Below are 42639 nucleotides of genomic sequence, written 5' to 3' on the forward strand. Positions count from 1 at the left end.
TCCAGGATCGAGTCGGCCGCGAAGGGCGGCGGGACGTAGATCACCGAGGCGTCGGCGCCGGTGGCTTCCTTGGCTTCGCCGACGGTGTCGAACACCGGCAGGCCGATGTGCGTTTGACCGCCCTTACCCGGGGTGACGCCGCCGACCATCTTGGTGCCGTAGGCGATGGCCTGCTCGGAGTGGAACGTGCCTTGAGCGCCGGTGATGCCCTGGCAGATGACCTTGGTGTGAGAACCGATCAGAACCGACATTTAGCGGGCGCCCTTCACAGCGGCGACGATCTTCTCGGCGCCGTCAGACAGATCGTTGGCGGCGATGACGTTCAGGCCGCTTTCCGAGATGATTTTCTTGCCGAGTTCGACGTTGGTGCCTTCCAGGCGGACGACCAGCGGAACCTTCAGGCCGACTTCCTTCACGGCGGCGATGACGCCTTCCGCGATGATGTCGCAGCGCATGATGCCGCCGAAGATGTTGACCAGGATGCCCTTCACGGCCGGATCGGCGGTGATGATCTTGAAGGCCGCGGTGACCTTCTCCTTCGAAGCGCCGCCGCCGACATCCAGGAAGTTGGCCGGCTCGGCGCCGTACAGCTTAATGATGTCCATGGTGGCCATGGCCAGGCCAGCGCCGTTGACCATGCAGCCGATTTCGCCGTCGAGGGCGATGTAGGCCAGGTCGTACTTGCTGGCTTCGATTTCCTTGGGGTCTTCTTCGCTCTCGTCGCGCAGCGCCTTGATGTCCGGGTGACGGAACAGGCTGTTGCCGTCGAACGACAGCTTGGCGTCGAGGACGCGCAGGTGATCGTCGGCGGTGACGATCAGCGGGTTGATCTCCAGCATGGCCATGTCCTTGGCCATGAACGCCGTATAGAGCTGGGTCAGCAGCGAGGCGGCTTCCTTGGCGAGACCACCGGTCAGGCCCAGAGCCTTGGCCAGGGCGCGCTGGTGGGTCGGCCACACGCCCGTCGCCGGGTCGATGGTGAAGGTGTGGATCTTCTCGGGCGTCGCGTGGGCGACGTCCTCGATGTCCATGCCGCCTTCGGTCGAGGCGACCACCGAGACCTTGCTCGAGGCGCGGTCAACGAGAAGCGACAGGTAGAATTCCTTGGCGATCGCCGCGCCTTCTTCGATGTAGAGGCGGTTGACCTGCTTGCCCTTGGGGCCCGTCTGGTGGGTCACCAGCACGCGGCCGAGCATCTCGGCGGCGTTGGCCTTGACCTCTTCCACCGACTTGACGACGCGGACGCCGCCCTTGGCGTCGGGGCCGAGGCCCTCGAACTTGCCCTTGCCACGGCCACCGGCGTGGATCTGGCTCTTCACGACGAAGACCGGCCCGCCCAGCTTTTCGGCGGCGGCGGCGGCTTCATCGGGCGTGAAGGCGGCGAAGCCGCGCGGCACGGGGGCGCCGAACTCGGCGAGTACGGCTTTGGCTTGATGTTCGTGGATGTTCATGAGGGCCCGGTCTCGACGACGGCTTTCTGAAATGTGGCCGGGTTATAGGTGCGCTATTTCGCAGGCGCAACCGCACGCGATCGATAAGGTGAAGGCTTGCGCGCTTATGGCGTCGGGTGGGACGGCCTCCCGCCGCCCCTTGACCTCGCGGCAAGGGAAGCCCTTGACCCAGCGCAATTGTTACCGGTCACACTCTTCGCGCGAAATGACAACGCTTACCTCGGCGGACTCTTAAGTCTTCGGAGCCACGGAAACGGTCGCGCGCCGCTCCAGCTTGCCCCATCCGACCCGTCCGCCACGGATCGCCATCACCACGGATTTGACCACGACGTAGTACATGAGCTGGCGGTAGCCGAACCGCTGGATCGGCAGGAACGGCAGGTCCGCCCAGGGCGCGCGCTTCTCCAGGGCCATGCCCAGGGCGCCGGCGGCGAGATCGACCGCGATGAAGATCGCCCAATAGGCCAGGCTCAACAACGTGTCGTCGGGACGCCACTCCACCGGGTGGGCGACCACGCCGTACAGGCCCGAGACCAGCGCCCAGATCACCGCCAGGTCGACCAGCGGCGCGGCCACGGCCAACACAATCTGGAACAACCAGATCTGGGGCAGGGCCACGAAACCGAGCACCGGCGCCTTGGTGTTGAACATCGCCTTTCGGTGCTTCCAAACGCATTGGAGCGTGCCGAACGACCAGCGGAAGCGCTGCTTGAGCAGGCCGCCGACCGTGTCGGGCGCCTCGGTATAGGCGCGGGCCTCCGGATCGAAGGCCACCTTCCAGCCCGCGCGCTGGCAAGCGATGGTCAGGTCCTGGTCCTCGGCCAGGGTGTCGGATGGATAGCCGCCCAGGGCGTCCAGCACGCTCTTGCGCCAGGCGCCCACGGCGCCCGGCACCACCGTCACCGCGCCCAGGGCCGACAGGGCCCGCCGCTCCAGATTTTGCGCGGTGACGTATTCCAGGGCCTGCCAGCGGGTGACAATGTTCAGGCGGTTGCCGACGATGGCGTTGCCGGCCACCGCGCCGATGTCCGGATCCTGGAACCAGCGGGCCAGGCGCCCGATGGTCTCGGGCGGGAACAGGGTGTCGGCGTCCAGCGCCACCACGTACTCGCCCTTGGCGACGGCGAGGCCCCTGTTCACCGCCCGCGCCTTGCCGCCGTTCTCGAAAGACAGCAGCGTCACGCGCGGATCGTGCGCGAAATGGGTACGGACCTCCTCGGCGGTGCGATCCTTGGACCCGTCGTCGAGAACCAGGACCTCCAGGTTCTTCCAGTCGCTCTCCAGGATGCGGGCCACCGAGGCGGCGATGACCTTCTCCTCGTTGAAGCAGGGGATCAGCACGCTGACCAGCGGGCCGGTCGCCGGATCCAGGTCCGCTGGCGCCTCGTGGGTCCAGAAGCGGTGGACCAGCGCCAGGCTGGCCAGGAACACCAGACGCGCCACGCCCAGGAAGATCGCGGTCACGAACAGCACGGTCATCGCCGCCTGCGCCCAGCGGAAGAAGTCGAAGCCCAGGCGATCCAGAGCCAGGTCCAAGCCGTTGCGCGAGGTCGGCGGCATCACCTGCTGGGGGGTCATGCCGGCCAGGTCGCCGATCGTCACCAGAGTGTAGCCGCGCGCGCGGATCGCATCGATCAACCCCGGCAGGGCCGCGACGGTGCGGCTGCGGTCGCCGCCGGCGTCGTGCAGCAGCACGACCTGGCCCGGGCGATTGCCCGGATTGTCCAGGCGGTCGAGCGTGCGGTCGATGATCTGCTGGGGCGCGGGCTTTTGCCAGTCGTCTGGGTCGATGCGCAGGCCCACGGTCATGTAGCCGAGGGTCTGGGCGATCACGAGCGGCGCCACCTCGTGCGGGGTCGACGGCTCGGCGTCGCCGAAGAACGGCGGCCGGAACAGGCGCATCGAGCGGCCGGTGATCACCTCGAACAGGCGCTGGGTGGCGTTCAGCTCGACCTGCACCTGGGGCAGCGGCGTCTCGCCGATATTGGGATGGGTCCAGCTGTGGCCGCCCACGTCGTGGCCTTCGGCGACCTCGCGCTCCACCAGGTCGGGGCGCTTCTGCATGTTCTGGCCGATCACGAAAAAGGTGGCCGGCGCGTGCTTGGCCCTCAGCACGTCGAGGATCTTCGGCGTCCAGCGACCGTCGGGGCCATCGTCGAAGGTCAGGGCGACCATGCCCTTCCGCTGGCCGTAACGCTCGATGACGTAGGAGCTCGGCAGGACGTCATAGCGCTCGCCGGAGATCAGGCCGGTGTCGGGGTCGAACTCCAGGCTGCGCTTGCCGGGGGTGGGCAACTGCGCCACCCGCAGCACCTCGCCGCCGCCGTCGAAGTCGACGCCCTGGCCGTTCGCCAGGGTCGTGAGCCCTCCGGGCGAGGCCTGGCCGTACGGCTTGCCCAGCAGTGACCAGACGCCCGGATCCTCCATGCCCATCCGCCACAGGGCGTAGCCGCGCGGCTTCCAGGGATCGGTGACCTTGACCTGGTTGAACAGCGTCACCGCGTCCATGAACCACACCACATGGTCGTCGCCGTTGTCGTCGGTATAGGTGTAGGTCGGGTTGAGGGCGTCGTCGTCCATGCGGATGCTGGCGCCGGCGTCCTGGGCGTTGCGCATGGCCTCGTGGAAGGTGGCCGGCGCGCCGGACGCGCGGCCGCCGTCCTTGTTCAGCGTCCAGTCGTAGCCATAGGCGCCGAGGGCCATCACCGTGCGGGACGGATCCAGCCGGGCAAAACGCTTCTCCAGCTCGCTCTCGTACCAGTCCTGGCCGGCGTTGGGCCCGGGATCGCCGAGCGCGTAGTGTTGATCATAGGCCATCAGCACCAGGGTGTCGGTCGCCTGCTGCAGCCGCTTGAGCGGCCAGCCCTCTTCGTCGAATGGCGCGGTGACCCAGACCTCGCGGCCGGCTGGCTGCAGCGCGGCCCGCGCCTCCTGCAGGAACTTGGGATAGGCGGCGAGACCCTTGGCCGACAGCGCCTCGAAGTCGAAGACATAGCCGCCGTAGCCGCGCTGGGCCGCCAGGTCCTTGAGAGTGGCGATCAGCTTCGCCCGGGCCGCCGGGTTGGAAAACAGGGCGTCGGCCAGGGGGCCGTTGAACGCAGCGTTGGCCGAATTGTGCACCAGCGGCAGGACGGCCGGATGGTTCGGCGCGTTGGCGATCCGCGCGGTGCCTTCCGGATCGTCGACGACGGTGACGTCGCCCTTGGCGCCGTTGATGGCCACCCATTGCGGGGACACCACGTCCAGCTTGTCGATGTTGCGCCGCAGCGACTCGCGGCTGTCCTCGTCCCAGGCGACGTAGAAGCCGACCGACAACGGTCGCGCCGCGGCGTCGTCGGGCGCGATCTTAGGCCGGGGCACGCGTCGCCAGGACTTGACCGGCTTGACCCGGCGCGGCGTCTCCTGGTGCAGGGACGTCAGGACGTGCGGGTCCTTCAGCGGAGCGTCGGGCAGGCGCGGCGCGAAGGCCAGGGTGGCCACGAAGCCCGCGACGATCGCGGCCATCAGCGAGATGACGATCCCTAGGGCCAGCTTGGCCCGCCGTTCACGCTTGCCCGTGGGGTCGTGAAAGATAGGGCGGTCTTCGGGTGTCATGGCGGCGCTCGCGATCTTCGCGGCTCTTGATACCCGATCGTGACCGAAGCGTGGCGGTGGAAGGTTTGCGACCTTCCGCCGCCCGATCCGCGGGACTTAGTCGACCCAGTCCTGGTCCAGCCGGCGCGAGGCCAGGAAGAACAGCAACGCCGCCAGCAGATAGAAGCCCATGCCGGTATAGATCGCCCAGCGCAGGGATTCGGCCCCGAACGTCGGCTTCAGCAGGTCGGAGACGGCGCCGAAATAATAGACCCCGACGGCGATCCCCAGCAGGTTGTTAATCAGCAGGAACAGCGCCGAGGCCGTCGTCCGCATCGGGGCGGGCGCCAGATGCTGCACCGCCGCCGTGATCGGGCCGAGCCACGTCAGGTTCAAACCGGTCGGGATCAGGAAGATCACGAAGGCAAGGGCCAGGGCCGCCTGCCCTCCAAGCCCCCCGACAAGGCCCCCGCTATTCATGGCCAGGATGAAGCAGGGCGCCGAGATCAGGAAGGCCACCGCCGGGGTCAGGGGATAGCCGGCCTTCGACTTGGCGCCCAGGCGGTCGGCCATGGCCCCGCCCAGCCAGATGCCGATCACACCGCCCAGGAAGGCGATGCCCGAATAATACCAGGCGGTCTGAGCCAGGGTCAGGCCCAGGCTGCGCATGAAGAAGGACGGCAGCCAGGCGGCGACGCCATAGCCGCAGACCGAGGACGAGGCCGCCCCCAGCGACAGCAGCCAGAAGCTCGGCTTGGCGGCCAGAAGGCGAAGGACCTCCCCCAGCGGCGCGGCCGGCGCGGGCGCGGGCGGCGGCTCGCCCGGCGCGCGGTCGGCGCCGCCGCGCGCCGGATCACGCATCACCAGGCGAAACACCGGCGCCAGCAGCACGCCGAGCAGGCCCACGGCGATAAACGCCGTGCGCCAGCCGTAGTGGACGGCCAGCAGACCACCCACCAGCGTGCCGGCCGCCGTGCCCAGCGGGATGCCAAAGGCGTAGGCCGCGAGGGCGCGGGCCCGCTGATGCTTGGGGAAATAGTCGGAGATCAGCGAATAGGCCGGCGCCACGCCGCCCGCCTCGCCGATGCCCACGCCCATGCGGGCCAGGAACAGATGGCTGAAGCTGCCGACCACGCCGCAAAGGGCGGTGAAGCCGCTCCAGAGGGTTAGGGCGGCGGTCATGATCCAGACGCGGCTGAAGCGATCGGCCAGCCAGGCGATCGGGATGGCCAGGGTCGTGTAGAGCAGGGCGAAGGCCAGCCCGCCCATCAGGCCGAACTGGGCGTCGGTCAGGCCGAACTCGTCCTTGATCGGCTTGGCCAGGATGCCGAGGATCTGACGGTCGAGGAAATTGAAGGTGTAGGCGAGGATCAGCATCGCCAGGACGACGTAGCGATAGCTCGACGGCTTGCCTGCGGCTTGGGCCGGCGCCTCGATCCGGTTGTCGCTCATCACCCGCCCCCGCCTACGCCACTGACTACAAAAAATGGGCGGGGCTTGTTGCAGCAAGCCCCGCCCCAGCTTTCGCCTAGAGAATTAGAACGCCACCTCGATCGAGCCGGCGATGGTGCGCGGCGGTCCGTAGAAGCCGATCACCGAGTTGTTGTAGGTGGCCACGCCGAAGTTGTAGCCGCCCGTGCGATAGCGCTCGTCGGTCAGGTTCTTGCCGGTCAGGGCCAGCTTGTACTTGCCGCCCGGAGCGGTCCAGATCGCCGTCAGGTCGACCAGCGTGAAGGCCTTCTGGTCCAGCGCCGGCAGGGGCTGCTCGAACTGCTGGTAGGCGTCGCGATAGCTGACCATCGGGGTGATGGAGATATCGCCGCCGGCCAGTTCGCCGCGCCAGGTCAGGCTGACATTGCCCGTCCATTGCGGCGTGTTCTGGAAGCCGTAGAGATCGGCGACGTTGACCACCTGACCGGTCGCCAGGGTCTGCGACGGGTTCAGCGGGTTCGGCGCGCCGGCCGGCACGAAGCGGCTGAAGCGGTCGTACTTGGCGTGGATGTAGCCCAGGGCGACATTGCCCGACAGATGCGAGGCCAGCTTGGCGCTGGCTTCGAACTCGGCGCCGTACAGCGTCGAGGCGCCAGCGTTGTCGACCGAGCTGGCGATGCCCGACGGCACCACCACCTGGGTCGTCACCTGCTGGTCGGTGTACTTCGACAGGAACAAGGCCGACGAGAACGAGACGCGACGGTCGAGCGCGTAGCCCTTCAGGCCGGCCTCGTAGGTCTTCACGATCTCGGGCTTGTAGCCCTGGGTCGTCTGCGGGGTGATCGCGGCGTCGCCGCGCATGTCCCAGCCGCCCGACTTGTAGCCCTTGGAGAACGAGGCGTAGGTCGTCAGGTCGTCGTTAATGTCGTACGAGGCCGAGATGCGCGGCGTGAATTGCTCGAAGGTCTTCTCGGCGTTGTAGTTCGTGCGCACCTGCAGGATCGGGCGCTGGGCGCCGCCCTGGTAGGGCGAGCGGGTCGCGCCGAGGTAGAAGTAGCGGAACACGTTGGCGCGCTTGGCGTCGCGCGTGGCCCGGGCGCCCAGCGACACCTTGAACTTGTCGGTCAGGTTGGCGCTGAAGTCGAAGAAGGCCGCGAAGCTCTGAGTGCTGACCTTGCCGCCGTCGGCGATCGAGAGGCCGAGGTTGCCGGCGATGGTGTCGAACTCGCCCGAGGCCTGGCTGTTCATGTAGTAGAGGCCGAACACGCCCTGGACGTTCTCGTCCGAATAGACCGCCTGCAGTTCCTGCGAGAACGAGCGGTCGTCATAGGTGGCCGGCACGTCCAGCGTCGGCAGCGGGGTGCCGTCGAAGTCGATCACGGTGTCGGTGTGGCCGCGGCGATTGGCGGTGATCGACTTCAGCGTGACCTGGTCGGTGACGTTCCACTGGCCGGTCAGCGACACGCCCTTGGTCAGGACGTGGTTCTTGTCGCCCATGCCCGCCTGGGTGTCGTAGACGTCCAGCACCTTGTAGCCGCCGGTCAGCGACGGCAGTTCGCGGTGGCCGTGGCGGGGATTGGAGTTGTCCTCGACCCGGTCATAGGCCAGGCGGAAGAACAGATCCTCGGTCGGCTTGTACTCGGCGCTCAGGCGGTAGGCGTGGACGTCCTTGTCGTACTGGTCCGCGCCCGTGGTCAGGTTCGAGCCGTAGCCGTCGCGCTTGTAGAGGGCGTAGGCGGCGCCGATCGACAGGCCGGTCTCGGCGATCGGGGTCTGGGCCGTGACCAGCACGTCGGTCTGGTTGTAGCTGCCATAGGTGGCCTTGACCTTAGCGCCGGCCTCGTCGCCCAGGCGCTTGGTCACGTACTTGATCGCGCCGCCGATGGTGTTGCGGCCATAGAGGGTGCCTTGCGGGCCGCGCAGCACTTCGATGCGCTCGATGTCGAAGATGTCGAGCACGGCGCCCTGCGGGCGGTAGATGTAGACGTCGTCGACATACAGACCGACGCCGGGCTCGTAGCCCCACAGCGGATCCTGCTGGCCCACGCCGCGGATGTAACTGATCAGGGTCGAGTTCGAACCGCGGGCGGTCTGCACCGTGATGTTCGGGGTGGTCTGCTGCAGGACGGTGATGTCCGTGCCGCCCTGGCGTTCCAGCTTCTCGGCCGAGAAGGCCGAAACGGCGACCGGAACGTCCTTGAGGTTTTCCTCGCGACGGCGGGCGGTGACGACCACCTGGTCGACGCCGATGGACGTCTCGTCCGAAGCCGGGGCCTGTTGCGCCGAAGCCGCGCCCGCGACGGCGCTCCACGCCGCGCCAGCCAGCAGCGCGGCCTTCCACATCGAAGTCATGGGTTTCCCCTCCCTAGTTTCCACCCGCCCCGATCGGTCCTTTTGAGCGGACGCGTGTTCGAGGGTCGCCAATTCATCGAACGGCGAATTGCCTTCACCATCACCCGAACCGGCGCCAGAAGCCAGCACTTTTTCATCAGGTGATGAAAATGGATGGAAGCGACGCTCGCCGCCCTAGTCCGCCTTGGCGATAACGGCCTCGAAGCCCGCCGCGCAGTACGAGAACAATCGCGCCCGCACCGCCTCGAGGTCGCTGGAATGGCATTCGCCTTCCGACAGCGAGTCGATGCGGCCGGTCTCTGACAGGGCCAACATCATCGACCCCGTCAGGAACTGGTAGCACCAATAGAGATCGCGGTACTCGGCCCGGGGATGGACGGTCTTTAGGGTCTCGACCAGCCGATGGACCACCGGATCGAAAAAGCGGGTCATGGTCTCCCCGCCCCAGGCCGGCGTGTTGTTCACCTGGGCCACCAGGGCGAAGTAGCTCTTCCAGCCGGGGCCGCCGTCCTGCGAGATGCGCAACAGCGGGTCGATGAAGGCTTCGATCACGCCCTCGACCGTCATCGCGCCGGCGTGCGCCTTGACGTAGGCGTCCATCGAGGCTTCGCGGGCCTGGTTCAGGATCTCGGCCCGGCGCAGGAACACCGCGTCGAACAGCTCGCGCTTGGCGCCGAAATAGTAATGGATCAGCGCCGTGTCGACGCCAGCCTCGGCCGCGACCTGCCGGGTCGTGACGCCATAGAAGCCGTGGCGCGCGAACAGGCCCTCGGCCGCGTCGAGGATCGTCTCCTTCAGGTCCAGGCCCTTGGCCTTGGACGGACGGCCCCGCCCCCCGGCGCGGGCGCCGGACTTGGATGCGGGCTTGGCTGCGGTCATGGAAAAGGGCCCGCCGTGGTTGCGCTCCGTCCCCGGATAGGCGCAACCGCGGCGGCCTGGCAAGTGAGCGCCGTTATCTCAGGCCGATCTCAGGCCTGGACGAAGACTCCATGGAAGGTGACTGGCAGCGCCACGGGCGCCCGCCAGGCGGCGATCGGGCCTTGCTCCACGCGGCGGGCGTCGAACACGTGAAGCTCGGTGGCCTTGGCGTCGAGATTCAGCGTCGTGCCGACCAGCCAGCCGTCCAGCTCCTGGCTGGAGCCGGGACGCGGCGCGAAGACCATTTCCTCGACCAGGTGACGCGATCCAAAGCCGAAGACCTGCTCCCGGTCGCGCTTCCAGTCGCGCACGGCCACGCCCTGGAACAGGGGCCGGTCGGGCTGTTCGTTGGTGACGTGAACCGAGTATCGCCGCACCTCGCCGGCGAAGCGGGCGTCGCAGCGCGGGAATTCGGCGGTCGCCGCCTCCTTGGCCAGCTCGGCCCGACCATCCGCGCGCAGGGTGACCAGCGCCCGGCGCGGCGGGGGCCCCGGCACGTGCTTGCCTTGCAGGAACAGGCCGGCGTTCTGGGCCGTGCCGGTCGGATCCTGGTCGATGCAGGCGTCGAAGCGGATCGTTCCGTCGCGCTCCTCCCAGGCGTCGCCCAGGTGGAAGAAGAAGAACGGCGGCAGCTCGAACACACGGCGCTTGGAAAGGTCGTCCTTGTCGATGACCAGGACCTGGGTTCCCAGTTCCGGCTTCCAGGTCATGGCCGTGGAGATCGGCATCTGGAAGCGGCCCACCACCCACGGCTGCAGCACGATCACCAGGTGGCGCGCCGTGGCGGTGAAGTCGTGCATGTAGCTGGCGCGCGGCAGGTCGATCATTTCGGCCCTCTGCAAGGCGCCGTCGGCGGCGAGCCTCCAGACGATCGCGTGATGGCCCGAAAGGCCGAGGTTCCAGATCGTCCCGTCCGGCTGGACGCGCGGATGGGCCAGGAACGGCATGCCCTTGAGATCCGGCCGCAGGGTCTTGAAGCCGCGCGTCTCCAGGCTGGCCGGATCGAGCACGGTGGGCGAGCCGCCCTCCCACAGGGCCCACAGCTCGCCTCCAGCCATCAGCACCGAGGTGTTCGCGGCGTTGGCGTCGTCGGGACCGGTCAGGCGCGCGCCGGGTCCGGGCGGCGTGCCATAGCCGGGCGTGATCACGGCGTTGGCGGCCGCGTCGTTGCGGCGCTTGACCGTGTCGACGAAGCGGGCGGCCATCCGGGCCTCGCCTCCGGCGATCTGGAACTTGCGGACCATGCCGTCGCCGTCGAACCAGTGGCCGACCGAGCCGCCCGGCCGGCGGAACTTGGCTGGGCCGTTGCGGAACAACGTCCCCTTCAGATCGGCCGGGGCGCGGCCGTGCAGCCGGGTCATGACGGTCGGCGCGACGTCGCTCTCGACGTCGGCCAGGCCCAGGGCCCAATCGCCGGCCTTGGCGTTGGCGGCGGCGGCCCAGACCGCCTCCGGGGTCAGCAGCGCGGCCCCGCCCATCAGGGCCGCGCCGCGCAGGATGTCGCGTCGGTTCATGGTCGCCTCCCCTACTTCAGATGCAGCGCCTGGGCGTTGGCGCCGGCCTTCACCTCGAAGGCGGCGTCGTCGAACTTGGCGGGGCCCATGTCGCCCACCGCGTCGCGCGAGAAGCCGTAGGGCTCGGTCGGCAGGCCGAAGGGGTTCTTGCCCATCTTGCCGTCGCCATCGACGTCCTGGAACGCGCGCACGGCGTAGGTTCCCGGCGGTAGGGCGACGATCTTGGCGCTGGGCTCGGCGTCGCCGGCCGAGGCCATGGCCACGCGCACCGCCTTGCCCGCGCTCCAGCCCTGGGCGCTGTCGTAGACGGCGATCATCACCGCGCCGGATTTCGTCGCCAAGGCCGGGAAGGTCAGGGTCAGCTCGCCGAGCGCCTCCTGAGCGCGAGCGGCCGGGGCGATGGCGAGGGCGGCGAAGGTCAGGCCGGCGAGCAGGCTCTTGGAGAGGGTCATGTCGAGGCTCCTTTTGTCGGTTTGGCGGTGTGTCGGAAAAGCGAGGGGTCAGCCCAGGAACAGGGTCCAGAGCAGGCGACCGGGAATGAAGGCGAACAGGCCGGCCAGCAGCAGGCCGCCGACGAACATGCCGGTCATGGCCCGGCGGTGGACGGCGACCTTGCCGCGCTTGATCGCGTAGATCGCGCCAGGCAGGCCGACGATGGTCCAACCGGACAGCAGGTGGATGAAGCTGAAGTGGCCGGGGTTCAGCTGGCGGATGAACAGCGAGCTGACGGCGGTGACGCCCATGGCGATCACCCAGGTCCAGCCCAGCGTCTTGTGCAGGCCGGTTCCCTTGACCCGCATCATCAGGGCGACCCCGATCAGCAACGCGGTCAGGGCGGCGGTCAGATGCAGCTTGATGGCCAACGGCTGGGCCGCCAGCAGCGACCAGTCAGGAGCGTGGGGATGCACGCCGCGCTCAAGCAGAAAGCCGCCCATGCCGGTGAACATCTTCGGCGCCGCCACGACGACGACCAGAACCGCCAGCACCACGCCCAGGATGGCGTTGCGCAGGGCGTCGTCGCCTAGAACCAGCCGACCGATTGACTTGGCCTTCGCATCCATCTTCCTTCACTCCCGGTTCGAGCGGGGCGACCGATCGCCTCGCCGTCGACGTCGGTGTTGGAGTGGGCGGCCTCGTGTCTCAATCGTCTTTGCGTCAAACGCCGCCCTCGGTTCGTGAGCGGCTGGCCGACGCCGTTCACGCTTCGCGAACGGCGCTGTTGGGACGGGACGCGATGCGCGGCTATCTGGTCTCGGGAGGGGCCGGGGTGTTCCTGGCGCTGATCGGCGCGCTGGGCTCGTATCACGCGCCGATTCTCACACGACTGGTCTACTGGGTGGGGCTGTGCCTGGCGGGCGCGGTCGTCGGAACCGGGGTCACCCAGTTGATCGGTCGCGAGGGCCGGGCCGACGGCAATCCCTGGCTCTACGGCCTGCTGACGGTGGTGCTGATCACCGTGCCGTTCACCGGCGTGGTCTGGTTCGTCAGCGAAGCGCTGTTCAACCGCGGCCTGCGGGTCGAGACCCTGCCGCGCTATCTGCTTCCGGTGCTGGTCGTGACCGTCGCCATGACCGCCTTGAACTTCCTGGTCCAGCGGCGGCCGATCGAGACCCACGCCGCGCCGAAGGGCGCCCCCGCGCCGCGTTTCCTGGACCGTTTTCCGCCCAAGCTGCGCGGTGCCGAACTGCACGCCGTCGAGGCGGAGGACCACTATCTGCGCCTGCACACCTCGCGCGGCCAGGACCTGATCCTGATGCGCCTGGCGGACGCGGTGACCGAACTTGAGGGCATCGAAGGCGCCCAGACGCACCGGTCGTGGTGGGTGGCCAAGGCGGCGGTCGAGGACGCCCGGCGCGGCGACGGCCGGGCGGTCCTCTCCCTGAAAGGCGGCGTCGAGGCGCCGGTCAGCCGCGCCTACGCCAAGGCGCTGCGCGAGGCGGGCTGGTTCTAAGCGCCCAACTCATCCGAACTTCCCGGCGAACGCCGGGAAGTCGGTCGGGGTTTAGCTCGTCCAGCCGCCGCCCAGCGCCTTGTAGATCGCCACCACGTCGGTGTTGACGCCGGTCTCGGCCACGGTCAGGGCGTCCTCGGCGGCCAGCAGGGTGCGTTCGGCGTCGAGCAGCACCAGGAAGTCGATGCCGCCCTCGCGGTACTGGATGCGAGCCAGCTCGGCCGCGCGACGTGAGGCCGCCGCCTGGTCGGCCAGGCTCTTCAGCTGGGCCTGCTGCTGGCGATAGGCCACCAGCGCGTTCTCCAGGTCCTCGAGCGCCAGCAGCACGGCCTTGTCGTAGGCCGCCAGGGCCGCGTCATCGCGGGCCCGCGCCGCGCGCAGGCGAGCGTGGGCGCTGCCGATGTCGAGGGCCGGCCAGCTGACGCTCGGAGCCACCGACCAGGCCTTGCTGGCCGCGTCGCCGAAGCCGGCCGAGGTCCCCGACAGGAAGCCGATGAAGCCCGTCACCGAAACGCGGGGGAAGAGGTCGGCCGTCGCCACCCCCACCCGCGCGGTCGAAGCCGCCAGGCGCCGCTCGGCCGCCTGGACGTCGGGACGACGGCGCAGGAACTGGCCCGCCTCGCCGATCGGCAGGGCGGCGACCAGCGGCGCCGTATCGGCCGCGCGTGGCGTCAGCAGGGCGTCCAGCGCGCCGGGGCGCTGGCCGGTCAGCACCGCGAGTCGATAGTTGGCGCGCGTCTCGGCCGTGATCAGACCGGGGATGGCCGCCTCGGTGGCGTTGAGACGCGCCTGGGCCGACGCGACGTCGATCGGACTGCCGGCCCCGGCCTCGAATCGCACCTTGGTCAGGCGCAGGGTCTCGCGCTGGGTCTCGAGGTTGCGGGTGGCGACCTTGAGCCGCGCCTGGGCGCCGCGCAGTTCGAGATAGTTGCGCGCCACCTCCGCGGAGACCGTGACTTGGGCGTCGCGCAGGTCGGCCTGGGTCGCCCCGGCCTCGGCTCCGGCCGCCTCGACGCCGCGGCGGACGCGGCCGAAGAGGTCGATCTCCCAGCCGGCGTCGAAGCCGGCCTGGTAGGTCTGGCTCTCGACGCGCCGGCCGTTCGAGCCGGGCTGCTGCTGGTCGCTCTTCACGTAGGTCCCGTCGGCCGTGACGTGCGGCAGGAGATCCAGCTTCTGCTCGGTGAACAGGGCGCGGGCCTCGGCCACCCGGGCCACGGCGATCTTCAGGTCGAGATTGGCGCCCAGCGCCTGGCCGACCAGCTGATCGAGCACGGGGTCGCCAAACGCCTTCCACCACTGCGCCTCGGGATTGGCGGCGGTGAAGACGGTGGGGTCGGCGTTCTGGAAAGCCGCCGGCGGGGTCGCCGGCGCCTTGTAGTTCGGTCCCACCGCGCAGGCGGCGGCCGTCAGGGAGACGCCGGCGATCAGCGCGGCGCGCAGGGTGTGCTTGAAGACAGACATCAGTGAGCCTCCACGGCCGGAGCCGTCGGGTTGGCCAGCGCCGTCTTGGCCGCGGCCTTGCGGGCCGTGAAGCGACGGATGACGTAGTAGAAGATCGGCGTCAGGATCAGACCGAACAGGGTTACGCCCAGCATGCCCGAGAACACCGCCACGCCCATGGCGCGGCGCATCTCGGCCCCGGCCCCGTGCGACACCACCAGGGGGTAGACCCCCATGATGAAGGCGATCGAGGTCATCAGGATCGGACGCAGACGCAGGCGGCAAGCTTCCAGGACAGCCTGGAGCGGGCTGTCGCCGTGCTCCTCGCGTTCCTTGGCGAACTCCACGATCAGGATGGCGTTCTTACACGCCAGCCCCACCAGCACGATCAGGCCGATCTGGGTGAAGATGTTGTTGTCGCCCTTGCTGATCCAGACGCCGGTCAGGGCCGACAGTAGGGTCATCGGGACGATCAGGATGACGACCAGAGGCAGGCTCCAGCTCTCGTACTGGGCGACCAGCACCAGGAAGGCCAGCAGCACGCACAGCGGGAAGATGAAGACCGCCGTGTTGCCCGCCAGGATCTGCTGGTAGGTCAGCTCGGTCCATTCGAAGCCCATGCCGTTGGGCAGCTCCTTCTTGGCGAGGTCTTCCAGGGCCTTCTGGGCCTGGCCGGTCGAGTAGCCCGGAGCCGGGCCGCCATTGATCTCGGCGGTCAGCATGCCGTTGTAGTGGCTCTCGCGATCGGGGCCGGTGGTCTCGTGGAAACTGACGAAGGCGCCCAGCGGGATCATCTGGCCGTCGCCATTGCGGGTCTGCAGGCGCAGCATCTGCTCAGGCTGCAGGCGAAATTTCTGGTCGGCCTGCACGTTGACCTCGTAGGTCCGCCCGAAGCGGTTGAAGTCGTTGACGTACAGCGAGCCCAGATAGACCTGCATGGTCTCGAACAGGTCGGTCAGGGAGACGCCCTGGGCCCGGGCCTTCTCACGGTCGATGTCGGCCTGGATCTTCGGGACGCTGACCTGGTAGCTGGAGAAGATCCCCGCCAGGGCCGGGTCCTGCCGCGCCTTGTCCATCAGGTTCTGGGTGGCCTTGTTCAGCTCTTCCGGACCCAGGCCCGCCTTGTCGACGATCTGCATCCGGAAGCCGCCGATGGTGCCCAGGCCCTGGACGGACGGGGGCGGGAAGACGGCGATCTGGGCGTCGGGGATGGCGCCGAACTTCTGGTTCAGAGCCGCCACGATGGCGCCGGCCTGCTTGTCCTTGTCTCGACGGTCCTTGAAGTCTGTGAGGGTGTAGAACACCGCGCCGGAGTTGGGGCTGTTGATCAGGCCGTTCACCGACAGGCCCGGGAAGGCCACCGAGCTCTTCACGCCCGGCACGCCCTTGGAAATCTCGCCCATCTGGCGGATCACCGCTTCGGTGCGGTCCAGCGAGGCGGCGTCGGGCAGCTGCACGACGGCGACCACATAGGCCTTGTCCTGCTGCGGCACGAAGCCGGTCGGGGTCTTGGCGAAGGCGAACACCGTCAGGGTCAGCAGCACGCCGTAGACCACCAGGCCCGCCGTGGAGCGGCCCAGGGTCTTGGCCACGCCGCCGACATAGCCGTTGGAAGCCTTGGCGAAGAAGCGGTTGAACGGGTTGAACAGCCAGCCCAGGGCCGCGTCGATCAGCTTCTGGAAGCGGTCCTTGGGCGCGTCATGCGACCTCAGCAGCACCGCGGCCAGGGCCGGCGACAGGGTCAGGGAGTTGATCGCCGAGATCACCGTCGAGATGGCGATGGTCAGGGCGAACTGACGGTAGAACTGGCCCGACAGGCCGCTGATGAAGGCGGTGGGGATGAACACCGCGCACAGGACGAGCGCCGTGGAGATGATCGGTCCTGTCACCTCGCTCATCGCCTTGCGGGTGGCGTCGGCTGGAGCAAGGCCGAGGGTGATATTCCGCTCGACGTTCTCGACCACCACGATGGCGTCGTCGACGACGATGCCGATGGCCAGGACGAGGCCGAACAGCGTCAGGGCGTTGAGGCCAAAGCCCAGCATCAGCATCACGGCGAAGGTGCCGATCAGGCTGACGGGCACGGCGATCAGCGGGATCACCGAGGCGCGCCACCCCTGCAGGAAGATCACCACCACGATGACGACCAGGATGATCGCCTCGATCAGGGTGTGAACCACCGAGTCGATGCTCTCCTGCACGAAGGCCGTGGTGTCGTAGATGATCTCGTAGTCGACGCCTTCGGGGAACTCCTTCTTGAGCTCCTTCATGGTCTTCTTGACGTTGGCGGCCATCTCCAGGGCGTTGGAGCCGGGGCGTTGGAAGATCGGCATGGCCACGGCGGACTTGTTGTCCAGCAAGCTGCGCAGGGCGTAGTTGTTGGCCCCCAGTTCCACGCGGGCCACGTCGCCCAGGCGGGTGATCTGGCCGTCCGCGCCTGAGCGGATGATCACGTCTCGGAACTGCTCCTCGTCGGTCAGGCGCCCGGGGGCGTTGATCGACAGCTGGAAATCGGCGCCCGAGCCCGCGTTGGGCGGCGCGCCCAGCTGGCCGGCGGCCACCTGGACGTTCTGCTCGCGCAGGGCGCGCACGACGTCGCCGGCGGTCATCGACAGGGCGGCCAGCTTTTCGGGATCCAGCCAGACGCGCATCGAGTACGAGCCGGCGCCGAAGATCTGCACGTCGCCGACGCCGTCGATCCGCTTCAGCCGGTCGCGCACGTTCAGCTGCGCGTAGTTGCTGAGGTACAGCATGTCGTAGCGGTTGTTCGGCGAGATCATGTGCACGACCAGCGTCAGGTCGGGCGAGGCCTTGTCGGTGGTCACGCCGATCCGCTGCACCTCCTGCGGGAGCTTGGGCAGGGCCTGGGCGACGCGGTTCTGGACCTGCACCTGGGCCTTATCGAGGTCGGTGCCGAGCGCGAAGGTGACGGTCAGCACCATCGCCCCGTCGGCGGCCGATTGGGACGACTGGTAGATCATCCCCTCGACGCCGTTGATCGCCTGCTCCAGGGGAGCGGCGACGGTCTGGCCGATGACGGACGGGTTGGCGCCCGGGTAGGCCGCGCGCACGACCACGGTCGGCGGCACCACTTCCGGATATTCGCTGATGGGCAGCTGGGGCAGGGACACCAGGCCGGCGATGAAGATGATGATCGAGAGCACGGCCGCGAAGCGCGGTCGGTTCACGAAGAACTTTGAAAAGGACATGCGGGTCGTCCTGGAGCTCCGGGGAGGAGGCGTGTTTGCTGCTTCCCTCCCCCTTGATGGGGGAGGGGCGGGGGTGGGGGTGATCGCGGAGGGGGAAGGCGATCGCGGCGCTGGATTTCAGACGCCGAGGTCACCCCCATCCCCGCCCTTCCCCCTCGAGGAGGAAGGGAGAGTTGTCAGTTCTGGCGGACCGGGGTCTCGGCCTGGGCGATCTGGCGATCGCCGGCCTCCAGCCGCGACAGGTCGGCCAGGTCGGTCTTGACCTTGACCGGTGCGACGGTGTCGCCCGGCTTGACCTTCTGCAGGCCCCCGACGATCACCCGGTCGCCAGGTTTCAGGCCCGAGCGGATGATGCGCAGGTCGCCGGCCAGCGGGCCGATCTCGACCGGGCGGTACTCGGCCTTGTTGGCGTTGTTGACGACTACGACGTAGCGCTTGCCAAGGTCCGTGGCGACAGCGCGGTCAGGCGCCAGGGCGACGGTCCGGGTCTCGGCGCTAACCAGACGAATGCGGGCGAACAGACCCGGCGTGAAGCGGCCGTCGCCGTTGGCGAAGATCGCCCGGCCGGCGATCGTGCCGCTCTTGGCGTCCAGGGCGTTGTCGATGAAGCTGAGCTTGCCGACGTGCGGATAACCGTCCTCGGTCATCAGGCCCATATAGACGGGCCCGCCCTTGCCGCGCTCGGCGGAGGCGTACTTCAGGAAGGTCTGCTCGTCGGCGTTGAACTCGGCGTAGATCGGGGTGTCGGACACCACGGTCGTCAGCAGCGACGACTGGGTGACCAGGTTGCCGCGCGTGATGATGGCCTTGGAGACCCGGCCATCGATCGGCGAGGTCACCCGGGTCCATTCAAGGTTCAGCCGGGCGGTCTGCAGGGCGGCCTGGGCGGCGGACAGATTGGCCTGGGCGGCGCGCTCCTCCGACGACACGCGGTCGAATTCGCTGCGGGCAAGGGCGTTCTGCTCCAGAAGACGCTCGCCGCGCTGGCGGTTGACGATGGCCAGGTCCAGCTGGGCCTTGGCGCGGGCCACCTCGGCGGCGGCGCGGTCGGCCTCGGCCTTGTAGGGGCGCGGGTCGATCTGGAAGAGCACCTGACCCTTGCTGACGCGGGCGCCCTCGGCGAACAGGGCGCCGTCGATATAGCCGCCGACCCGCGGACGGATCTCGACGGTGTCGATCGGCTCGAGGCGGCCGGTGAAGTCGTCCCACTGGCGCAGGGACTTGAAGGCCACGTCGGTGACGGTGACCTGGGCGGGCGGCGGCGCGGCGGCGGCGTCCTGCTTGGCCTGAGCCGAGCAGGCGGCCAGCACGGCCACGGCGGCGAGGCCGGCGAAGCTGGTGATGACGGGTTGGAGACGCATGGGGGAGGAACCTGTCGGAGGATGCGGGGAGGAGACGGTGGCTCTGGCTATGCCCAGGCGGCCTATTCCCAGACGGGCCGCCGCGCGGCGCGTCGGGTGACCTGACCAAGGGTCCGGATGGTGGACCAGCCCTGGGCGGGTTCGGCCTTGGACTTGGAAAAGCCCATGAAACCCTTGGCCTTTGCGGCCTGGGGCGCGTTGACGTAAACGTTTGTTTGCGGGGGCATTGGCGCGCGCTCCTCTGGGGTTTAAGGGATGAAATGTCGCAGGGGCTGTTACTTGACCCGGGCGACCGGAAGGACGATTTAGGATGTGACGAGACCGTTCGGTATCATCGCCACAGCGGAGAGATACTGACCGGTAACTCGCACGTCAAGGAGAGGTCTGCCAAAATGGCGACGAGAAATTCTGGGGACGGGGCTTTGGGCGATACGGAAGCAGCGGCTGGGGCGACCCCTAGCGCGCCCGCCTCCAAGCGTCCGGCGCGTGACCGGATCTTCGAAACCGCCCGCGAGCTGTTCTATCAGCACGGCATCCGGGCCGTCGGCGTCGAGACCATCGCCGCCGAGGCCGACGCCACCAAGATGACGCTCTATCGGAACTTCCCGTCCAAGGACGAGCTGGTCGCCGAGGTGCTACGCGAGCAGGAGCGCGACTACTGGGCCTGGTGGGAGAGCGTGACGGCCTGTTGCTGCGGCGACCCGCGCGCCCAGTTGGAGGCGATCTTCGACGCCTTCGAGACCAAGGCCTGCAACACCGACGTCCACGGCTGCCCGCTGTCGAACGCCGCCCTCGAACTGCACGAGGAGGGCCACCCGGCCCAGGTGGTCTCGGTCAACTACAAGAAGGAGCTGTACCGCCGGTTCCTGGACCTGACCCACCGCGCGGGGGCCAAGGACGACGACCTGGCCGACGCCCTGGTGCTGCTGATGGAAGGCGCTTCGGGCGCGCGCGTCACCCTGGGCGCCGCCGGTCCGGTCCGCGCCGTGGCCCGTTCGGCCCGGGCGCTGATGCGGTTCCACCTGGACGGCTGCTGAGCCGCACGGCCAGCAAGGCCGGACCTACATAGCCCCGCCGATATAGCCCAGCCCCGTGGCGCGATGGATCGCCTGGGCCCGGCCCGCCACCCGCAGCTTCAGCGCCGCGTTCTGGACGTGGAAGCGGACGGTGGGTCCGGCGATGCCGATGATCTGGGCGATGTCCGCGTCGGTCTTGCCGGCCGCCGCCCACTTCAGGCACTGGATTTCGCGCTTGGTCAGCCGCACCGGCGGGGCGTCGTCGTCCTGGCCGTCGCGATAGGCGCAGACCAGCCGCAAGGCCGCCCCGTGCAGCTCGTCGGCCCGGGCCTCGTACAGCGTCGCCAGGCCGGGCGCCGGCGTCGAGGACGCCCAGACCACCGCCCCGATCACGCCGCCGGTCAGGTAGGTCGGCGCGATGATCGCCGCCTCCACGCCGAAGGCCTCGGCCGCCTCGGCCACCTCGATGGTCTCCAGGCGCGGCAGCGGCCGCCAGCTGAAGAAGCGGCCTTGCTGGAAGAAGAACGGCTCGGCCGAATAGCGCGCGGCCAGGATGAACGGCGCGCGCAGGGCGAAGGCCCGGTCGCGCCAGTAGCGCAGCGAACTGTCCACCCACTCGAAGGTCGTCTCGGCCAACGGCTTGCCGTCAGCGCCCAACATCGGTTCGGGACTGGAGATGTCGGCGCTGGCGGCCACGTAGGGCAGGCCGATCTCGCGCCCGAGATCGCGGACGCGCTCGGCCAACATCGTGACCCGCGCCAGACGCTCGCTGTCGTCCGCCCTGCGCAACATGAAGGCCGCCTTCCCTATCGGTTCCGATAGCTTGCGCCCCGCCCTCGACGCTTCGCAAGTTTCCCCGACGACGCGGACGGAAGGAAATCTCGGTGGATCTGGAACTGTCAGTCGACGACCTGGCCTTTCGCGACACGGTGCGGTCCTTTCTCGACGCGAACCTGACGCCGGAGCTGCGCGAGGCTGGCCGCCGCATGACCAGCGTCTTCTGCGAAAAGGTCCATAGCCTGGCCTGGCAGAAGATCCTGCACGCCAAGGGCTGGGCCGCCCCGACCTGGCCGGTGGAGTACGGCGGGCCGGGCTGGAGCGAGATCCAGCGCCACGTCTTCTTCGCCGAGTGCGCCCGGGCCGGCGCGCCGAACCTGGCGCCCATGGGCCTGCGCATGGTGGCCCCGGCGATCATGGCGTTCGGCAGTCTCGAGCAGAAGGCCCGCTACCTGCCGCGCATTCTCGCGGGCGAGGACTACTGGTGCCAGGGCTATTCCGAGCCCGGCTCGGGCTCCGACCTCGCCAGCCTGCGGATGAGCGCCGTGGCCGACGGCGACGACTATGTCCTGAACGGCTCGAAGATCTGGACCACCCACGCCCATTGGGCGACCCACATGTTCTGCCTGGTCCGCACCTCGACGGAGGGCAAGCCCCAGGCAGGCATCACCTTCCTGCTGATCGAGATGGACAGGCCGGGGATCAAGGTCGACCCGATCGTCACCCTGGCCGGCGAGCACGAGGTCAACCAGGTGTTTTTCGACGACGTCAGGACCCCCAGGGCCGACCGCCTGGGCGCGGAGAACCAGGGCTGGACCGTCGCCAAGCATCTCCTGGAGTTCGAACGCGGCGGCGGCTATGCGGCCGGACTGCACGCGGGGCTCGAACGCCTGCGCGACATGGCCCAGGCCGAGCACGTGCTGGACGATCCCCACTATCGCCGCCGGTTGGCCGAGGCGCAGATCGGCGCCCTGGCCATCGACATCACCGAGCGCCGGGTGCTCAGCGCCCTGGCGACCAGCGGCAAGCCCGGTCCGGCCTCCTCGATCCTGAAGGTCCAGGGTTCCGAGCAGCTTCAACGGCTGGACGAACTCTCGATCGACGCCCTCGCCGCCTACGTCGCCCCGCACCAGCCCAAGGCTCGCGAGGCCGGCTCGAACGAGACGCCTGTCGGCCCCGAGCACGGCCTGACCGCCATGGCCCGCTTTCTGAACAACCGCGCCGCCTCGATCTACGGCGGCTCAAACGAGATCCAGCGCGACATCATCGCCAAGCTGGTGCTGGGCCTGTAGCGCCGGGTTGTAACGGCGCCTCACCTATCATTTCCGATAGCTTGTTACGCGAGAGGGCCAACCGCACGCTCCCACTAGAGTTCGCGCCCAATGCAGGCGCGGCCAGAGGGAGGTAGAAACGGATGCCAGGACCTACGCGCCTGACCTTGACCCTGAGCGTGTCGGCGCTCGCCCTGCTGCTGGCGGCCCCCGCCATGGCGCGAAACCAGGGGCCGCAAACCCAAGCGCCCGCGCCCAAGCCGGAAGACAGCCTGACCATCGACACCCTGGTGGTGACGGCCCAGCGCCGCGAGGAGACCGCCAACAGCATCGGCATGCCGATCCAGGCGTTCAGCGGCGAGGCCCTGCAGCAGCTGCGGGTCACCGATCCCAAGGACCTGTCGGCCGTCGCTCCCAGCTTCACGGTCAGCCAGAGCTATCAGGGCGTGCCGACCTATACGCTGCGCGGCATCGGCTTCAACACCATCAACCTGTCGGCCACCTCGACCGTCGGCACCTATTGGGACGAGGTCGCCTACGCCTATCCGTTCATGAACACCGGCCCCGTGTTCGACCTTGAACGGGTCGAGGTGCTCAAGGGTCCGCAAGGCACGCTCTACGGCCGCAACACCACCGCTGGTCTGATCGACTTCGTGACCAACAAGCCGACCGAGCAGGTCGAGGGCTCGCTGACCGCCGAGGCCGGCAACTACAAGACCTACAATCTCGAAGGCGTCGTCAGCGGGCCGTTGGGCGACCGCGTCCAGGGCCGGGCGGCTTTCCGCATGGAAAACAGCGACAAGGGCTGGCAGGTCAGCAACACGCGCGGCGAGCGCCTGGGCAAGGTCAACCGCGACGGCTGGCGTCTGTCGCTGTCCATGCAGCCGACCGACACGGTCGAGGTCGAGGCGTCGTATTCCGGCTGGGCCAACAAGTCCGACACCGTCGCGGCCCAGGCCATCGGCTTCACGCCCGCCACGGCGGCCAGCCCGTTCAACGCGCCAGGCGTGGTCAACTATGTCGCCACTCACGCCCCGACCAAGGCCAGCCAGGCCGACTGGGCGCCGCTGTCCGTGCGCGGCGCCGATGTCGGCGTTGGCCTGGGCATCCGTGACCCGCTGCGCGAGAACGACCAGTTCCACGCCGGCAAGCTGAAGGTCGCCTGGAACGTCAGCGACAAGGTCACGCTGGTCTCGCTGTCCAGCTTCAACCGCTTGACCCGCAAGGGCGTGTTCGACTGGAGCGGCGCGCCCTACGAAATCCTGATCCAGAAGGCTCACGGCGACATCAAGTCGGCCGCCGAGGAGCTGCACCTGGAAGGCGCCACAGACAAGGGATCGTGGCTGGTCGGCGGCTATGTCGCCCGCGACAAGATCTACGACAGCAACCGCACCCTGCTCGGCCAGAACGCCAATGTCGGAACGATCCGCTATGTCGGCTCGACCCTCCTGGCATCGCCGTTCAACAGCTTCGGCTACACCGCCCTGCAGATGAGCCAGGCGTTCCGCACCTATGAGGACGTCGGCAACATCGAGACGAAGACCTGGAGCCTCTTCGCCAACGTCGACCATCGCCTGACCGACACGCTGAAACTGACCCTGGGCGCGCGCTACAGCCAGGATAAGCAGGACTATATCGGCTGCTCGCGCGACGCCGGCGGCTCGATGCTGGTCAATGTCAATGTCGTCAACCGGGCGCTGTTCTTCGCGGCCTATGGTCCCGTGGCGCCGATCGTCCAGGGCGGCTGCAACACCTTCGACCCGGCGACCAAGAGCTTCGGCTTCGTGAAGTCCAAGCTGGACGAGGACAACATCGCCTGGCGCGCGGCCCTGGACTGGCAGGCCTCGGAGAATGTCCTGGTGTTCGGCTCGATCTCGCGCGGGGCCAAGGCCGGGGCGACGCCAATCAACGCCGCCAACATCTCGACCCAGAACGCCCCCGCCCGTCAGGAAATGCTGACCGCCTACGAGGTCGGCGTGAAGGCCGGGCTGTTCGAGCGCCGCGTCCAGGCCAACCTCAGCGCCTTCTACTACGACTACACCGACAAGCAGCTGTCGGTGTACTTCGCCGACCCGATCTACACGGCCCTGTCGCGCCTGGCCAACGTGCCCAACGGCGAGGCCTATGGCGTCGACGGCGACATCACCTGGCGCGCCAGCCGGGCGCTGACCTTCATCGCCTCGGCCACCCTGCTGCACACCGAGGTCAAGGGCTATACGGGCATCAACGCCGCCGGCAAGCCGCAGAGCTTCGACGGCCGGCCGTTCCTCTATAGCCCGAAGTTCCAGGGCGGCCTGACGGCCCTGTTCCACCAGCCGGTCGGCGATGGGCTGGAGCTTAACGCGGCCCTGAACGGCCGGTGGCAGGACAAGTCCTACGCCGACCTGGAAGGCAATCCGCTGTTCGCGATCGACAGCTACGGCGTGCTGAACGCCAGCATCGGGATCGGCGCGCCCGACAAGGGCTGGGACCTGTCGATCTGGGGCCGCAACATCACCAACGAGTATTACTGGAGCGCGGTCAGCAGCAACGCCAACACCGTCGTCCGCTTCCCGGGCAAGCCGACCACCTACGGGGCGTCCCTGACCTGGAAGTTCTAGCCGTCCCAAGAGATCGCGCCGGCGTGATGGCCGCCGGCGCGCCTTTCCTCCCCGCCATCATGATCTCGGTTCCTGGGGCGCGGCGGCCAACGCCGCGCCCCCTTTTTTATGCGCGGGTCCGCAGCAGGATCTTCGAGCGCGACTCCAGCGCCAGCAGGGCGAACAGCACCACGAAGGCGAAGGCCATCACCAGCAGAGACAGGTGGTGGGCTTCTTTCCACTCCAGGGCCTCGACCAAGTGATACATCTCGGTCGACAGCACGGTGGTCTCGCCGGGAATGTTGCCGCCGATCATCATCACCACGCCGAATTCCCCGACCGTGTGGGCGAAGGCCAGGATGGTGGCGGCGATATAGCCCGGCATGGCCAGCGGCAGGGCTACGCGCCAGAAACCCTGCCAGCGCGAGGCGCCGAGGGTGGCGGCGGCCTCCAGTGGCTCGTCGCCCACCGCCAGGAACGCGTTGCGCAGCGGCTGGACGGCGAACGGCAGCGAATAGATCACCGAGCCGACGACAAGACCCTCGAAGGTGAAGGCCAAGGTCCGAATTCCGAACGGATGCAATAGAGCCAACAGCGGGCTCTTCGGCCCCATGGCGATCAGCAGATAGAAGCCCAGCACGGTCGGCGGCAGCACCAGCGGCAGGGCGATCAGGGCCACCACCACCGTCCGCAGGCTCGATTGCCCACGCGCCAGCCACCAAGCTATGGGTGTGGCTAGGATCAGCAGCAAAATCGTGGTTATCCCGGCCAGCTTCGCCGTCAGCCACAGAACGTCCGCCATGGTTAGCGATCCTCGTAGCCGTAGCGCTTGATGATCCCCTTGGCGTCGCTGCTCTTCAGGAATTTCAGGAACGCCTGGGCCGCCTCGTTATTGGCGCCGGTCTTCAGCAGGATCGCCTGCTGGTCGATCGGCGTGTGATTGCTGGCCGGCACGACCCAGCGCGAACCGCCTTGCTCATTGATCACCTGGGACAGCGCGACGAAGCCCAGCTCCGCCGCACCGGTTTCCACATACTGGTAGGCCTGGGTGATCGACGTGCCGGTGACGATCTTCGGCTTCAAGGCATCGTACAGCTTCAGCTTGGTCAGGGTCTCGACCGCCGCCTGGCCATAAGGCGCGGTGGCGGGGGCGGCGATGGAAAGCTTCTCGAACTTGCCCTTGAAGAGCACCGCGCCCTTCCCGTCCACTAGGCCGAGGGTCTTGCTGAACAGCACCAGCCGTCCGGTGGCGTAAGTGAAGCGCGAACCGGGGACGGCCAGCCCCTCGGCCTCGGCCTTCCGCGGGCGCTCGACGTCGGCCGACAGGAAAACCTCGTACGGCGCGCCATTGGCGATCTGGGTGTAAAACTGGCCCGACGAGCCGAAGCTCAAGATCGCGTCGTGGCCGGTCTTGGCCTTGAACTTCGCGGCGATGGCTTTGGCCGCCTCGGTGAAGTTAGCGGCCACCGCCACCTTGGTCTCGCCGGCCAGGGCCGCCGCGCCCGACGCCAGCGAGAGCGCGGCCGCCAGGGTGACGATCAGGATCGGACGACGGACGATCATCTGGTAATCCTCTTGGGCGCGATCGGTTATGCAGTCGGACTACATAACGATGAAATCGGGACACGACCAGTGAGCGGCAATGCGGACTTCAGCGCCTCCCTGATCCTCAAGCGCGGGGGTCTCGCCCGCGTGGGGCTGGAGCGCATCGCCTTGCTGGAGGCCGTCGCGCGCCTGGGTTCGATCAGCGCCGCGGCCAAGCAAGTCGGGCTCTCGTACAAGGGCGCTTGGGACGGGGTGCAGGCGCTCAACAACCTGTTCGACACGCCGCTGGTCAGCGCCGCGTCCGGCGGCAAGACCGGCGGGGCCGCCCAGGTCACGGCGCGAGGCCAGGCGGTGATCCGCGCCTTCCGCGCCGCCGAGCGCGAGATCGGCTCGGCCTTCTCGCGGCTGGAGGCGGGGCTCGAAGGCGACGCCGAGCTGCTGTGGAGCCTGGGGCTTCGCACCAGCGCCCGCAACGCCCTGCGCGGGACCGTGGCGGCGATCGAAGGCGACAGCGTGACGGCGACCGTAACCCTGTCGCTGGGCGAGAGCCTGTCCCTGCGCGCCTCGATCACCCGCCGCAGCGTCGAGGACCTGGGGCTTGCGCCCGGCCGCCCGGCTATCGCCCTGATCAAGTCCAGCTTCGTTCGGTTGGACGAGGGCGACGGCGACAACCGCCTGCTGGGCGAAATCATCGACCGCGAGGCGGGCGAAGCCTCGGCCGAGGCGACGATCGCCCTGGCTTCGGGGAAGAGCCTGGTGGCCACCTTGAGGCCGCAGGACCCCGCCTGGTCCCTGGCCCTAGGCGCCAAGGTCGAGGCGAGGATCGCCGCCTCCGACGTGATCCTGGCGGTGGACTAGGCGATCGCCCGTAGGCCCGCGCGCAGATCCTCGGCCCCGCCGTCCAGGTCGTCGTCGAGCTTGCCGTGCTCGCGGGTCCAGATCGGCAAGGCCTGGGCGAGCAGGGCGCGGCCGTCGGGGGTGAGGCTCAGCACCCGGGCGCGGCCGTCCTTCGGGTCGGGCGCCACGGTCAGCAGGCCGCGCCGCTCCAGCGGCTTCAGCGCCGCGGTCAGGGTGGTGCGGTCCATGGCCAGCAGGTTGGCGACGCCGCCCAAGCCCGCCGGCTCGGGCCGGTTCAGCGACATCAGCAGCGAAAACTGGCCGTTGGTCAGCCCCAGGGGACGAAGCGCCTCGTCGAACCGGCGGGCCAGGGCCCGGGCGGCGCGCTGGACGTGCAGGCACAGGCAGGTGTCGCGGACGTGGATCGTCGTTTCGAAGGGAATCGCGACCGGCTTTGACATGCCGAAATTATGTTGATATCAACGTTATTAGTCAAGCCGAAACTGCTCAGCTTACGGAGGACGTGATGTCGCATGCCGTGGTCTCCCGCGAAGACTGGCTCCAGGCCCGCCGGGCCCTGCTGATCAAGGAGAAGGCCCACACCCGAGCGCGCGACGCCCTGAACGCGGAGCGGCTGGCCCTGCCCTGGGTCAAGCTCGACAAGGACTACGTCTTCGACACCGAGACGGGCCGCAAGACCCTGGCGCAGCTGTTCGACGGCCGCGGCCAGCTGATGATCTATCATTTCATGCTGGGTCTGGACTGGGACGCGGGTTGTCCCGGCTGCTCGTTCATGGCCGACCATTTCGACGGCATGCTGGCGCACCTGAACCACCACGACGTCACCCTGGTCGCCGTCTCGCGCGCGCCGCTGCCGAAGGTTCAGGCCTACAAGCGCCGCATGGGCTGGCGCTTTCCTTGGGTGTCGTCGCACGACAGCGATTTCAACCACGATTTCCACGTCTCGTTCACGTCCGAAGAGCTGGCCGCCGAGACGGTGAACTACAACTTCACCGACCTGCCGGCCGCGCAAGGCCACGACGAGTTGCCCGGCTTGTCGGCCTTCTATCGCGACGCCGATGGACAAGTGTTCCACACCTATTCCTCCTACGCTCGCGGCCCCGAGGAGATGATTGGCACACTGATGATCCTCGACCGCGCGCCGCTCGGCCGCAAAGAGGGGGGCACGATGGGCTTCGTGCGCCGTCACGACGAGTACGAGGACGCCCCGGCCAAGTCCGCTTGCTGCGGCGACGCCGCGGCCTGACCCGATGATCCGGTCCTGGAACGCCTTCGTCGAAGCGGTGCCTGCGCCCGGCCCCTCCCCGTTCATCGCCCCGCAAGGCCCCCTTGCCCCACAAGGAAAGACGATCATGGCCAACGACTTCGTCTGGTTCGAACTGGTCACCCCCGACGCCAAGGCGGCCGGCGACTTCTACAAGGCGGTCATCGGCTGGGGTTCGGACATGTCCTCCGGTCCCGCCGGCCCGTACACGATCTTCAAGGCCGGCGAGATTCCGGTCGGCGGCATGCTGGAGATGCAGGGCGTTCCGCCCGGCTGGCTGGGCTATGTCGGGGTCGACGACGTGGACGCCTTCGCCGGCAAGGTTCAGGCCGCCGGCGGGACGATCCACAAGGCGGCGCAGGACATCCCTGGCGTCGGCCGGTTCTCCGTCGTCGCCGATCCGCAAGGCGCGGTGTTCGTGCTGTTCAGGGGATCGCTCGAGACGGCCCCGCCGCGCCCCGCGCCCATGTCTCCCGGCTCGCTGGGCTGGTCGGAACTTCACGCCGCCGACTGGGAGAAGGCGTTCGACTTCTATGCGCCGCTGTTCGGCTGGGTGAGGCACGACGCCGTACCAATGGGCGAGATGGGCGTCTACCAGACGTTCGGCCCGCCCAAGGCGGCGATCGGCGGCATGTTCAGCAACCATGCCCCCGCGCCGGGCCCCTACTGGCTCTATTACTTCGGAGTCGACGGGGTCGACTCGGCCGTCGAGCGCGTGAAGGCAAACGGCGGCGAGATCCTGATGGGCCCCGTCGAGGTTCCCGGCGGCGCCTTCGTGGTCAACGCCAAGGACCCGCAGGGCGCGGTCTTCGCCTTCCTGGGCATGCGCGGCTAGCTCACGCAGGCCTCGAGCCCATCGCGGCGCACCGCGCCCGAGGCCTTGCCGATCTTCTTCGTGCGCCTGGCGACGTACTTGCCCGGCTTGATCACCTTCCATTTCAGGGGGCTGGGCAGGATGGCGGCCAGGCGCGCGGACTGCGCCGGGGTCAGCTCGTCGGCGCCGACGCCGAAATAGCGCTGGGCGGCGGCCTCGGCGCCATAGATGCCCGGACCGAACTCGATGGAGTTCAGATAGACCTCCATGATCCGCTTCTTGCCCCACCCCACCTCGATCAGCACGGTGAACCAGGCCTCCAGTCCCTTGCGGACATAGGAGCGCCCCGGCCACAGGAAGACGTTCTTGGCGGTCTGCTGGCTGATCGTGGAGCCGCCGCGGATCTTCTTGCCCGCCTCGTTATTGGCGTAGGCCTTCTGCAGGGCGTTCAGGTCGAAGCCGTGGTGGTCGCAGAACCGCGCGTCCTCGGCGGCGATCAGGGCGCGCGGCAGGGCTGGCGAGACCTCGTCGATCGGCCGCCAGCGATGGTCCAGCCCCCGCCCCTCGACCATGCGGATCACCATCAGCGGCGTCACCGGCGGCGGCACGAAGCGATAGAGAATCACCGTCGCCACGGGTCCCGCCACGAGGATGATGAACAGAGCCAAGGCGAGGTTGCGCAGAAGCCGCCGCAAGGAACGTCCCCCAAAAAGTCCAGACATGCTTGTCTTTACGCTGCGGCGGGATGCTAGCCAGAGCGAAAGTCGCTGTCTCGGGCATAGCGGCGAGAACATCAAGGGAGCCTTCGATGGACGTGATCGACGCCGTCAACCGCCGCATGTCGGTGCGCGCCTTCAAGCCTGACCCGGTCGACGGCGCGCTGGTGCGCGAACTGCTCGAGGCCGCGGCCCGGGCGCCGTCCGGCGGCAATCTCCAGCCCTGGCGCGTGCAGGTCGTGGCGGGCGAGCCGCTGAAGGCCCTGACAACGACCATGCTGCAACGCGTGGCCTCGCCCGATCCGACCGAATACGACGTCTATCCCGCCAACCTATGGGAGCCGCTGCGCAGCCGCCGCTTCCAGGTCGGCGAGGACATGTACGGAGCGCTGGGCATTCCGCGCGAGGACAAGCTGCAACGTCTTCAGTGGTTCTCGACCAACGGCCAGGGCTTCGGCGCGCCCGTTCAGCTGTTCTTCTCGATCGACCGCCGTTGCGGGCCGCCACAGTGGAGTGACGTCGGCATGTTCATGCAGACCTTCATGCTGCTGGCCGTCGAGCGGGGCCTGGACACCTGCCCGCAGGAGTTCTGGTCGCACTACAACAAGGTCGTCGACGACCATGTCGGCCTGCCGGAACGCCACATGCTGTTCTCGGGCATGGCCCTGGGCTACCGCGACGAGACCGCCCCGGTGAACAACTTCCGCAGCCGCCGCGCCCCGTTCGAGGAGTGGGGCGAGCTGAAGGGGTTCTAATTCGCCGGGAAGATCGGACTAGCAGGTCACCCCGCGAACTGCCGCGGGCCGCTGATGTCGGGGATTTCCATCACCCCGGCCTCGCCGGCCTCGTCGCCCCAGGCCATCAGCTTGCCGTCGGCGCTGACCGACAGGGCGCTGATCGGCGCGCCCTTCTCGGCCTTCAGGGTCTCGATGCGGCCGTTGCGCATGTGAGCGGCCCAGATCTTGCCGTTGTCCTGGCCAGCCAGGCAGACCGGATGGGCGTCGATCCCGGCCACCCGCACGACCATCGAATCGCGGGAGAAACCGATCTCGGCGGCTTCCTTGCCCATCGGACCGCTGGCCCCGGCGAACGGCCAGATGACCGCGCCGTTGGCGCCGGCCGTCGCCAACAGGTTCCCTTTGTCGAAGAAGGCCAGGCTCTTGATCTTGGCCGGATAGCCGCCCATCCGCATGTCCTTGCCGTCCGACAGGCGCCAGCCGTGCAGCTGGTTCTCCTGCATCGACGAGATTAGGAACTTGCCGTCCGGGCTGAAGGCCACGGCGATGTGGCTGCCGGCCCATTTCAGCAATTGCGGCTTCTGGTCGGCGATGCGGGCGTACCAGAGAGAGGCCCCGCCATAGGTGGCGCTGGCCAAGCGCCGGCCCTTGGGCTCGAAGGCCAGGCCCGAGACCGTCTTCTCGTGCGCGAAGGTTCGAGCGAACGCCAGGTCGGCGGCGTCGCGGACATGGACCTCCTTGCCGGCGGTGAAAGCGATCAGACCCGAAGCGGCGCTGGTCGCGATGTGCTCGATCCACTTGCCCTTCAACTCGGCGATCAGGGAGGCGACGACTTCTCCCTTCTCGATTCGGCTCCAGACCACCCGGCCGTCATCGCCGCCGGTGACGATCCCCACGCCGCTGGGATGGACGGCCGCGGCCAGGACGGCGCCGCCCATCGGCCCGCCGTGAGCCTCGACGGTGACGAAGCCGTCCTGCGTCTGCAGGCGCACCGTGCCGTCGCCCAGGGCGAAAGCGGCCCGGCCGGAGCGGTCGAAAATGGCGTCGGTGACGAAGGCGTCGAAGGAAAAGATCATGCGCGCGAGATAAGGCAGAGGAGCCGTCACGGCCAGTCTCTTTCAAGCCGATGCGTTTCCGGGCGCATTTCGCGTCGGGCGCCCGTTCGAACGGCGTTCGGCGGAAAGTCGAAAAAAGGGGGTTGCTATTGCGCCGCGTCCTCGGGCTTTACTTCCGCGCCCGTCTGCGCCAGACGTGGCGAGGTAACGACATTTCAGGCGCGCGCGGGGCGCGTGGCCTTCTGGGAGACAGTCAGGCATGGCGGCTAAACTTGCTGGCGGCGGCGGTGGCCGTTATTCGCTGGGCCAGAATTCCGAAATCAACGTCACGCCCTTCGTGGACATTCTGTTGGTGCTGCTGATCATCTTCATGGTCGCCGTGCCGATGGCCGTGACGTCCATCAAGATCGACCTGCCGCCGGCGGTGCCGAACCCGACGCAGGAGAAGCCGAAGGAACCGGTCTTCATCTCGATCCAAAAGTCGGGCGCGATCTTCATCGCCGAAAAGCAAACCAGCCTCGACGGCCTGGAAGCTGATCTGAACGCCAAGTTCGAAGCGACCGGCCAAGCCGGCCCGAAGGACGAACAGCGCGTCATGATCCGCGCCGACGCCGACGTGCTGTACGCCGACTTCATGGGCGTGCTGAACCAGCTGCAGACGGCTGGCTGGTACAAGGTCGGCCTGATCAACGAGGACATCCACTAAGGATCCTCGGCGACAGCCAAGAAAATCGAACCCCCGCAGGGCTTGCCCGGCGGGGGTTTTTCTTTGGCGCCGAGACCTGGAAAAGAGATTCACGGCTTTGCCACATAGCTCAACCTTGGCTTGATTCTTGCTTGACCCGATCGCCGAACAGCACCGGCTCTTGGGAACGCATCATGACTTCAATCGCCAGCGGCGGCCTGACCCAGCAGCTATATCAGCGCCTGTTCGACCATCTGGACGTCGACAAGAGCGACGGTCTGTCCCTCGACGAGCTGAAGACCGCCGGACCCGACAGCCAAGACTACGCCTCGACGTTCAAGACGCTCGACGCCGACACGGACGGAAAAATCAGCCGGGCTGAAATGACCGGGTCGTCCGTCACCTTGTCGAACGACACGCTGTCGGCGCTCGTCGAAGCTCAGGCGGCGTCCAGGTCGCCAACCGCGCTCAAGGCCAGCAAGGGGACACTCCCCCTGTTGGAGGGAGCGCGGTCCGAGCAGGAGACGCAGGACATCACCGCCCTGTTCGCCCGCGCCGACGTGGACGGCGACGGCAAGCTTTCGGATTCGGAATGGGAGGCCGAAAAGGTTTTGCGCCGGGCGTCGAACCTCGATGCGGGCGCGATATCGGGTTCGGTCTTCATAGCCGTCGACGCCGATGGCGACGGATTGACCGGTACAGACGAGGTTCGGGCTGGTCGCCTGATCCCCCTCTCCCTGGTCGCATCCACGACGGGCGGCCCGGTCCCCGTCGCGGTGGCCGCCGAAAGGATCAAGACGCCTGAACAGTCTCAGACCGACCAGGCCCAACGCGCGTCCAACGGCGATGGACCCCACAAGATCCCCGACAGCCAGATCGCCGCCTATCGCTCAGCCGCCCAGACGGATTTCAGCGGCATGGCCATGTCCGAGACGCTGAGCGCCCGGCTGATCAGCCAGATCCTCGCGGGCCTTGAGTCCCAGAGCGACGGCTTGACCAGCCAGACTACGGCGTAACGGCGCCCGATCGTCGGACCAGGCGTTAAGCCGCCGTCGCCTCGAAGCCCTTGCGCAGTTCGGCCTCGTCCAGATCGCGGCCGATGAAGACCATGCGGCTGTAGCGCTTGTCCTTGTCGGTCCATTCGCGCTGGAAGTCGCCTTCCAGGATCATGTGCACCGCCTGGAAGACCAGGCGCTTGTTCTCGCCCTTGACGTCGATGATGCCCTTGGCGCGCAGGATGTCCGGACCGCGCTTGGCCAGCAGGTCGTTGAGCCAGGCGGTGATCTTCTGGCCGTCGACGGGCTTGTCCAGCGTCAGGGAGATCCCCTTGACGCCGTCATCGTGGATGTCGCTGGCATGGCCGTGATGATCGTGACCGCAGTGCTCGTCGTGCACATGGTCATGGTCGTGGTCATGATGGTGATGATCGTGGCCGCAATGCTCGTCGTGGACGTGGCCGGCCTCGCCATGGGCGGGGTTCAGGAATTCCGGCTCCAACTCGGTGATCCGCTCCAGGTCGAAGCTGTGCTTGCCCAGGATCGCCTCCAGCGGAACGTTCGAGCGCTGGGCGCGGTGGATCGGGGCCAACGGATTGATGCGGCGGATCCGAGCCTCGACGTGGCGCAAGTCGTCTTCCGAGACCAGGTCGGTCTTGTTCAGCACGATCTGGTCGGCGAAGGCGATCTGCTCGACCGCTTCCTTGGAGTCGGAAAGCCGCAGCAGGATGTGCTTGGCGTCGACCACGGCGGTCACCGAATCCAGCGCCGTGCGGGCCTTGACGTCCTCGTCGACGAAGAAGGTCTGGGCCACCGGGCCAGGATCGGCCAGGCCCGTGGTCTCGACGATGATGGCGTCGAAGCCGCCCTTGCGCTTCATAAGGCCCTGGAGAACCCGGATCAGGTCGCCGCGCACCGTGCAGCAGACGCAGCCGTTGTTCATCTCGAACACTTCCTCGTCCGCGCCGACCACGAGGTCGTTGTCGATGCCGACCTCGCCGAACTCGTTGACGATCACGGCGTAGCGTTTGCCGTGCTCCTCGGTGAGGATGCGGTTGAGCAGCGTGGTCTTGCCGGCGCCGAGATAGCCGGTCAGCACGGTGACGGGAATCTTGCCGGAAGCGGGGGAGGCCGAGGGAGAAGCTTGGGTCATGGAGCGCTATTTAGGCGCTCGGAGCCGCGAGCGGAACTCCCCCGCCGGCTTAGAGCTCCAGGAACGCCACGCCCAGGCCCATGGCGATCAGCGCCAGGCCCAGGATGGTCGATTCGTAACGGGCGATACGCTCAAGCCCAAGGCGCTTGACGCCGGCCAGGCTGAGCGTGGTGAACAGCAGCATGCCCGTGGCGGTGGCGGCCATCAGCACCGCGCTCAAGGCCATGAAGCCGGTCCAGCCGTGCTTCACCCCGGCCAGATAGATCGGCAGGAAGGCCTCGCAGGGCGATAGGGTCAGCAGCACGACCAGGGCGATGATCGCCGCCCGGTCGGAGGCGTAGCGCCGGGTCCGGACCTCGGCTTCGCCATGATCGTGGCGGCCACGCCATAGATAGAAGAGCCCCAACGCGCCCATCAGCCCGCCGACCGCCCATCCGAAGACCGCGCCCATGTGAGGCTGCACGGCCAGGCCGGCGCCGACCAGCACGAGACCCAGTAGGATGGTGAAGGCCACGTGGCCCAGTCCCGCCAGGGCGGTGATGCTCAGGGTCTTGCCCGCCGACCAGTGCTGTCCTCGTCCGACCAGCACGAAGGGCAGCCAATGGGTCGGCAGGGCCGCGTGCAGGAAGGCGACGGCGAAGCCGGTGGCGGCGATGGGAGCGAAGAGCGTCGGGTTCACCGAACGGCATATAGCGTGTTATAAAGTAACACGCCAGGAGGTTCTTGCGATCTTCTCGCGATTGCCGGGATGAGCGTCGGAATCCGCCGCGACGGCGTTGACTCCCGGGCTTTGGGCTGTATAAGTCGCGCCCTCTTCGCCCGCCGGGTTTCCGAGCGGGCGTTCCCTATTTTGCGAACGCACGTTTTTAAGGCGCTAAACCTATGTACGCGGTGATCAAAACCGGCGGCAAGCAGTACCGGGTTCAAGCCGGCGACCTGCTGGTGGTCGAAAAGCTCGAAGGTGAACCCGGCGCTGCCGTGGCCTTTGGCGAAGTCCTGATGCTTGGCGAAGGCGAGGCCGTGACGGTCGGCGCCCCCACCGTGGACGGCGCTGTCGTCTCCGGCACCCTGCTCGAAACCCGCAAGGGCGAGAAGGTGAAGATCTTCAAGAAGATCCGTCGCCAGGGTTATCGCCGCACCCGCGGTCATCGCCAGCTCGAATCCGTCGTGCGCGTCACGTCGGTCGCCGGCGCCGGCAAGGAAGCCAAGTGGGAAGGGTCGATCGACCTGACCCCGAAGGTCATCCTGAACGCCCGCGCTCGCGGCCTCGGCGACGCCGCCGTGCCGTTCACGGTCCCGGCCGCCATCGAAGCCACCCCGGTGGTGAAGAAGGCCTCGAAGGCCAGCCCGAAGGTCGAAGCCGCCGTCGTCGAACACGCCGACGCCGTCGCCGAAGCCCCGAAGAAAAAGGCCGCCCCTAAGAAGGCCGCCGCCAAGACGGAGGAAGGCGAAGCCTAACGGCGACGCCTTCTAAAGGTAGGAGAGCAAGATGGCTCACAAGAAATCAGGCGGCTCGTCCAGCAACGGTCGCGACTCAGAGTCGAAGCGCCTTGGCGTGAAGAAGTTCGGCGGCGAGAAGGTTCTCGCCGGCAACATCCTCGTGCGTCAGCGCGGCACGAAGTTCTATCCGGGCGCCAACGTCGGCATCGGCAAGGACCACACCCTCTTTGCGCTCGTGCAAGGCGCCGTGGGCTTCGTGACCAAGAAGCATAACCGTACGTACGTGACGGTGACCCCGGCCGCTCAACCGGCCGAGTAAGCACGACCCAGAGTTTTTCGGATCGTGCTTCTCAAGAAGAAGACGATCCGGACAGACGATCTCTAGCGGGGAGTCCGGAACGCCGGGCTCCCCGCTTTTGTTTTGTCTCGCCGCCGCAACGGATATCGCCACGGCGGCGTCACGGTTCCGCTTCAAGAGAACCGGAGAACCCTGGGAGGCGCCGATGTGCGTCATCGAAGAAAGACCCGTCATCGAGACCCAGCGGCTGACGCTGCGCGCTCCGGCCAAGGCCGACGTCGAGCGCGTGGCGGCCTTCTGCGTCGATCATGAGGTCGCGCGCATGACCACGCGCATGCCATCGCCCTATACCCGCGGCCACGCCGAGGACTTCGTCGCCCGCTGCGGGACCCAGGACCGCTCGCGCGACAACACCTTCGCCATCGACCTGGTGGGCGAGGGCCTGATCGGCGTGATCGGCATGTTCACCACCGCCGAGGGCCAGGTCGAGCTGGGCTACTGGGTCGGCCGGCCCTATTGGGGGCGCGGCTATGCGACCGAGGCGACCAGGGGCGCCCTGGACTGGGCCCGCACGGCCTGGCGCAAGCGCTACGTCACCGCCGGACATTTCGCCGACAACGACGCCTCGGGCCGGGTGCTGGTCAAGGCCGGCTTTCTCTACACGGGCGTCGTCGAGCACAAGCCCTCGATCGCCCGCGGGACGCTGGCGGCGACGCGGATGATGGTCTGGCTGGCGTAGTAATCCTCCCCCGCGCTGCGGGGGAGGTGGCCCAGCGGGCCGGAGGGGGCTAGCTGGAACAGGGCCGCATTAGCCCCCTCAGCCGCTTCGCGACAACTCCCCCGTGGCACGGGGGAGAATCTTAAGCCGCGCGGTGGGTGTGGATCACCTTTTGCGGGCCTTCGCGGAAGCGCTTCTCGGCCGTGGTGATCCGCTCGCACAGGGCGTCCAGGTCGCTGAGCAGCGAATAGGTGGCGTAGATGGGGATTTCCATCATCGCGACCTGCGCCCGAGGCATGAACTCCGTGTACTTCTTCCACGAATGGTGGCTGTCGCGGGCGTTCAGCGCGCGTTGGCCCAGCGGGTTCCACAGGTCCAGGTCGATCAGCTCATCGCGGCACTGCTTCATGACCGGCAGGGCGATGTAGAGGAACAGGAAGGTCGGGGTCGCGGCGCGGGCGAACTGCGGCTGCACCTGCAGGTGCCAGATGCGATAGGCCTCGAAGAAGCCGGCCTTGCGGACAGGGTCCGGCGGCAGCCAGGAGGCGTTCTCGTTGATCAGTTCGTTGGCGGCCGCCGAGCGCTTGACCAGTTCGTCGGCGGTGGTGCCGGCGGGCATGGTCTTGGACAGGGCGTTGACCGGGATGGCCAGCTTCTTGGCGACGTCGGTGTAGGCCACCTGCTTGCCGGCCATCGGCGTCCACTGGCCGAAGGAGGGAGCGCCCGGCGTTCCGGCGCGCCGGGTGGCGGCGGTCTTGTGCTGCAGCAGCTGTTCCTCGCGCTCCTTCTCGGCGCGCAGGCGATCGAATTCGGCTTCGTGGGCGGCCTGCTCCTCGGCGGTCATCCACCTGGCGCGGCCCGGCCCGTAGGTCCGCTCGTAGCGGTTCAGCAGGACGAGGGTGTGATCGGCGGACGGGCGAGCCCCGACCTCGCCGAGAAACGACTTGAACTCCCGCCATTGCGGCGCGACGCCAGTGCCCCGGCCGATCAAGATGTTGCGGTGAACGGAGGCTTCGGCGCTATACTTGCGATGAATATCCTGCGTGGACAGCTCCCGCAGGTCCTTCGCCAGAATCGGATCGCCTTCTACTTCGGTCGCCAAGGTCAGCCTCCCGCTCCGCCGCGGAAAAACGGCGGTTCGCAGCCATGACACTATGTCACATTAGGTGTTTTAACATTTCGTCACGACGCGGAACGCCGGCCGCGAGTTTCCAGAATTAACCACCGTGACCAAGCGCCACGGGCCAAGCGGGGTTTTGGCTCGACGCGCGGGACGCCTTGGGACAAAAGAGCCCCATGAAATTCTTGGACCAATGCAAGATCTACATCCGCTCCGGTAACGGCGGCGGCGGGTCGGTCTCGTTCCGCCGCGAGAAGTACATCGAGTACGGCGGCCCGGACGGCGGCGACGGCGGTCGCGGCGGCGACGTGTGGATCGAGGCCGTCGAAGGCCTGAACACCCTGATCGACTATCGCTACCAGCAGCACTTCAAGGCCGGCACGGGCGTGCACGGCATGGGCCGCGCGCGCCACGGCGCCGCCGGCGAGGACGTCGTCCTGAAGGTTCCCGTCGGCACCGAAGTGCTGGAGGAGGACAAGGAGACCCTGATCGTCGATCTCGACCACGCCGGCATGCGCGTGCTGCTGGCCAAGGGCGGCAACGGCGGCTGGGGCAACCTGCACTTCAAGGGCCCGGTCAACCAGGCGCCCAAATACGCCAACCCCGGCCAGGAGGGCGAGGAACGCTGGATCTGGCTGCGACTGAAACTGATCGCCGACGTCGGCCTGGTGGGCCTGCCCAACGCGGGCAAGTCGACCTTCCTGGCCGCCGCCAGCGCCGCCAAGCCCAAGATCGCCGACTATCCGTTCACCACCCTGACGCCGAACCTCGGCGTCGTGGATCTGTCGTCGAGCGAGCGCTTCGTGCTGGCCGACATTCCCGGCCTGATCGAGGGGGCCAGCGAAGGCGCAGGCCTGGGCACCCGGTTCCTGGGTCACGTCGAGCGCTCGGCGACCCTGATCCACCTGGTCGACGCCACCCAGGACGACGTGGCCGGCGCCTACCATACGATCCGGGCCGAGCTGGAAGCCTATGGCGACGAACTGGCCGACAAGGCCGAGATCCTGGCGCTGAACAAGATCGACGCCCTTGACGAGGAGACTCTCGCCGAGAAGGCCGCCGAGCTGGAAGCCGTGTCGGGCGTCAAGCCCTACCTGGTGTCAGGCGTTTCCGGCCAGGGCGTGAAGGAGCTGCTGCGCGCGGCCTACAGGCAGGTGCGGATCCGGCGCGGCGATCTGGAGGAAGAGATCCAGGAGGACGAGGACCACGTCGACGAGACCCCCGGGGGCTGGACGCCGTGAGCCAGGCCTCCCAGGGGGCTTTCCAGGCCGCCCGCCGCATCGTGTTCAAGGTCGGCTCGGCCCTGCTGGTCGACGACGAGACCGGCGCGGCCGACCGCGCCTGGCTTGAGGCCTTCTGCGCCGACGCCGCGGCCTTGCGCGCAGCCGGCAAGCAGGTGCTGGTGGTCTCGTCGGGCGCCGTCGCCCTGGGCCGCCGGCGTCTCGGCCTGTCTGGCCGCAAGGCGACCCTGCCGGAAAAGCAGGCCGCCGCCGCCGCCGGCCAGTCGCTGCTGATGCGGGCCTGGGAAGAGGCGTTCGAGCCGCACGGCGTCGGCGTCGCCCAGATCCTGCTGACCCGCGACGACACCGAGATGCGCCGCCGCTGGCTGAACGCGCGGGCCACGATCGAGACCCTGATGAGCCTGGGCGTGGCGCCCGTGGTCAACGAGAACGACACGGTCGTCACCGAGGAGATCCGCTACGGCGACAACGACCGCCTGGCCGCCCGCGTGGCCCAGATGGCCGGCGCGGACCTGCTGGTGCTGCTCTCCGACATCGACGGCCTCTACACCGCCGACCCGCGCAAGAACCCCAAGGCCGAGCACATCCCGTTGGTGACCGAGATCACCTCCGAGATCGCCGGCATGGCCGAGGGCGCCAACGCCGCGGCCGGGGTCGGCACCGGCGGCATGGCCACCAAGATCGCCGCCGCCCGCATCGCCCGCGCCGCCGGCTGCGCCACCCTGATCACCCTGGGTTCGCGCCCGCGCCCGCTGGCCGCCATCGCCGAGGGGGCGAAGGCCACCCTGATCGAGGCCGGCGCCAGCCCCACCGCCGCCTACAAGGCCTGGATCGCCGGTTCGCTGGCGCCCCAGGGCTGGGTGACGATCGACGCGGGTGCGGTCCGGGCGCTGGAGTCCGGCAAGAGCCTGCTGGCCGCCGGGGTCCGCGCCATCGAGGGCCCGTTCGACAAGGGCGACGCCGTCCGCGTGCGCGACGAGACCGGCCGCGAGGTCGCGCGCGGCCTCGTCCGCTATGACAGCGCCGACGCCCACCGCATCGCCGGCCTGCGCTCCGACGCCATCGAGGCCGAGCTCGGGTTCACCGAAGGTCCGATGATCCACGCGGATGATCTGGCGGTCGCTCAATAAGATCTGTCGTCCCGGACAAGCGCGTAGCGCGCCGATCCGGGACCGCCGAAAGCGCTGAGCCCGTTGCGGTCCCGGCTCTCCGCCACGCCGCGGCTGGGATGACAGGGATTTGTCGAAAACGGATTCAGTTCTCCGCACACCCGGTCTAGGTTCCGCCCGTTCCCAGGAGTCCCCATGGCCTACCGTTCCCTTCGCGAGTTCATCGACGTCCTGGAGGCCAAGGGCGAACTGGTGCGGGTCACCGAGCCCGTCTCGAGCGTCCTGGAAATGACCGAGATCCAGACCCGCCTGCTGGAGACCGGCGGTCCGGCGGTGCTGTTCGAGAACGTCCTGCTGCCCGACGGCTCGCGCTCGGCGATGCCGGCCCTGGCGAACCTGTTCGGCACGGTCAAGCGCGTGGCCATGGGCGTCACCCTGGGCGGCGAGCCGCGCGAGACGGCGGGCGAGCTGCGCGAGGTCGGCGAGCTGCTGGCCTTCCTGCGCCAGCCCCAGCCGCCCAAGGGGATCAAGGACGCCCTCGACATGCTGCCCCTGGCCAAGACGGTCATGAGCATGCGCCCCGGGACGGTGAAGAAGGCCCCCGTGCAGGAGGTCGTCCTGACCGGCGACCAGATCGATCTCACCAAGCTGCCGGTCCAGACCTGCTGGCCAGGCGAGCCTGCGCCGCTGATCACCTGGCCGCTGGTCGTCACCAAGGGCCCGGGCAAGGACCGCGAGGACGACTTCAATCTCGGCATCTACCGGATGCAGGTGCTGGGCAAGGACAAGTGCATCATGCGCTGGCTGGCCCACCGTGGCGGGGCCCAGCACTACGCCCGCCACAAGAAGGCGGGAAACAAGGAGCCCCTGCCCGCCTGCGCTGTGCTGGGCGCGGATCCCGGCACCATCCTGGCGGCCGTGACGCCGGTGCCCGACACCCTCTCGGAATACCAGTTCGCCGGCCTGCTGCGCGGGGCCAAGGTCGACCTCGTGCCCGCCAAGACCGTGCCGCTGATGGTGCCGGCCCACGCCGAGATCGTCATCGAGGGCCACGTCCTGCTGGACGAATATGCCGACGAGGGCCCCTACGGCGACCACACTGGCTACTACAACAGCGTCGAGAAGTTCCCGGTCTTCCAGGTGACGGCGATCACCATGAGGAAGGACCCGATCTACCTGACCACCTTCACCGGCCGGCCGCCGGACGAGCCCAGCGTGCTGGGCGAGGCGCTGAACGAGGTGTTCATCCCGCTGATCCGCCAGCAGTTCCCCGAGATCGTCGACTTCTGGCTGCCGCCCGAGGGCTGCAGCTACCGGATCGCCGTGGTGTCGATGAAGAAGGCCTATCCCGGCCACGCCAAGCGCGTGATGCTGGGTGTGTGGAGCTATCTGCGCCAGTTCATGTACACCAAGTGGGTGATCGTTGTGGACCACGACATCAACGCCCGCGACTGGAAGGACGTGATGTGGGCGATCAGCACCAAGATGGACCCCGCGCGGGACATCACGGTGATCGAGCACACGCCGATCGACTATCTCGACTTCGCCAGCCCCGAGAGCGGCCTCGGCTCGAAGATCGGCCTCGACGCCACCGACAAGTGGCCGCCCGAGACCAAGCGCGAGTGGGGCGAGGAGATCCGCATGGACCAGGCCGTGGTCGACGCCGTCAGCGAGAAATGGGCGCGCCTGGGTCTGCCCGGCGCCGGGACGCCGATCTGGAAATGATCTGACGCGGGGAAGCGGGGGCTTTCGTGGACGCATTCGAGTTCTTCTTCAGCTTCTACGGCCTGCTGCTGGGCTTCTCCGTGGCCGAGCTGGTCGGCGGCTTCGCGCGCTTGCTGCACGAGCGGCGCGCGGTGCGGTTCGGCGTGCTGACGCCGATGCTGGCGCTGTTCGTGGCCATCGATATCGCCAGCTTCTGGAACCAGGCCTGGGTGATCTTCCGCCCGGCGCCCTACAGCTATGCCCTGCTCATCCTGGGACTGGTCGTCGCCAGCATTTTCTACGTCGCCGCCACCCAGGTCTTCCCGCGCGACTACAAGGAGGGC

General features: G+C 68.0%; 37 protein-coding genes and 2 pseudogenes. 17 read left to right on the forward strand and 22 right to left on the reverse strand.

The features are described from left to right. The 9 genes and pseudogenes from VJ655_RS02760 to VJ655_RS02800 form a co-directional block, all read right to left on the reverse strand. A pseudogene (locus VJ655_RS02760) lies at positions 1-251 on the reverse strand (succinate--CoA ligase subunit alpha); the annotation flags it as partial. After that, a complete protein-coding gene (gene sucC, locus VJ655_RS02765) occupies positions 252-1451 on the reverse strand; it encodes an ADP-forming succinate--CoA ligase subunit beta (protein ID WP_324098009.1) in 1200 nt (399 codons plus the stop codon). It abuts the pseudogene before it with no gap. Between the two features lie 231 nt (positions 1452-1682). After that, positions 1683-5045 (reverse strand): glycosyltransferase, encoded by a 3363-nt coding sequence (locus VJ655_RS02770; protein ID WP_324098011.1) that lies wholly within the window; start codon positions 5043-5045, stop codon positions 1683-1685. A 96-nt stretch (positions 5046-5141) separates the two neighbouring features. Further along, a complete protein-coding gene (locus tag VJ655_RS02775) occupies positions 5142-6476 on the reverse strand; it encodes an MFS transporter (RefSeq protein ID WP_324098013.1) in 1335 nt (444 codons plus the stop codon). Between the two features lie 84 nt (positions 6477-6560). After that, positions 6561-8807, reverse strand: coding sequence for a TonB-dependent receptor (locus VJ655_RS02780; protein WP_324098015.1), 2247 nt, complete (start codon positions 8805-8807; stop codon positions 6561-6563). A 174-nt stretch (positions 8808-8981) separates the two neighbouring features. Beyond that, entirely contained in the window at positions 8982-9686 is a 705-nt protein-coding gene (locus VJ655_RS02785) for a TetR/AcrR family transcriptional regulator (protein WP_324098017.1), read from the reverse strand. A gap of 89 nt (positions 9687-9775) precedes the next feature. Then, a complete protein-coding gene (locus tag VJ655_RS02790; protein ID WP_324098019.1) occupies positions 9776-11239 on the reverse strand; it encodes a carotenoid oxygenase family protein in 1464 nt (487 codons plus the stop codon). Between the two features lie 11 nt (positions 11240-11250). After that, entirely contained in the window at positions 11251-11691 is a 441-nt protein-coding gene (locus VJ655_RS02795) for a DUF2141 domain-containing protein (RefSeq protein WP_324098021.1), read from the reverse strand. Between the two features lie 48 nt (positions 11692-11739). Further along, a complete protein-coding gene (locus VJ655_RS02800) occupies positions 11740-12300 on the reverse strand; it encodes a DUF2306 domain-containing protein (protein WP_324098023.1) in 561 nt (186 codons plus the stop codon). 62 nt (positions 12301-12362) lie between these two features. Between VJ655_RS02800 and VJ655_RS02805 the strand changes: the two genes are divergently transcribed. Beyond that, positions 12363-13190 carry a LytTR family DNA-binding domain-containing protein gene (locus VJ655_RS02805; protein WP_324098025.1) on the forward strand — a complete coding sequence of 276 codons (828 nt, stop codon included), beginning with the start codon at positions 12363-12365 and terminating at the stop codon, positions 13188-13190. A gap of 51 nt (positions 13191-13241) precedes the next feature. Here the strand turns inward: VJ655_RS02805 and VJ655_RS02810 are convergent, their stop codons facing one another. The 4 genes from VJ655_RS02810 to VJ655_RS02825 form a co-directional block, all read right to left on the reverse strand. Then, positions 13242-14651, reverse strand: coding sequence for an efflux transporter outer membrane subunit (locus tag VJ655_RS02810; RefSeq protein WP_324098027.1), 1410 nt, complete (start codon positions 14649-14651; stop codon positions 13242-13244). Beyond that, positions 14651-17839, reverse strand: coding sequence for an efflux RND transporter permease subunit (locus VJ655_RS02815; protein WP_324098029.1), 3189 nt, complete (start codon positions 17837-17839; stop codon positions 14651-14653). The genes VJ655_RS02810 and VJ655_RS02815 overlap by 1 nt, the downstream gene beginning before the upstream one ends. A 176-nt stretch (positions 17840-18015) precedes the next feature. Beyond that, positions 18016-19200: an efflux RND transporter periplasmic adaptor subunit gene (locus tag VJ655_RS02820; RefSeq protein WP_324098031.1), complete on the reverse strand. Its 1185-nt coding sequence runs from the start codon at positions 19198-19200 to the stop codon at positions 18016-18018. 62 nt (positions 19201-19262) lie between these two features. Beyond that, on the reverse strand, positions 19263-19427 hold the full coding sequence (locus VJ655_RS02825; protein WP_324098033.1) for a hypothetical protein: 165 nt from the start codon (positions 19425-19427) through the stop codon (positions 19263-19265). A 165-nt stretch (positions 19428-19592) separates the two neighbouring features. Here VJ655_RS02825 and VJ655_RS02830 point away from each other — a divergent pair, with 165 nt between their 5' ends. Beyond that, positions 19593-20237, forward strand: coding sequence for a TetR/AcrR family transcriptional regulator (locus tag VJ655_RS02830; RefSeq protein WP_324098035.1), 645 nt, complete (start codon positions 19593-19595; stop codon positions 20235-20237). 24 nt (positions 20238-20261) lie between these two features. Here the strand turns inward: VJ655_RS02830 and VJ655_RS02835 are convergent, their stop codons facing one another. After that, complete coding sequence (locus tag VJ655_RS02835; protein WP_324098038.1) at positions 20262-21008, reverse strand: helix-turn-helix transcriptional regulator; 747 nt, start codon at positions 21006-21008, stop codon at positions 20262-20264. Between the two features lie 92 nt (positions 21009-21100). On the opposite strand from VJ655_RS02835, the gene VJ655_RS02840 reads away from it, so the two are divergent. Together VJ655_RS02840 and VJ655_RS02845 are read left to right on the forward strand one after the other, a co-directional pair. Next, entirely contained in the window at positions 21101-22285 is a 1185-nt protein-coding gene (locus VJ655_RS02840) for an acyl-CoA dehydrogenase family protein (RefSeq protein ID WP_324098040.1), read from the forward strand. Positions 22286-22407: 122 nt separating this feature from the next. Next, complete coding sequence (locus VJ655_RS02845) at positions 22408-24864, forward strand: TonB-dependent receptor (RefSeq protein ID WP_324098042.1); 2457 nt, start codon at positions 22408-22410, stop codon at positions 24862-24864. 106 nt (positions 24865-24970) lie between these two features. On the opposite strand, the gene modB is transcribed toward VJ655_RS02845, so the two are convergent. Both modB and modA read right to left on the reverse strand, forming a co-directional pair. Further along, the gene (modB, locus tag VJ655_RS02850) at positions 24971-25645 is read right to left on the reverse strand and encodes a molybdate ABC transporter permease subunit (RefSeq protein ID WP_324098044.1); all 675 of its coding nucleotides are present in this window, start codon (positions 25643-25645) and stop codon (positions 24971-24973) included. Between the two features lie 2 nt (positions 25646-25647). Then, positions 25648-26406: a molybdate ABC transporter substrate-binding protein gene (gene modA, locus VJ655_RS02855; RefSeq protein WP_324098046.1), complete on the reverse strand. Its 759-nt coding sequence runs from the start codon at positions 26404-26406 to the stop codon at positions 25648-25650. Between the two features lie 69 nt (positions 26407-26475). Between modA and VJ655_RS02860 the strand changes: the two genes are divergently transcribed. After that, positions 26476-27246 carry a TOBE domain-containing protein gene (locus VJ655_RS02860; protein ID WP_324098048.1) on the forward strand — a complete coding sequence of 257 codons (771 nt, stop codon included), beginning with the start codon at positions 26476-26478 and terminating at the stop codon, positions 27244-27246. On the opposite strand, the gene VJ655_RS02865 is transcribed toward VJ655_RS02860, so the two are convergent. Next, on the reverse strand, positions 27243-27686 hold the full coding sequence (locus VJ655_RS02865) for a MarR family transcriptional regulator (protein WP_324098050.1): 444 nt from the start codon (positions 27684-27686) through the stop codon (positions 27243-27245). The two genes, VJ655_RS02860 and VJ655_RS02865, sit on opposite strands and share 4 nt — an antisense overlap. A gap of 65 nt (positions 27687-27751) precedes the next feature. Between VJ655_RS02865 and VJ655_RS02870 the strand changes: the two genes are divergently transcribed. Further along, a complete protein-coding gene (locus VJ655_RS02870; RefSeq protein ID WP_324098052.1) occupies positions 27752-28492 on the forward strand; it encodes a thioredoxin family protein in 741 nt (246 codons plus the stop codon). Positions 28493-28598: 106 nt separating this feature from the next. Beyond that, the gene (locus VJ655_RS02875; protein WP_324098054.1) at positions 28599-29345 is read left to right on the forward strand and encodes a VOC family protein; all 747 of its coding nucleotides are present in this window, start codon (positions 28599-28601) and stop codon (positions 29343-29345) included. On the opposite strand, the gene mtgA is transcribed toward VJ655_RS02875, so the two are convergent. Next, positions 29342-30046, reverse strand: a complete 705-nt coding sequence (mtgA, locus tag VJ655_RS02880) for a monofunctional biosynthetic peptidoglycan transglycosylase (protein ID WP_324098056.1) — start codon at positions 30044-30046, stop codon at positions 29342-29344. The two genes, VJ655_RS02875 and mtgA, sit on opposite strands and share 4 nt — an antisense overlap. 86 nt (positions 30047-30132) lie before the next feature. Here mtgA and VJ655_RS02885 point away from each other — a divergent pair, with 86 nt between their 5' ends. Beyond that, positions 30133-30795, forward strand: coding sequence for a nitroreductase (locus VJ655_RS02885; RefSeq protein WP_324098058.1), 663 nt, complete (start codon positions 30133-30135; stop codon positions 30793-30795). 26 nt (positions 30796-30821) lie between these two features. Here the strand turns inward: VJ655_RS02885 and VJ655_RS02890 are convergent, their stop codons facing one another. Then, positions 30822-31853 (reverse strand): WD40 repeat domain-containing protein, encoded by a 1032-nt coding sequence (locus tag VJ655_RS02890; protein WP_324098080.1) that lies wholly within the window; start codon positions 31851-31853, stop codon positions 30822-30824. 238 nt (positions 31854-32091) lie between these two features. Between VJ655_RS02890 and VJ655_RS02895 the strand changes: the two genes are divergently transcribed. Then, positions 32092-32538, forward strand: coding sequence for a biopolymer transporter ExbD (locus tag VJ655_RS02895; protein ID WP_324098060.1), 447 nt, complete (start codon positions 32092-32094; stop codon positions 32536-32538). A gap of 173 nt (positions 32539-32711) precedes the next feature. Continuing rightward, a complete protein-coding gene (locus VJ655_RS02900; RefSeq protein WP_324098062.1) occupies positions 32712-33533 on the forward strand; it encodes a hypothetical protein in 822 nt (273 codons plus the stop codon). A gap of 25 nt (positions 33534-33558) precedes the next feature. On the opposite strand, the gene VJ655_RS02905 is transcribed toward VJ655_RS02900, so the two are convergent. Both VJ655_RS02905 and VJ655_RS02910 read right to left on the reverse strand, forming a co-directional pair. Beyond that, a complete protein-coding gene (locus VJ655_RS02905; protein ID WP_324098064.1) occupies positions 33559-34665 on the reverse strand; it encodes a GTP-binding protein in 1107 nt (368 codons plus the stop codon). Positions 34666-34714: 49 nt separating this feature from the next. Continuing rightward, a complete protein-coding gene (locus VJ655_RS02910; RefSeq protein WP_324098066.1) occupies positions 34715-35344 on the reverse strand; it encodes a hypothetical protein in 630 nt (209 codons plus the stop codon). A 203-nt stretch (positions 35345-35547) separates the two neighbouring features. Here VJ655_RS02910 and rplU point away from each other — a divergent pair, with 203 nt between their 5' ends. The 3 genes from rplU (at position 35548) to VJ655_RS02925 (ending at position 37142) form a co-directional block, all read left to right on the forward strand. Continuing rightward, entirely contained in the window at positions 35548-36123 is a 576-nt protein-coding gene (rplU, locus tag VJ655_RS02915) for a 50S ribosomal protein L21 (RefSeq protein WP_324098068.1), read from the forward strand. Positions 36124-36154: 31 nt separating this feature from the next. Then, entirely contained in the window at positions 36155-36424 is a 270-nt protein-coding gene (rpmA, locus tag VJ655_RS02920) for a 50S ribosomal protein L27 (RefSeq protein WP_291871980.1), read from the forward strand. 184 nt (positions 36425-36608) lie between these two features. Next, positions 36609-37142 (forward strand): GNAT family N-acetyltransferase, encoded by a 534-nt coding sequence (locus VJ655_RS02925; protein WP_324098070.1) that lies wholly within the window; start codon positions 36609-36611, stop codon positions 37140-37142. A gap of 121 nt (positions 37143-37263) precedes the next feature. On the opposite strand, the gene VJ655_RS02930 is transcribed toward VJ655_RS02925, so the two are convergent. Continuing rightward, entirely contained in the window at positions 37264-38223 is a 960-nt protein-coding gene (locus VJ655_RS02930; protein WP_324098072.1) for a hypothetical protein, read from the reverse strand. Positions 38224-38417: 194 nt separating this feature from the next. Here VJ655_RS02930 and obgE point away from each other — a divergent pair, with 194 nt between their 5' ends. The 4 genes and pseudogenes from obgE to VJ655_RS02950 all read left to right on the forward strand — a co-directional run. Then, the gene (gene obgE, locus VJ655_RS02935; protein WP_324098074.1) at positions 38418-39482 is read left to right on the forward strand and encodes a GTPase ObgE; all 1065 of its coding nucleotides are present in this window, start codon (positions 38418-38420) and stop codon (positions 39480-39482) included. Beyond that, the gene (gene proB / locus VJ655_RS02940; protein WP_324098076.1) at positions 39479-40612 is read left to right on the forward strand and encodes a glutamate 5-kinase; all 1134 of its coding nucleotides are present in this window, start codon (positions 39479-39481) and stop codon (positions 40610-40612) included. The genes obgE and proB overlap by 4 nt, the downstream gene beginning before the upstream one ends. Positions 40613-40786: 174 nt before the next feature. Next, positions 40787-42316, forward strand: a complete 1530-nt coding sequence (locus tag VJ655_RS02945; protein ID WP_324098078.1) for a UbiD family decarboxylase — start codon at positions 40787-40789, stop codon at positions 42314-42316. Positions 42317-42342: 26 nt separating this feature from the next. Next, positions 42343-42639, forward strand: a pseudogene (locus VJ655_RS02950) (hypothetical protein); the annotation flags it as partial.

The sequence above is a fragment of the Caulobacter sp. genome (genome assembly GCF_035254145.1).
In the GTDB taxonomy this organism is placed as follows: domain Bacteria; phylum Pseudomonadota; class Alphaproteobacteria; order Caulobacterales; family Caulobacteraceae; genus Caulobacter.

Coding starts and splice junctions, on each gene's coding strand:
- sucC (WP_324098009.1), bottom strand. CDS start 1,451: ATGAACATCCACGAACATCAAGCCAAAGCCGTACTCGCCGAGTTCGGC.
- VJ655_RS02770 (WP_324098011.1), bottom strand. CDS start 5,045: ATGACACCCGAAGACCGCCCTATCTTTCACGACCCCACGGGCAAGCGT.
- VJ655_RS02775 (WP_324098013.1), bottom strand. CDS start 6,476: ATGAGCGACAACCGGATCGAGGCGCCGGCCCAAGCCGCAGGCAAGCCG.
- VJ655_RS02780 (WP_324098015.1), bottom strand. CDS start 8,807: ATGACTTCGATGTGGAAGGCCGCGCTGCTGGCTGGCGCGGCGTGGAGC.
- VJ655_RS02785 (WP_324098017.1), bottom strand. CDS start 9,686: ATGACCGCAGCCAAGCCCGCATCCAAGTCCGGCGCCCGCGCCGGGGGG.
- VJ655_RS02790 (WP_324098019.1), bottom strand. CDS start 11,239: ATGAACCGACGCGACATCCTGCGCGGCGCGGCCCTGATGGGCGGGGCC.
- VJ655_RS02795 (WP_324098021.1), bottom strand. CDS start 11,691: ATGACCCTCTCCAAGAGCCTGCTCGCCGGCCTGACCTTCGCCGCCCTC.
- VJ655_RS02800 (WP_324098023.1), bottom strand. CDS start 12,300: ATGGATGCGAAGGCCAAGTCAATCGGTCGGCTGGTTCTAGGCGACGAC.
- VJ655_RS02810 (WP_324098027.1), bottom strand. CDS start 14,651: ATGTCTGTCTTCAAGCACACCCTGCGCGCCGCGCTGATCGCCGGCGTC.
- VJ655_RS02815 (WP_324098029.1), bottom strand. CDS start 17,839: ATGTCCTTTTCAAAGTTCTTCGTGAACCGACCGCGCTTCGCGGCCGTG.
- VJ655_RS02820 (WP_324098031.1), bottom strand. CDS start 19,200: ATGCGTCTCCAACCCGTCATCACCAGCTTCGCCGGCCTCGCCGCCGTG.
- VJ655_RS02825 (WP_324098033.1), bottom strand. CDS start 19,427: ATGCCCCCGCAAACAAACGTTTACGTCAACGCGCCCCAGGCCGCAAAG.
- VJ655_RS02830 (WP_324098035.1), top strand. CDS start 19,593: ATGGCGACGAGAAATTCTGGGGACGGGGCTTTGGGCGATACGGAAGCA.
- VJ655_RS02835 (WP_324098038.1), bottom strand. CDS start 21,008: ATGTTGCGCAGGGCGGACGACAGCGAGCGTCTGGCGCGGGTCACGATG.
- VJ655_RS02845 (WP_324098042.1), top strand. CDS start 22,408: ATGCCAGGACCTACGCGCCTGACCTTGACCCTGAGCGTGTCGGCGCTC.
- modB (WP_324098044.1), bottom strand. CDS start 25,645: ATGGCGGACGTTCTGTGGCTGACGGCGAAGCTGGCCGGGATAACCACG.
- modA (WP_324098046.1), bottom strand. CDS start 26,406: ATGATCGTCCGTCGTCCGATCCTGATCGTCACCCTGGCGGCCGCGCTC.
- VJ655_RS02865 (WP_324098050.1), bottom strand. CDS start 27,686: ATGTCAAAGCCGGTCGCGATTCCCTTCGAAACGACGATCCACGTCCGC.
- VJ655_RS02870 (WP_324098052.1), top strand. CDS start 27,752: ATGTCGCATGCCGTGGTCTCCCGCGAAGACTGGCTCCAGGCCCGCCGG.
- VJ655_RS02875 (WP_324098054.1), top strand. CDS start 28,599: ATGGCCAACGACTTCGTCTGGTTCGAACTGGTCACCCCCGACGCCAAG.
- mtgA (WP_324098056.1), bottom strand. CDS start 30,046: ATGTCTGGACTTTTTGGGGGACGTTCCTTGCGGCGGCTTCTGCGCAAC.
- VJ655_RS02885 (WP_324098058.1), top strand. CDS start 30,133: ATGGACGTGATCGACGCCGTCAACCGCCGCATGTCGGTGCGCGCCTTC.
- VJ655_RS02890 (WP_324098080.1), bottom strand. CDS start 31,853: ATGATCTTTTCCTTCGACGCCTTCGTCACCGACGCCATTTTCGACCGC.
- VJ655_RS02895 (WP_324098060.1), top strand. CDS start 32,092: ATGGCGGCTAAACTTGCTGGCGGCGGCGGTGGCCGTTATTCGCTGGGC.
- VJ655_RS02900 (WP_324098062.1), top strand. CDS start 32,712: ATGACTTCAATCGCCAGCGGCGGCCTGACCCAGCAGCTATATCAGCGC.
- VJ655_RS02905 (WP_324098064.1), bottom strand. CDS start 34,665: ATGACCCAAGCTTCTCCCTCGGCCTCCCCCGCTTCCGGCAAGATTCCC.
- rplU (WP_324098068.1), top strand. CDS start 35,548: ATGTACGCGGTGATCAAAACCGGCGGCAAGCAGTACCGGGTTCAAGCC.
- rpmA (WP_291871980.1), top strand. CDS start 36,155: ATGGCTCACAAGAAATCAGGCGGCTCGTCCAGCAACGGTCGCGACTCA.
- VJ655_RS02925 (WP_324098070.1), top strand. CDS start 36,609: ATGTGCGTCATCGAAGAAAGACCCGTCATCGAGACCCAGCGGCTGACG.
- obgE (WP_324098074.1), top strand. CDS start 38,418: ATGAAATTCTTGGACCAATGCAAGATCTACATCCGCTCCGGTAACGGC.
- VJ655_RS02945 (WP_324098078.1), top strand. CDS start 40,787: ATGGCCTACCGTTCCCTTCGCGAGTTCATCGACGTCCTGGAGGCCAAG.